51 protein-coding genes and 1 tRNA gene are annotated in these 57,671 nt (G+C 47.1%); 28 read left to right on the plus strand and 24 right to left on the minus strand.

The window, feature by feature from the left end; translation table 11 throughout:
• The first annotated feature begins 589 nt into the window (after positions 1-589).
• Positions 590-1,555 (plus strand): fasciclin domain-containing protein, encoded by a 966-nt coding sequence (locus EOO49_RS16095; RefSeq protein WP_290847555.1) that lies wholly within the window; start codon positions 590-592, stop codon positions 1,553-1,555.
• A gap of 312 nt (positions 1,556-1,867) precedes the next feature.
• On the opposite strand, the gene yidC is transcribed toward EOO49_RS16095, so the two are convergent.
• From yidC to guaA, 8 genes are all read right to left on the minus strand, one after another.
• Positions 1,868-3,763, minus strand: coding sequence for a membrane protein insertase YidC (yidC, locus tag EOO49_RS16100; RefSeq protein ID WP_290847556.1), 1,896 nt, complete (start codon positions 3,761-3,763; stop codon positions 1,868-1,870).
• A 30-nt stretch (positions 3,764-3,793) separates the two neighbouring features.
• Entirely contained in the window at positions 3,794-5,407 is a 1,614-nt protein-coding gene (locus tag EOO49_RS16105; protein ID WP_290847558.1) for a CTP synthase, read from the minus strand.
• A 107-nt stretch (positions 5,408-5,514) separates the two neighbouring features.
• A complete protein-coding gene (locus tag EOO49_RS16110; protein WP_290847560.1) occupies positions 5,515-5,748 on the minus strand; it encodes a DUF3820 family protein in 234 nt (77 codons plus the stop codon).
• Positions 5,749-5,750: 2 nt separating this feature from the next.
• The gene (locus EOO49_RS16115; protein WP_290847562.1) at positions 5,751-6,116 is read right to left on the minus strand and encodes a DUF805 domain-containing protein; all 366 of its coding nucleotides are present in this window, start codon (positions 6,114-6,116) and stop codon (positions 5,751-5,753) included.
• A gap of 81 nt (positions 6,117-6,197) precedes the next feature.
• Positions 6,198-6,596, minus strand: coding sequence for an OsmC family protein (locus EOO49_RS16120; RefSeq protein ID WP_290847563.1), 399 nt, complete (start codon positions 6,594-6,596; stop codon positions 6,198-6,200).
• Positions 6,596-8,563: a LysM peptidoglycan-binding domain-containing protein gene (locus EOO49_RS16125; protein WP_290847565.1), complete on the minus strand. Its 1,968-nt coding sequence runs from the start codon at positions 8,561-8,563 to the stop codon at positions 6,596-6,598. The genes EOO49_RS16120 and EOO49_RS16125 overlap by 1 nt, the downstream gene beginning before the upstream one ends.
• A gap of 34 nt (positions 8,564-8,597) precedes the next feature.
• Positions 8,598-9,383 carry a LysM peptidoglycan-binding domain-containing protein gene (locus EOO49_RS16130; RefSeq protein WP_290847567.1) on the minus strand — a complete coding sequence of 262 codons (786 nt, stop codon included), beginning with the start codon at positions 9,381-9,383 and terminating at the stop codon, positions 8,598-8,600.
• A 16-nt stretch (positions 9,384-9,399) separates the two neighbouring features.
• The gene (gene guaA / locus EOO49_RS16135; protein WP_290847569.1) at positions 9,400-10,929 is read right to left on the minus strand and encodes a glutamine-hydrolyzing GMP synthase; all 1,530 of its coding nucleotides are present in this window, start codon (positions 10,927-10,929) and stop codon (positions 9,400-9,402) included.
• A 107-nt stretch (positions 10,930-11,036) separates the two neighbouring features.
• Here guaA and EOO49_RS16140 point away from each other — a divergent pair, with 107 nt between their 5' ends.
• From EOO49_RS16140 to EOO49_RS16180, 9 genes are all read left to right on the plus strand, one after another.
• Positions 11,037-11,543, plus strand: a complete 507-nt coding sequence (locus tag EOO49_RS16140; RefSeq protein WP_290847571.1) for a hypothetical protein — start codon at positions 11,037-11,039, stop codon at positions 11,541-11,543.
• Positions 11,540-12,118: an alpha-ketoglutarate-dependent dioxygenase AlkB gene (locus EOO49_RS16145; protein ID WP_290847573.1), complete on the plus strand. Its 579-nt coding sequence runs from the start codon at positions 11,540-11,542 to the stop codon at positions 12,116-12,118. The genes EOO49_RS16140 and EOO49_RS16145 overlap by 4 nt, the downstream gene beginning before the upstream one ends.
• Before the next feature lie 189 nt (positions 12,119-12,307).
• Positions 12,308-13,030 carry a MotA/TolQ/ExbB proton channel family protein gene (locus tag EOO49_RS16150; protein ID WP_290847575.1) on the plus strand — a complete coding sequence of 241 codons (723 nt, stop codon included), beginning with the start codon at positions 12,308-12,310 and terminating at the stop codon, positions 13,028-13,030.
• Positions 13,020-13,415 (plus strand): biopolymer transporter ExbD, encoded by a 396-nt coding sequence (locus EOO49_RS16155; RefSeq protein ID WP_290847577.1) that lies wholly within the window; start codon positions 13,020-13,022, stop codon positions 13,413-13,415. Before EOO49_RS16150 ends, EOO49_RS16155 begins: the two co-directional genes overlap by 11 nt.
• A complete protein-coding gene (gene crcB, locus EOO49_RS16160; RefSeq protein WP_290847579.1) occupies positions 13,415-13,795 on the plus strand; it encodes a fluoride efflux transporter CrcB in 381 nt (126 codons plus the stop codon). Before EOO49_RS16155 ends, crcB begins: the two co-directional genes overlap by 1 nt.
• Positions 13,796-14,895: 1,100 nt before the next feature.
• Positions 14,896-15,900 (plus strand): bifunctional oligoribonuclease/PAP phosphatase NrnA, encoded by a 1,005-nt coding sequence (locus tag EOO49_RS16165; protein ID WP_290847581.1) that lies wholly within the window; start codon positions 14,896-14,898, stop codon positions 15,898-15,900.
• Positions 15,901-15,904: 4 nt separating this feature from the next.
• Positions 15,905-16,471, plus strand: coding sequence for a gliding motility-associated peptidyl-prolyl isomerase GldI (gene gldI / locus EOO49_RS16170; RefSeq protein WP_290847583.1), 567 nt, complete (start codon positions 15,905-15,907; stop codon positions 16,469-16,471).
• Positions 16,472-17,605, plus strand: coding sequence for a peptidylprolyl isomerase (locus EOO49_RS16175; RefSeq protein WP_290847585.1), 1,134 nt, complete (start codon positions 16,472-16,474; stop codon positions 17,603-17,605).
• Between the two features lie 19 nt (positions 17,606-17,624).
• On the plus strand, positions 17,625-18,722 hold the full coding sequence (locus EOO49_RS16180; RefSeq protein WP_290847587.1) for a peptidylprolyl isomerase: 1,098 nt from the start codon (positions 17,625-17,627) through the stop codon (positions 18,720-18,722).
• A gap of 154 nt (positions 18,723-18,876) precedes the next feature.
• On the opposite strand, the gene EOO49_RS16185 is transcribed toward EOO49_RS16180, so the two are convergent.
• Both EOO49_RS16185 and EOO49_RS16190 read right to left on the minus strand, forming a co-directional pair.
• Positions 18,877-19,308, minus strand: coding sequence for a hypothetical protein (locus EOO49_RS16185; RefSeq protein WP_290847589.1), 432 nt, complete (start codon positions 19,306-19,308; stop codon positions 18,877-18,879).
• 194 nt (positions 19,309-19,502) lie between these two features.
• Positions 19,503-20,123, minus strand: coding sequence for a GNAT family protein (locus tag EOO49_RS16190; protein ID WP_290847591.1), 621 nt, complete (start codon positions 20,121-20,123; stop codon positions 19,503-19,505).
• A 255-nt stretch (positions 20,124-20,378) separates the two neighbouring features.
• Here EOO49_RS16190 and EOO49_RS16195 point away from each other — a divergent pair, with 255 nt between their 5' ends.
• Positions 20,379-23,810, plus strand: coding sequence for a choice-of-anchor Q domain-containing protein (locus EOO49_RS16195; RefSeq protein ID WP_290847593.1), 3,432 nt, complete (start codon positions 20,379-20,381; stop codon positions 23,808-23,810).
• 979 nt (positions 23,811-24,789) lie between these two features.
• Here EOO49_RS16195 and EOO49_RS16200 read toward each other — a convergent pair.
• Complete coding sequence (locus tag EOO49_RS16200; RefSeq protein ID WP_290847595.1) at positions 24,790-25,968, minus strand: AIR synthase related protein; 1,179 nt, start codon at positions 25,966-25,968, stop codon at positions 24,790-24,792.
• Between the two features lie 466 nt (positions 25,969-26,434).
• Between EOO49_RS16200 and EOO49_RS16205 the strand changes: the two genes are divergently transcribed.
• A complete protein-coding gene (locus EOO49_RS16205; RefSeq protein WP_290847596.1) occupies positions 26,435-28,210 on the plus strand; it encodes a tail fiber domain-containing protein in 1,776 nt (591 codons plus the stop codon).
• 11 nt (positions 28,211-28,221) lie between these two features.
• On the opposite strand, the gene EOO49_RS16210 is transcribed toward EOO49_RS16205, so the two are convergent.
• Genes EOO49_RS16210 through EOO49_RS16220 form a run of 3 tightly spaced genes read right to left on the minus strand, consistent with a single transcriptional unit; the run spans position 28,222 to position 30,406 of the window.
• Positions 28,222-28,722: a hypothetical protein gene (locus EOO49_RS16210; protein ID WP_290847598.1), complete on the minus strand. Its 501-nt coding sequence runs from the start codon at positions 28,720-28,722 to the stop codon at positions 28,222-28,224.
• Between the two features lies 1 nt (position 28,723).
• Positions 28,724-29,503: an OmpA family protein gene (locus tag EOO49_RS16215; protein ID WP_290847600.1), complete on the minus strand. Its 780-nt coding sequence runs from the start codon at positions 29,501-29,503 to the stop codon at positions 28,724-28,726.
• A gap of 21 nt (positions 29,504-29,524) precedes the next feature.
• The gene (locus EOO49_RS16220) at positions 29,525-30,406 is read right to left on the minus strand and encodes an OmpA family protein (RefSeq protein WP_290847601.1); all 882 of its coding nucleotides are present in this window, start codon (positions 30,404-30,406) and stop codon (positions 29,525-29,527) included.
• Between the two features lie 9 nt (positions 30,407-30,415).
• Here EOO49_RS16220 and EOO49_RS16225 point away from each other — a divergent pair, with 9 nt between their 5' ends.
• The gene (locus tag EOO49_RS16225) at positions 30,416-30,649 is read left to right on the plus strand and encodes a hypothetical protein (protein WP_290847603.1); all 234 of its coding nucleotides are present in this window, start codon (positions 30,416-30,418) and stop codon (positions 30,647-30,649) included.
• Positions 30,650-31,119: 470 nt separating this feature from the next.
• Here EOO49_RS16225 and EOO49_RS16230 read toward each other — a convergent pair whose 3' ends face one another.
• Complete coding sequence (locus tag EOO49_RS16230) at positions 31,120-33,309, minus strand: glutamine synthetase III (protein ID WP_290847605.1); 2,190 nt, start codon at positions 33,307-33,309, stop codon at positions 31,120-31,122.
• A gap of 596 nt (positions 33,310-33,905) precedes the next feature.
• Between EOO49_RS16230 and EOO49_RS16235 the strand changes: the two genes are divergently transcribed.
• Together EOO49_RS16235 and EOO49_RS16240 are read left to right on the plus strand one after the other, a co-directional pair.
• Complete coding sequence (locus EOO49_RS16235) at positions 33,906-34,175, plus strand: hypothetical protein (protein WP_290847607.1); 270 nt, start codon at positions 33,906-33,908, stop codon at positions 34,173-34,175.
• Positions 34,176-34,499: 324 nt separating this feature from the next.
• Positions 34,500-36,869 carry a glycosyltransferase gene (locus EOO49_RS16240; RefSeq protein ID WP_290847609.1) on the plus strand — a complete coding sequence of 790 codons (2,370 nt, stop codon included), beginning with the start codon at positions 34,500-34,502 and terminating at the stop codon, positions 36,867-36,869.
• A 283-nt stretch (positions 36,870-37,152) separates the two neighbouring features.
• Here EOO49_RS16240 and EOO49_RS16245 read toward each other — a convergent pair whose 3' ends face one another.
• Positions 37,153-37,686 (minus strand): hypothetical protein, encoded by a 534-nt coding sequence (locus EOO49_RS16245; RefSeq protein WP_290847611.1) that lies wholly within the window; start codon positions 37,684-37,686, stop codon positions 37,153-37,155.
• A gap of 293 nt (positions 37,687-37,979) precedes the next feature.
• On the opposite strand from EOO49_RS16245, the gene EOO49_RS16250 reads away from it, so the two are divergent.
• A complete protein-coding gene (locus EOO49_RS16250; RefSeq protein WP_290847613.1) occupies positions 37,980-38,636 on the plus strand; it encodes a DUF1543 domain-containing protein in 657 nt (218 codons plus the stop codon).
• 42 nt (positions 38,637-38,678) lie between these two features.
• Here the strand turns inward: EOO49_RS16250 and EOO49_RS16255 are convergent, their stop codons facing one another.
• Together EOO49_RS16255 and EOO49_RS16260 are read right to left on the minus strand one after the other, a co-directional pair.
• A complete protein-coding gene (locus EOO49_RS16255; protein ID WP_290847615.1) occupies positions 38,679-39,035 on the minus strand; it encodes a hypothetical protein in 357 nt (118 codons plus the stop codon).
• Between the two features lie 237 nt (positions 39,036-39,272).
• Positions 39,273-40,337, minus strand: a complete 1,065-nt coding sequence (locus tag EOO49_RS16260) for a T9SS type A sorting domain-containing protein (RefSeq protein WP_290847617.1) — start codon at positions 40,335-40,337, stop codon at positions 39,273-39,275.
• Between the two features lie 183 nt (positions 40,338-40,520).
• Between EOO49_RS16260 and EOO49_RS16265 the strand changes: the two genes are divergently transcribed.
• Genes EOO49_RS16265 through EOO49_RS16275 form a run of 3 tightly spaced genes read left to right on the plus strand, consistent with a single transcriptional unit; the run spans position 40,521 to position 42,613 of the window.
• A complete protein-coding gene (locus tag EOO49_RS16265) occupies positions 40,521-41,111 on the plus strand; it encodes a TetR/AcrR family transcriptional regulator (protein WP_290847619.1) in 591 nt (196 codons plus the stop codon).
• 1 nt (position 41,112) lies between these two features.
• Positions 41,113-41,337: a hypothetical protein gene (locus EOO49_RS16270; protein ID WP_290847621.1), complete on the plus strand. Its 225-nt coding sequence runs from the start codon at positions 41,113-41,115 to the stop codon at positions 41,335-41,337.
• A gap of 1 nt (position 41,338) precedes the next feature.
• A complete protein-coding gene (locus tag EOO49_RS16275) occupies positions 41,339-42,613 on the plus strand; it encodes an MFS transporter (protein ID WP_290847623.1) in 1,275 nt (424 codons plus the stop codon).
• A 263-nt stretch (positions 42,614-42,876) separates the two neighbouring features.
• Here EOO49_RS16275 and EOO49_RS16280 read toward each other — a convergent pair whose 3' ends face one another.
• Positions 42,877-43,335, minus strand: a complete 459-nt coding sequence (locus EOO49_RS16280; protein ID WP_290847625.1) for an SRPBCC domain-containing protein — start codon at positions 43,333-43,335, stop codon at positions 42,877-42,879.
• Between the two features lie 53 nt (positions 43,336-43,388).
• Positions 43,389-44,705, minus strand: coding sequence for a sorbosone dehydrogenase family protein (locus tag EOO49_RS16285; protein ID WP_290847627.1), 1,317 nt, complete (start codon positions 44,703-44,705; stop codon positions 43,389-43,391).
• Between the two features lie 232 nt (positions 44,706-44,937).
• Here EOO49_RS16285 and EOO49_RS16290 point away from each other — a divergent pair, with 232 nt between their 5' ends.
• Positions 44,938-45,180, plus strand: coding sequence for a hypothetical protein (locus tag EOO49_RS16290; protein ID WP_290847629.1), 243 nt, complete (start codon positions 44,938-44,940; stop codon positions 45,178-45,180).
• A 46-nt stretch (positions 45,181-45,226) separates the two neighbouring features.
• Positions 45,227-45,466 (plus strand): type II toxin-antitoxin system RelE/ParE family toxin, encoded by a 240-nt coding sequence (locus EOO49_RS16295; protein ID WP_290847631.1) that lies wholly within the window; start codon positions 45,227-45,229, stop codon positions 45,464-45,466.
• A gap of 130 nt (positions 45,467-45,596) precedes the next feature.
• On the opposite strand, the gene EOO49_RS16300 is transcribed toward EOO49_RS16295, so the two are convergent.
• Positions 45,597-47,156, minus strand: coding sequence for a PKD domain-containing protein (locus EOO49_RS16300; RefSeq protein ID WP_290847633.1), 1,560 nt, complete (start codon positions 47,154-47,156; stop codon positions 45,597-45,599).
• A 517-nt stretch (positions 47,157-47,673) separates the two neighbouring features.
• Between EOO49_RS16300 and EOO49_RS16305 the strand changes: the two genes are divergently transcribed.
• The 4 genes from EOO49_RS16305 (at position 47,674) to EOO49_RS16320 (ending at position 49,417) form a co-directional block, all read left to right on the plus strand.
• Positions 47,674-47,748, plus strand: a tRNA-Val gene (locus EOO49_RS16305).
• Positions 47,749-48,185: 437 nt separating this feature from the next.
• Positions 48,186-48,407, plus strand: coding sequence for a hypothetical protein (locus tag EOO49_RS16310; protein WP_290847635.1), 222 nt, complete (start codon positions 48,186-48,188; stop codon positions 48,405-48,407).
• 5 nt (positions 48,408-48,412) lie between these two features.
• Entirely contained in the window at positions 48,413-48,703 is a 291-nt protein-coding gene (locus tag EOO49_RS16315) for a hypothetical protein (RefSeq protein WP_290847637.1), read from the plus strand.
• 165 nt (positions 48,704-48,868) lie between these two features.
• On the plus strand, positions 48,869-49,417 hold the full coding sequence (locus EOO49_RS16320; protein ID WP_290847639.1) for a hypothetical protein: 549 nt from the start codon (positions 48,869-48,871) through the stop codon (positions 49,415-49,417).
• Positions 49,418-49,747: 330 nt separating this feature from the next.
• Here the strand turns inward: EOO49_RS16320 and EOO49_RS16325 are convergent, their stop codons facing one another.
• Positions 49,748-50,284 carry an inorganic diphosphatase gene (locus EOO49_RS16325; RefSeq protein ID WP_290847642.1) on the minus strand — a complete coding sequence of 179 codons (537 nt, stop codon included), beginning with the start codon at positions 50,282-50,284 and terminating at the stop codon, positions 49,748-49,750.
• Between the two features lie 316 nt (positions 50,285-50,600).
• On the opposite strand from EOO49_RS16325, the gene EOO49_RS16330 reads away from it, so the two are divergent.
• The gene (locus tag EOO49_RS16330; protein WP_290847643.1) at positions 50,601-50,879 is read left to right on the plus strand and encodes a hypothetical protein; all 279 of its coding nucleotides are present in this window, start codon (positions 50,601-50,603) and stop codon (positions 50,877-50,879) included.
• 652 nt (positions 50,880-51,531) lie between these two features.
• Here EOO49_RS16330 and EOO49_RS16335 read toward each other — a convergent pair.
• Positions 51,532-54,957 carry a methylmalonyl-CoA mutase family protein gene (locus EOO49_RS16335; protein ID WP_290847645.1) on the minus strand — a complete coding sequence of 1,142 codons (3,426 nt, stop codon included), beginning with the start codon at positions 54,955-54,957 and terminating at the stop codon, positions 51,532-51,534.
• Positions 54,958-55,270: 313 nt separating this feature from the next.
• Between EOO49_RS16335 and EOO49_RS16340 the strand changes: the two genes are divergently transcribed.
• Complete coding sequence (locus tag EOO49_RS16340; RefSeq protein ID WP_290847647.1) at positions 55,271-56,836, plus strand: T9SS type A sorting domain-containing protein; 1,566 nt, start codon at positions 55,271-55,273, stop codon at positions 56,834-56,836.
• Positions 56,837-56,869: 33 nt separating this feature from the next.
• On the opposite strand, the gene EOO49_RS16345 is transcribed toward EOO49_RS16340, so the two are convergent.
• Positions 56,870-57,214, minus strand: a complete 345-nt coding sequence (locus tag EOO49_RS16345; protein ID WP_290847649.1) for a nuclear transport factor 2 family protein — start codon at positions 57,212-57,214, stop codon at positions 56,870-56,872.
• A 219-nt stretch (positions 57,215-57,433) separates the two neighbouring features.
• Here EOO49_RS16345 and EOO49_RS16350 point away from each other — a divergent pair, with 219 nt between their 5' ends.
• Positions 57,434-57,640, plus strand: a complete 207-nt coding sequence (locus tag EOO49_RS16350) for a hypothetical protein (protein WP_290847650.1) — start codon at positions 57,434-57,436, stop codon at positions 57,638-57,640.
• Positions 57,641-57,671: the final 31 nt, after the last annotated feature.

Raw genomic sequence — 57,671 nt, forward strand, 5'->3', positions numbered from 1 at the left:
AATCTCGATTCACAGGAATCGCGTTAGGGATTTTATCGACAAAAATCCGTGCGATCCAAAATGCGAAGCATCAAAATCCGTGCAATCCGTGTAAATCCGTGAATCTGTGGCAAAAAAACCGGACGAAGTCCGCGGCAACGATTGGCGACAAAGCGCATGTGAATTGGAAATGGAATCTGAATTGATTGCGCAGCGAAAAAGAAAACCTACAAGGTTGAAAAAAACCTTGCAGGTTTGGTCGAGAATAAAAATCTCGATTCACAGGAATCGCGTTAGGGATTTGAGGCGTTATCCTTTTCAAGGGCGGCGAAGCAAGCCCGTAAAGATTAAGCCGGAAGCCCGGCGCCGCACGGGTTTGAATCGGAGGCGGGAGTTGTTTCGGCGCAACGCCCAAAATAAATCCCAAATTGAAAATCCCAAATTCCAAATTCCATCCGAACTCTATGGATAACATCGTTGCGATCTGCAAATCTGACAATCAGAAATGCCAAACCTCCCAAAACGCGTTTTAATAAAATTTTAAATAATCGCTCGCGTTAAAATGATAGTTTTGCGAAAAATAACTCTAACAAGTATTGCAATGAAAAAAATGATTTCTTTAAAAAATCTCTTTTTGGCCATTTTCGCCTCGGCGGCTTTGGTTTCATGCGGAGACGACGACAACGGTAGCGGCACGGGCCGAACCAATCTGGCTGAAACCCTGAACTCGAACGGTTTTACGACTTTCAAAGCCGCTGCAGATTTGGCCGGCGTTGGCGAAAGGCTCACGGGCTCGACAAAATTCACTGTGCTCGCGCCTTCCAATTCAGCTTTTGACCAATTTCTTTTGGAAAGTGGCTATTCGAGTATCGACGCGGTTCCGGCTGCTTTGCTTCGCGAGGTTGTCCTGAACCACTTCATTTCTGGCGATGTCGACGGACAGGCGCTCGTTACAGGTTACAAAAAAACGCAGGCAAAAGGTTCGGCATCGACTACCTCGACGTTGAGCGTTTTCATCAATAACGACGGATCGACGATTAAGCTCAACGGCGTTTCTACTATAACGACTGCCGATCTTCGCGCCTCTAACGGAAGAATCCACATTGTAGACAGGGTTGTTCCTATGCCTAGCGTTTACACCCACATTCAGGCCAATCCGGCGTTTTCTTCTTTTGCGGCCGCCTTGCAGACGTATTCGTCGGCTCAATTTGCCCAGACGTTGTCAGGCAACGGACCTCAGTCGCCTTACACCGTTGTCGTTCCAACCAACGAAGGAATGAACAATATCCTGAACACGCTTGATGTCGACAATTATTCGGATATCCCTGAAGCGAATCTGACGAAAGTCCTGAATTACCACATCTTGAGCACGGCCAAACTTTACAGCGTTATCACGGACGGACCGTACGCGACACTTGCCGGACAGAATTTCACCGTCCAAAATACCGGAGGCGGAAAGAAAATCACCGACACACAGGCCCGCGTGGCAAATTTTACGGGAACGACCACGAGAGACATCATCGCTTCGAACGGCGTGATCCACGTCATCGATAACGGGTTGTTGCCCGGGTTGTAATTTTCCGGAAATCTTCCAAACTTAAAGCTTCCTTAATCGGAGGCTTTTTTTTGTATTGGATTGGCGGATTTTTGGATCTGTGGATTGTCAGATTTGCGGATTGGCGGAATTGTTCGTGATCCGCGGAAGCGATTAGGCACAACTTCGGATGGAGTAGTTAAGAAACTCAAGCTCTCATAACCTGTCATCTCAAACCTGAATGCTCAAATTGGAATTTGTCCGTTTATTTTCGGACCGCCTGACAAACCACAAACCATCCAAAAACAAAAAAGCTTCCACGATCGGGAAGCTTTTTCTGTATAATGGAAAATCTTATTTCTTTTTGTTCTGCTTTTGGGCTTCGGCTTGCTCCATCAATTCCTGCATACGCTTTTGGAACTTGCCTTGTGTTTTGGGCTTTTTCTTGTTTTCCTGGATTTGCAGGTGGATTTTCTGTTCGTCCACGACGTAGCGTTTGATCACGACCATGATTGCGATCGTCACCAAGTTGGAAATAAAGTTGTACAAAGAAAGACCCGAACCGTAATTGTTGAAGAACAACAACATCATCAGCGGTGAAAGGTAGATCATGATTTTCATCACCTTGCTCATATCCGGCATGCCTTCTTGCGGCGGTTGTGCCATCGCCTGGTCGCCCGAGGTGAGTTTCATGTAGAAGAAGATCGCCACGGCGGCAAAAATCGGGAACAAGCTTACGTGGTCGCCATAAACCGGAATCCTGAACGGCAATTTGGCCACTTCATCGAAAGACGAAAGGTCTTTTGCCCAAAGGAAACTCTTCTGGCGCAATTCGATCGCCGACGGGAAAAACTGGAAAGACGCATAAACGAAAGGCAACTGGATCAAAGCCGGAATACAGCCCGCAAGCGGATTCACACCAGCTTTGTTGTATAACGCCATCGTTTCCTGCTGGCGCTTCATCGGATCTTTGCTCAACTTCTCGTTGATTTCGGTGATTTCCGGACGCAACACTCGCATTTTCGCCTGTGAAAGGAACGATCTGTAAGTGATTGGCGACATGGCCAATTTTATCAGAAGCGTAAACAGGATGATCGCAATTCCGTAAGGGATGATCGATCCGAGGAATCCGAACAAAGGCACGAAAATGAGTTTGTTGATCCATCCGAAAATGCCCCAGCCAAGTGGAATGATCTCATCGAGATTTCTGTCGTAAGAAGACAAAAGTTTGTAATCGGCCGGACCGTAATACCAATTCATCTTGTAGTCGAGCTCGCCCGCGCTGTTGAAGGCCAAAGGCGCTTTCATGCGGAACTGCTTGGTGAAGACCGTATCGATTTTCTCGTCATCGACCAAATTCTGCGATTCGAAATCAACCGACTTCAATGGCGTTTTGGTCAACAGGATCGAAGTGAAAAAGTGTTGCTTGAACGCGGCATACGTCACGTCTTCAATCGTTTCCTTTTCATCTTTTCCTTGCGAGAGATAACTGTCTTTTCCGCCGTCGTGTTCGTAGACGATTTCGGCGTAACGGTTTTCGTAGGATACGCTCTTCTCATTTCTGAAAGTCTTCAAATCCCAGTGCAAATCGACCGGTTTCGAGGTATTCAGCACTTTGGCCAAACCTTGCGAACGGATGTCGAAATCGAGCATGTAATCGTTCGGTTTCAGCACATAACGATATTCCAGATACTGCTCCGGACCTGATTTTAGGCGCAAAGTCAAAACCTGGCTGTCGCCGATTTTTGTAACAGTCGGTTCAAAGAACAGATTTTTGGTATCGAGCACGCGATTGTCAGAAGTGTGCAATTGCAGATTCAGGCTCGCGTTGTTCTTGTTGACCAATTCCACGAGTTGTCCCGAACCTTTGCTGAAGCGTTCGTATTGCTTGAGAACGGCTTCTTTCAAGTAGCCGCCTTTGTTCGAGATGACGAGTTTTATCAGGTCGTTTTCGAGTGTGGTCGTGGCATCTTTTGCCGTAGGAAGCGTTGCCGAATAAGCGAAACTGCCCAAAGTGCCTTTCAAAGCGGCGATCTTGGCAGAATCGTTCGCGACCGTATCGAGTGCGACTTCATCGGCTTTGGCCATCTTGGCCTCGTTGACCTTTTTGGCTTTTTCTACTTGTTCCTGTTTTGCTTTTTCCGCTTTCTTTTCTTCCTCAGATGGCGATTGATAGAACATCCAGGCGAAAATCCCGAAGAGCAGCACGAAGCCGATCATCGAACTCAGGTTAAACTTTTTTTCTTCCATTTGCAATGCGATGCACTGAACGTGCGGGTTTTACTTCTGTTTTGCTTTGACGGTCGCCTCGACGAATGCCACGAAAAGCGGATGCGGGTTTGCGACTGTACTTTTGTATTCCGGGTGATATTGTACTCCGATAAAAAACGGGTGCGTCGGCAATTCGACGATTTCGACCAAACCGGTATCCGGATTGATTCCAGACGATTTGAGTCCGGCGTTCTGCAACGAATCTGCATATTCGCCATTGTATTCGTAACGGTGACGGTGACGTTCCTCGATCTGGGCTTTTCCGTAGATCATGCGCGCCAAAGTGTTGTCCTTGATATCGCATTTCCACGAGCCAAGACGCATCGTTCCGCCTTTGTCGGTGATCGTTTTTTGCTCTTCCATCAAATCGATGACGGGATTTGCCGTGCCTTCGTTCATTTCGGTCGAATTGGAATCTTTCAATCCCAGGACATTTCTCGAGTATTCGATGACCGACATCTGCATCCCGAGACAAATTCCCAAAAACGGGACATTGTTTTCACGCGCATAGCGAACGGCTTCGATCTTTCCTTCGATGCCGCGTTCCCCAAAGCCAGGCGCGACCAAAAGTCCGTCGAGGTCTTTGAATTTTTCGGAAACCGATTGCGAATCGATGTGCTCGGAATGTACCGAAACGACGTTCACCTTGGTTTCGTTGGCGGCTCCGGCGTGGATGAACGCCTCGAGGATCGATTTGTAAGAATCCTGCAATTCCACATATTTTCCGATAAGGCCGATGTTCACGACGTGCTTCGGATTTTTCAATCGGTGCAGGAAAACGTTCCAATTCGTCAAATCGGGTGTGTTTTTCTTCGGAAGGTTCAATTTTTTGAGGGCTACGACGTCGAGTCCTTCCTGAAGCATCAGGGCTGGGACTTCGTAAATCGTCGAAGCATCGATGGATTGGATTACAGAATCACGGCTCACATTACAGAAAGACGCCATTTTCTGACGCAATTCGTCGGACAACTCGTGCTCTGTTCTGCAAACCAGAATATCGGCCTTGATTCCGCTTTCCATCAAAGTCTTTACCGAGTGTTGCGTCGGTTTGGTCTTCAATTCTCCGGCCGCGGCCAAATAAGGAACCAAAGTCAAATGCACCACGAGACTGTTGCTTTCGCCCAAATCCCAAATCAACTGGCGCACCGATTCTATGTAAGGAAGCGACTCGATATCACCCACCGTTCCTCCGATTTCGGTGATCACGATGTCATAATTGCCTGAATTCCCAAGCAACTGCATGCGTTCCTTGATTTCATTGGTGATGTGAGGCACGACCTGGACCGTCTTACCCAAAAACTCGCCACGTCTCTCCTTTTCGATGACCGAAAGGTAAACGCGACCCGTCGTGACGTTGTTCGCCTGAGAAGTCGGAACGTTCAGGAAGCGCTCGTAGTGGCCAAGATCGAGATCGGTTTCGGCTCCGTCATCGGTCACATAACATTCTCCGTGCTCGTAAGGATTCAAGGTTCCCGGATCGACATTGATATAAGGATCAAACTTCTGGATCGTGGTCCTGTAGCCTCTGGCCTGCAATAATTTTGCGAGCGACGCCGCGATGATCCCTTTTCCAAGGGAAGACGTCACACCGCCGGTAACAAAAATATATTTCGTTTGGTTCATAAATAGTTGGGTAGCTGTGTTGTGTGTTGCGTTCTATAAAAAACGGGGCAAAAATACGATTATAAATCGAGATTCAGCAGTTGGCAATTCACAATTCCATCCAAAAGTCAAGGCTTTCTGTAACGCGACCGCAATTCGCGCAAAATCGATTCCATGCCGTTGAGTTTGAGTTCGTACACCTCGAGAATCTGGCGTCCTAAAAGTCCTTGTGGCAAGCGGTTGTTCTTGAGCCAGATCACGTAATATTCGGGTAGGTCAACAAGAAAACGCCCCTCGTATTTACCGAAGGGCATTTTAGCGTGTGCCAATTTAAGGAGTTGTTCTCTCGGGTCGAAGTCCAATCTTATGGGTTTTGGTTTCCGATTTCGTTCATCTCCGATCCGTTGCCTTCGCCTTTTGGATTCAGGCCATATTCGTTCTCGCCGAACTGGCTTTCGCCGAAAAGAAGCACCAGATTGTAAAACGGGATCAATTGCCACCAACCGCTGTTTCCGCGGTCGTGGCATCTCTTGGCGCCTTGTGCAATTATGAACCACGCCAATGGGACAAATATCAGCAGATACAAAATAGACCCGACTCCGGTTGGCGTTCCCGACAACATTCCGGTAAAAAATGCCAATGGAAAATAGACCACCAGATAAAGCAAAAAACTAAGCCCGAATTCGAGTCTTCGAATACGACCTTCAAAAGAAAAAGGATTCTTGAACATAAATGTGATTGGTATTGGTTGTGGGGCAATTTAGGGAAATGCCCGATGAATAAATGTTCAAACGCCTCAAAAGTTTTCAACTCACCAAGTGAACGTGACGACTTTCTCGATATCGGGATGCAAACTCAGGTAAACCGGACAAGTCATGGCCGTGCGTTCAAGAATCGTCCTGGTCTTTTCATCCGGAGAAATGCCCATGTCGAAATGCACCTCGATCTTCGAGATTCTTCTCGGTTCGGCTTGCATGTGCTTTGTTACCGCTGCTTTCGCTCCCGTGAAATCGACTTCCATTGTCCTGGCCTTGATTCCCATTACAGTAAGCATGCAACTTGCCAAGGCGTTCGCCACGGTATCGGTTGGAGAAAAAGCTTCTCCTTTTCCGTTGTTGTCGACGGGCGCATCCGAAATGATTTCACTTCCCGATTGTATATGCACGGACGATGTTCTCAAATCGCCCAGATAAGTCACTTTTGATGTCATTATTCTACTTCTTTTACGCTAAGATCTTCGTTGTATTGCAAGATGTAAATGCCTTTGTTGACGAAGCCGCCTTCCTTGGCGCCATAGTCGAATTTCGATTCTACCTGTTCGGTTTTTTGTTCGGCTGCAGATTCGGCGAAAGTCTTGCCTTGCGACAGGCGCAACAAAGTATCGAAAGTCACGTCGAAACCTCTCGTGGCAAATTGATTCGGGAACACGCGGTTTTTCTCCTTATACGAATTGCGGAAATTTTGTGCCGCGGGCGAATCGTTATCTCTCGTCATCGACGGATAAAGCAATTTCAACACCGTAAGCCGTTTCATCGAAATCTCCTCGAAATCGAGCGTGTCGTTCGGTTCGAGAATCACGATCTGGATCTTGTAATTGCTCACTTCGGCCAAAAGCAAATTCGTCGTTCCTAAAATCATTCCCGTTTTTTCGGTGTCGAGTACAATGTAATTCTGTTGGTCTTTCGACAGCAGCGCGCGCAACTTATCGGCCGGAACCGAACCTGACGCGTCGACTTCGGCAAGCTTTACGCCTTGATAGCCGCTTTGCGAAATGAGTTCTTTGGTCGAATTCCTTTTCGGATCGCTTACGATGATCACATTCGCACCTTTCGAAGTCAGGAAATCGAGCATCATTTTTTTGGTATATTGCTCCGATGGCATCGCCTGATACAAATTGCCGAACTTCTTGCCGGCTTCTTTTGAAAGCGGAGAAATAACCGCGACATTCGAGGCAGTCAGTTCCTCGGCGGCTCTTTCGGCGTGTTGTTGGTAAAACGGCCCGATCACGGCATCGGCATTCTTGATGTCCTTGGATTTTATCAGATCGACAACTTTCGACGAAGCCTTGCTTTCCTCTGAATCAAAAATCTTCACATCGACGTTCAATCCCAATGTTTTGGCCGAATCGATTGCCATGAGCGCACCCGAATAAAAATCGAGCGTCATGTTCAGGAACGAATCTTTCTTGAGTTTTTCAGCCGATGCTTTCGTCGTATCGGCACTGATTTTCATAGCGTTGAACGGAAGCAAAAGCACGAGTTTCCTGCGGTCGCCGCCTTTCGCGACTTTGGTCAGGTCGGTGTAATCTTTTCTGGCCTCGACCTCGATCGTGCCTTTGCCCGGAACTTTGAGGATCATTCCCGTTTTGACCCCGTCTTTCAATGTCGGATTCAATTCCAAAAGTTGTTCTTCGGATACATTGAACGATTTGGCCAGCCCAAAAAGCGTTTCTCCGGCTTTGACCTCATAATTCGCATAACCCGCTTTTCCCGTTTTTTTGACGACTTCGGTCTCGACTTTTCCGGGAACGACAATTTCCTGCACTCGCGGTTTCGGACGCTCGACAACTCTTTCGGTCGTCGTCGGAGTGCCTTTGATCTGCAACGTCGCGCCGGTTTGCAATCCAGAAGCTATCGACGGATTCTGTTTTTCGAGATCGGCTACCGAAATGTTGTATTTCTTGGCAATCGAGTATTTGGTTTCTCCGGCCAAAACGATGTGAGAGTCGGCTGTTGGCGCAGGCGTTTTGTTTTCGGACGGTTTTGCTTCCGATGGAATTTCGTGTTTCACATCGACAGTTCCGCCCGGAATGGATACGATCTGACCCGCTTTGAGTCCGTCTTTGACCATATCGGCATTGACTTTCTCGAGATCTTTCACATTTACGTCATACTTTCTCGCAATCGCGTAAAAAGTCTCGCCTTGTTCGACCAGATGCGTTCGCGGTTTGGCTTGTGGCTTGCTTCCCAAAACTTTCTTCGGAATCAGCAAAACGTCGTTTTCCTTGACGCCATTTTGGGCATCGGGATTCAATCGGATAATATCGAATGGCGTGACGCTGTACTTTTTTGCGATCTGGGTGACCGTTTCAGATTTGGCCACCTTGTGTTTCACATAATCCTGTGCCGAGGCGAAAAGTGAGACAAAAGCGAAAAACAATAAAAAAAAGTACTTCATGATTTGCATTGTTGGTTGTGTAAATCGTCTGGAATCACTGGGTGATTTTCAGGACTTGTCCCGGTTGCAGCCCTTTTTTGGCCACTTTCGGATTCTGTTGTTTGATAACGTCGACCGCCACGTTATATTTTCTGGCGATGCCGAACAAAGTCTCGCCTGATTGAACGGTGTGCGTGACAGGTTCGCCAGACGGCGTTGCATTTTCCGTGCCAGTGTTTTCGGTCGCAGCCGATTTCGGACTTTCGAAAGCCGCATTCTCGTTCGATGGAACGACACCGCCGCTCGCCGGAATCTTTATGGTTTCGTCTGCTCTGAGACCGCGTTTGCCCACTTTCGGATTCGCCTCTTTTATCGATTTTACCGAAACATTGTACCGTTCGGCCAGACCCGACAAAGTTTCGCCCGAAGCGACTTTGTGCGATAAGGTCGATCCGCCCGAAGACGATTCCACCTCGTCCATCGCCTTTTCGACATCGGTCACAGATTGCTGATAGGTGCTTTTATCTGGCTTGCTTTGCGGCACGACCTCGTTTTGCACGGTTTCCGCGACAGCGCTTTCCGTCTGGGTTTGCTTGACAGATTCCTCCTTCACGGGAACCGGGATCTTGAGGACCATGCCTTCTTTGATGCCGTCTACCGCGAATTTGTTCATTCTGTAGATTTCGGACGGAGGCACGAGATACTTTTTGGAAAGCATTCTCACCGACTCGCCCATCATCACCTGATGATTGACGATTCGTACTTCCTGTCCTTCGGTTGCTTCTTGAGAGAAAAGATTCGGGGCGATCGTTAGTAGTAAAATCAGAATTACTTTTCTCATGTGCATTCGGGTTAGATTATTCCCATTCTATCGTGGCCGGCGGTTTGGAACTGATATCGTATACGACGCGGTTCACGCCTTTGACCTTATTGATGATGTCATTGGATACTTTCATCAGGAATTCGTAAGGCAGATGCACCCAGTCGGCTGTCATTCCGTCTGTCGATTCCACGGCGCGAAGGGCGACTACTTTTTCGTAGGTTCTCTCGTCTCCCATTACGCCGACGCTGTCTACCGGAAGCAAAATCGCTCCCGCTTGCCAGACTTTATCATACAAGCCCCAAGACTTCAGACCGTCTATGAAAACGGCATCAACTTCCTGCAAGATACGAACTTTTTCCTTCGTGATATCGCCTAAAATCCTGATGGACAAGCCCGGACCAGGAAAAGGATGACGTCCCAAAAGTTCAGCATCGATGCCCAAAGATTTGCCCACGCGTCTCACTTCGTCCTTGAACAACATGCGAAGCGGCTCGACGATCTTGAGTTTCATGAAATCGGGCAAACCACCAACGTTGTGGTGCGATTTGATCGTCGCCGACGGACCTTTCACCGAAACCGATTCGATCACGTCCGGATAAATCGTGCCCTGCGCCAACCATTTTACGTCGGTTAGCAAATGTGCTTCGTCGTCGAAAACCTCGATGAACACACGTCCGATGGCCTTTCTTTTGGTCTCGGGATCGGAAATGCCTTCGAGCTGGCCCAAAAACCTGTCGCCGGCATCGACGCCTTTCACGTTCAATCCCATGTCTTTATATTGATCGAGAACGCTTTCGAATTCGTTCTTTCGCAACAATCCGTTGTTTACGAAAATGCAGTAAAGGTTGTCTCCGATGGCTTTGTTCAGCAGAACCGCGGCAACAGTCGAATCGACGCCGCCCGACAATCCCAAAACAACCTTGTCGTTCCCGATTTTGGTTTTGAGCTCGGTCACGATTTCCTCGACGAACGCGTTCGGAGTGAAGTTTTGCGGCACTTCGGCGATTTTCACGAGGAAATTCTCGAGCATTTTCTTTCCGTCGGTCGAGTGATAGACTTCGGGATGGAATTGGATCGCGTAGGTCGTCTCGCCTTCGATTCGGTATGCCGCGTTTTCCACGTCATGTGTACTCGCGAGCTTAACTCCGTTGGTCGGCAATTTCTTGATCGTGTCGGAATGTGACATCCAGACCTGTGAATTTCCGGGAACATCCGCAAAGAAATCCTCCTCCTCTTTTATATAGGACAAATTCGCCCTGCCATATTCGCGAGTGCTCGAAGCACCCACTTCCCCACCGTCGAAATGCGCCAGATATTGTGCTCCGTAACAAACGGCGAGCAAAGGCATTTTTCCGCGGATTTGAGACAGATCAGGATGCGGCGCGTCATCGGCACGTGTCGAAAAAGGACTGCCCGACAAAATCACGGCTTTGTAGCTCGATAAGTCTTCAGGAAAATGGTTGTAAGGGAAAATTTCGCAAAAGATGTTCAGTTCGCGAACGCGGCGCGCAATAAGTTGTGTGTATTGCGATCCGAAGTCAAGGATAAGGACGTTGTGTTGCATGCGCAAAAATAATTCAACATATTGGATTGGGAAACCCTGCGCCCAAATTTTTCTTAACAGTTGCAAAACACCGGCGAAATGGCACGATTATGCGTTATAATTGCAGTATGAAAACAGTCTTCGCCCAATTTCTCGCCTTGATTTCCTACGTCGGATTCGCCCAAAACAGCCCGACCGTCTTTACTTCGAAGGAATTCGGATGGACGATTTCACTTCCGTCGGACTACAAAAAAATGCATACCGACCAACCCGACATGATCGTCGCCTACGAAAAAGACGCTTCGAACAACATCCAGGCTTATTGGGAAGATTTCGACGAATCGAAAGACGGCAATTACGTCGAGGCGTTGCGAGCGGTCAAAAAAGACGTGACCGAAGCCGCAAACGAGCAACTTCCGGGTTCGTCCACGACGGTCGAGACTTCGGAGACGTTCAGCGGGAAAAAATTCGCGGTTTTCACGTCCAAAGTCGTGCTCGACGCTTCTTTTTCGGCCAATACCGTGACTTTCGCCCGCGTTTTCAAAAAGAAAGCCGTGAGCATAAACGTGACTTATTCGGATGAAGCCGAAGGAAAAAAGTTGCTTGAAGCCGTGCGGAAATCGGTTTTCAAATGATTCCGAATTTGCTTTCAAAAGACGGAATCGCCGAATATCACGGACAAGTGATCCCGAATCCCGACGGTTTTTTCAACGCGCTCCTGACGGAAATCGACTGGAAAAACGACGAGGTGATGCTGTTCGGAAAACGCATCGTCACCAAACGAAAAACTGCGTGGTACGGCGAAAAACCGTTCGCTTACACCTATTCCAAAATCACGAGAATCGCTTTGCCTTTCACGCATGAATTGCTTGAAATCAAGGATTTGGTCGAGGAACTATCGGGCGAAACCTACAATTCCTGTTTACTGAATTTATATCACGACGGATCGGAAAGCATGGGTTGGCACAGCGACGACGAAACAGAAATCGAACGGTTTTCGGCAATCGCATCGATAAGTCTGGGAGCCGAACGCAACTTTTCGTTCAAACACAAAATCGACAAAACCACCGAATCGATTGCGCTTGAAAACGGAAGCCTGTTGGTAATGAAAGGCGAAATCCAGCAAAAATGGCTGCACGCGATCCCGAAATCCGCAAAGGTCAAAACCGCGAGGATCAATTTGACTTTTCGGAAGTTGATAGGGAATTGAGTTTTTGGATTTTGGGATTTGGTTCCGATAGCTATCGGGATGGAATTTGGAATTTGGAATTTGGAATTTAAAAAGAGCGTTTCCAACCTTACCAACAACAATCCGTTAATAAAAAACACTAAATCTCGATTTTGCCCGTTTAAAAAAAGTGCATTTTTGCTCAAGACAAATTAAAACCGATATATTTCTATGCAATTCCTGACTTTACTGCTCCAAGATCCGCAACCGGTACAAGACACCATCGCGAACGCGCAAAATGCCGCCGGCACCGCTACTGTAGCCGTAACAGAGAACGTTTCTTACCTCGATTTCGTGCTGAAAGGCGGAATCATGATCTACCCGCTTATCCTTTTGCTTTTCTTTTGCATCTACGTGATCATCGAACGCGCCATGACAATCAGAAAATTGGGCAAGCAGGACGCCAATCTCATGAGCGAGGTCAAAGCCCAATTGCGCGCCGGACGCATCGACAACGCTTTGATGTTGTGCAGCCGCGACGGCAATTCGACAGCGACGATCCTCAAAGCCGGAATCCAGACGATAGGTCGCCCGATTTCCGAAATCGAATCGGCCATGGAAAAAACCGCGAACATCGAGATCGCCAAAATGGAAAAAGGCCTCGGTTATCTGGGACTTATTTCAGGTGTGGCGCCAATTCTGGGATTTATCGGAACGATTGCCGGAGTCATCAAGATCTTCCACTCGATCTCGACCACGGGTAATTTGAACATACAGACCATTTCGGGCGGACTTTACGAGAAAATGATCTCGTCCGGCGCCGGACTTGTCGTTGGTGTCGTGGCTTACGCAGGTTATCACCTTTACAATATGGTCATCGACGGATTCACGGTAAAAGCCGAAGCCCAAACCCTTGAAATCATCAACGTAATCCAGTCTCCAGATGGCAATTAAAAGAAAAAGACGTTTTCATCCCGAGTTGTTCTCGGCCTCGATGAGCGACATCATGTTCTTTTTGTTCCTGTTTTTCCTCATCATCTCGACGCTGGCCAACCCGAACGTGATCAAATTGACGCTTCCGAAAGCCGAATCGACCGAAACGACGAAAAAGGATCACCTGACATTGTCGGTCACGCCTGAAAAACAATATTTCCTGAACAAGGAAAACATTCCGTTCGACCAGCTTGAAATGGAAATCGCCCAAAGAGTGCAAACCACGGGCGACAAAAATGTGGTCGTGAGAATCCCGGCCGATCTGATGGTTCAGGATTTGGTCGACTTGATGCAGATCGGAGTGCGACTCAAACTCAACTTCGTAATCGCGACGGCCAAGAACTGATGCTCAAAAACGCGCTTCTCGTCGCTTTAGGTGGCGCTGTCGGAAGCGTGTTGCGCTATTTTACGGCAATTTTCGCAAGCCGCTATTTTACCTCGATTTTTCCTTGGGCGACTTTGGCGACGAACGTCATCGGTTGCTTTCTTATAGGATTTTTCCTGGGACAACTCCAAAAGAACGGACTCGTCGATTCAGGCTACAAGTGGTTTCTGGTCACGGGATTTTGCGGCGGTTACACGACGTTTTCGACATTCGGCCACGAGAACGTCACTTTGCTGCAAAACGGCAACAACGGCCTGGCGCTGCTTTACATCGGTTCGAGTGTAATCGTCGGTCTGGCTGCTGTCTGGTTTGGACTTTACCTTTCGAATTTTAACGATTAGAAGCCAAAACCCGCTGCCCGCTTTTAGCTTTCTTCAAAAGGAAAAGGTTTGCAGCCAAAACCCGCGAGCTTCCTTCGGTCGCTGCGGCTTTCGGGCAAACCAGATTCCTTTTGCGCGAAAGGCTGACCGCTTGCATCGGGGCTAGACATCGGTTTCCAAAATTGCACGCGCGCCTCTTACGACAAAATAGCGGCTTCCAACAATGATTCGCGCATTCAAAAAGTCTATCAATTGCGATTGCGGCAAAACATATAAACCTACAAGGTTGAAAAAACCTTGCAGGTTAGCCCGCAACCAATAAAAACCGGTTCAAAGGCTATTTGGCAAGAATCCGTGCGATCCAAAAATGTAAAGCATTAAATCTGTGCGATCCGTGAAAATCCTTGCACCTGTGGCAAAAAACCGTACGAAGTCCAAGACAAAAATCAGACACAACGACTAATTCGTGAATTCGTGGTTAAAATCAATTGAAGTATAAGACACCGGAATTTCGAGATTGCGCACAAAAACAAAACCTATAAAGTTGAAAAAACCTTGCAGGTTAGCCCGCAACCAATAAAAACCAGTTCAAAGGCTATTTGGCAAGAATCCGTGCGATCCAAAAATGTAAAGCGTTAAATCTGTGCGATCCGTGAAAATCCTTGCACCTGTGGCAAAATAAACCGGACGAAGTCCAAGACAAAAATCAGACACAACGAATAATTCGTGAATTCGTGGTTAAAATCAATTAAAATATAAGACACCGAAATTTCGAGATCACGCTCAAAAAACATAACCTACAAGGTTGGCAAAACCTTGCAGGTTAGCCCGCAACCAATAAAAACCAGTTCAAAGGCTATTTTGCAAGAATCCGTGCGATCCGAAATGCGAAGCGTTAAAATCCTTGCATTGCCTCCGGCCAGTTCGCGTTGCTCGGGTCGTGGCAGAAAAAACCGACGAAGTCTGTGGCGAAGAAAACAAGCGCATATTTTCGAAGCCACGAATTCACGAATCAGCGCTATAAACCTCTGAAAATCCCAAAAATAAAAACGTAAAATCCCGTTCACAATGAATTCCCAAAACACCGTTCTAATTCTGAAAAAACTGTAAATTCGCAACCTATGAACGAACGCGATTTTCAGGAAATCAACGCCTTGCTGGCCACGCCCAAAAACATAGTGATAATCCCGCACCGCGGCCCAGACGGAGACGCCATGGGATCAAACCTCGCGCTGTATCACTTTCTCGTGAAACTGGGCCAAAACCCAACTGTCGTCTCTCCAAACGAATTCCCTGATTTTCTGGCTTGGCTACCGGCTTCGGAAACCGTTCGCGTCTTCGAGAAAGACAAGGAATCGGTCACGGAAATCCTCGAAAAAGCAGAAATCGTGTTCACGCTCGATTTCAACGCTTTGCACAGAACAGGCGAAATGGAACACACTTTGGCGCGTCTGAACGCTTTGTTCATCATGATCGACCATCACCAAAAACCCGACGGTTACGCCAAATACACCTTCTCGAACACGGCCTACGGTTCGACTTGCGAAATGATTTACGATTTCATCGAAGGTCTCGGTAAGAAAGATTTGCTTGACAAAACCATAGCGACGTGCATTTATTGCGGTATCATGACAGATTCGGGCTCTTTCCGATTTCCGTCCACGACCAGCAAAACCCACAGGATTGTGGCTGACCTGATTGACCTTGGCGTCGAAAACGGTTACATCCACAACGCGGTTTACGACAGCTCGACTTACAACAGTCTGCAGTTGTTGGGACGCGCTTTGCAGAATCTCAAGATCGTTCCTTCCAAAAAAACCAGCTATTCGAAACTTTCGGCTCTTGAGCTGGACGAATTTGGCTACACAAAAGGCGACACGGAAGGCGTCGTAAACTACGGCCTCAGCCTCAAAGGAATAGAATTCACGGCACTTTTTATCGAACATAAAGACGAGAACATCATCAAAATCTCGTTCCGTTCCAAAGGCACTTTCGACGTGAACCAATTCGCGAGAAACCACTTCAACGGTGGCGGCCACATCAACGCCGCGGGCGGAAAGTCTTTCGCTTCGTTAGACGAGACCGTTCACAAATTCGAAGGCCTGATTTCCCAAATATCCATCTGACATCATGAAAAAACACCACATAGCATTGCTGCTTCTCCTGTCGGTTTTTGCCGCTTGCTGCAGCCAACAACAGGCCAGACGCCCAATCTCGAATTCTTCGGGTACGTTCATGAAGGAATCGGCCGAACGCAACAAAAAACTGATTGCCGGAGAAGAGGACAAAATCGACTCCATCATAAAAAGCGAACCGAACAGCAAATATGTCGGGTCGAAAAAGGGCTATTGGTATACTTATGTCAAACAAAGCACAACGACAGATACGATCCATCCCAAAAAAGGCGACATCGCGTTCTTCAAGTACGAGCTCAAAGACCTCGATGGAAATGTGATCTACTCCGAACTCGAATTGCGTCCGCAAGAATACCACGTCGACAAGGAGCAAAAAATCATGATGGGATTGCGCCACGGCATCAAACTCATGAAAAAGGACGAAACCGTAAAATTCCTTTTCCCGTCGCACATGGCTTACGGCTATCACGGCGACAACAGACGCATCGGCCACAACCAACCCGTGATTTGCACGGTGACTTTGACCGATATCAAACCTGAAAACCAAACGACTACCGAATAAATGAAAAAAATGTTCCTCGCTTTGTTTGCGATGACCTTGACACTGACTTCGTGCAAGGATGAAAAAAGCGACCTTTCCGACGGGCTTTACGCCGAAATCACTACCAACAAAGGAAAAATCCTGTGTGAACTCGAATATCAGAAAACGCCTGTAACGGTGGCCAACTTCGTGTCTCTGGCCGAAGGAAAAAACCCGTTCTGCTCTGACGAATTCAAGGGAAAACCATTCTACGACGGACTCAAGTTCCATCGTGTCGTGCAGCAATTCATGATTCAGGGCGGCGATCCGCTAGGAAACGGAAGCGGCGGACCGGGCTACAAATTCGCAGATGAATTCACAGATTTGTCACACGACCGCGCCGGAACGCTTTCGATGGCGAACGCCGGACCGGGCACGAACGGCAGCCAATTCTTCATCACGCACGGACCGCGCGAGAACCTCGACGGACTGCACACCGTTTTCGGATACGTGATCACGGGACAGGAAGTCGTGGATTCGATCGCTATCGGTGACGATATCGAACACGTCAAAATCATCAGGGTTGGCGAAGCGGCCAAGCGTTTCGATGCCGCGAAAACGTTCAGCGATTATTTCGGGAAACAGCTCGAAAGCCAAAAAGCCCAATCGCAGCAAGAGGAAGAGTTCCAAAAACAATACACCGAAAAATTCAAGCCCGCGATCGACGCGAAGCTCGCCGAGTTCGCCAAAGCGCGTGAGCACGCCAAGAAATTGCCTTCGGGCGTTGAAGTCGCCATCGTCAAAAAAAGCAGTGGCGAAAAACCCAAAGACGGCGCAATGGCATTGATGAACTATGCCGGATTTCTCGAAAACGGACTGCTGTTCGACTCGAACATCATGAAAATCTCCCAGGATTTCGGGAAGTACGACCAGGTTCGCGAACAACGCGGCGGTTATCTTCCGGCGCGATTCGTTTACGGACCGCAAGGCCAACTGATTCCGGGATTCAAGGAAGCGACGTCGCAAATGTCTTACGGCGACCGCGCGCTGGTCTACATTCCGGCGGCCATGGGCTACGGAGCAGCCGGAGCCGGTGGCGTGATTCCTCCTAACGCGAATTTGCTCTTTGAGATTGAAATCCTCAAATTTGAACCGAATAAATCCGAAACAAAATAATTCCATAAAAAACCAAGAAATGAAACTGAAAGCGATGCTTTTCCTGTGTTTGTCGATCGCGACGATGCAGGCCCAAAACAAACCGGCTCCGGTAAAACCGACGGCCAAAAAAGCGGCGGCGACCAAAACCGCTTCGTCAGATGAAGGGATTTTCGCCGAAATCGAGACCAACAAAGGAAAAATCCTGTTGCAACTCGAATTTCAAAAAACGCCAATTACGGTAGCGAATTTCGTGTCGTTGGCCGAAGGAAACAACCCGATGGTAGCCGAGAAATACAAAGGCAAAAAGTTTTACGACGGCCTCAAATTTCACCGCGTGATCCCGGATTTCATGATTCAGGGCGGCGATCCGCTTGGAAACGGAAGCGGCGATCCGGGTTACAAATTCAAGGACGAGATCGTGTCTGACCTAAAACACGTCGGACCCGGAATCTTGTCGATGGCCAACTCCGGACCGGAAACCAACGGTAGCCAGTTTTTCATCACACACAAGGAAACGCCTTGGCTCAACGGAAAACACACGGTTTTCGGACACGTAGTTTCGGGCCAGAATGTCGTGAACGCGATCGCTCAGGAAGACGTGATCCAGAAAGTGACGATCATCCGCAAAGGAAAAGAGGCCAAAAAATTCGATGCAGCCAAGATTTTCGGCTCTTATTTTGCTGAAAAAGATGCGGCCAAAATCAAGAAAAAAGCCTTTTTGGACGGACTTCGCAACACAGCGACGACTTCTGAAACAGGTCTGCAATACAAAATCATCAAAAACGGAACAGGCGTAAAACCAGCCGACGGCACTGAAGTTGGCGTTTCCTACGCCGGTTATCTCGAAGACGGCTCGCTTTTCGATACGAATTTCGAAGCCATCGCAAGAGAATACGGAAAATACGATGCGACCCGCGCCAGCCAAAAAGGTTACGACCCGTTTCCTTTCACGGCCGGAAGCAAGTCCGGATTGATTCCGGGCTTTATCGAAGCACTTGAGAAAATGGGCTTCGGCGACAGACTGATCGCTTTTATCCCGGCGAAATTGGGTTATGGCGAAAGAGGTGCCGGCGGTGTCATTCCTCCAAACGCGAATATCATTTTCGAGATTGAAATGACAGAGAAAAAGCAGTAAACTTTTTTGCATATAAATAAAAAATCCGGTCAATTGGCCGGATTTTTTGTTTGGGATCGTATTTAAATTCGTGAATTCGTGGCTAATTATTTTACGGATTGCGGACATCAAATTTTTGGCTGACCGAGTAACTGCGCATTAATTCGCATCCAGCTCACTTAAAAGCCCATTCCACTTCATCCTTATCGTTGAAAACCGCGCCCATTTCCACCTTGGCGATCTGTGCGAATTCTTCCTGCAAAATCAGCCAATTCGCTTCGTTGAAATGGTTCGTGGCCAGGTCGAAACGCTCGGTTTCCCAAGTCTTGAAAGCTTTCGGAAGTTCCGATTTCACGGCTTCGGCGGTTTGCCCAATGATCGGTTTTCCGAAAAGTAAAACTTCCGGATTCGACGAAATGATGTAGCCGAAACGGAAACCTTCATCCTCGTAAAAAGTCAGCCGAAGCTTTAGTGAATCGTAGACGCAAATCTCGTTTCCGTCGTCGTCCTTGAATTGCAGATTCGATTTTCCGATCAATTTCTCGACGTCGGCTTGCTTCATTCCGAACAACAAATTCGCTATGCCTTTTTTGGGATTGAGTTCCATTGGATTTTTTTTTGCAAATATACGTCCCGAATTTTAAGCAGATGCAGCAAAACACCGCGCTTTTTCCATCAGAAATCGTCCTTACAAGATTCGCGAACAAAAACAACCACTCGAACTACAAGCTCCGAAGACTTTTACCTGCTGACTATATTCGAAAAAGCCCCAGTTTCATCGCGAGCAACAAATAGCAGCTCCTACCCGAGTCGTGATTCGAGATTCGGCTTGACCGACGAAAACCATTCGCCTTTCAAAATACTGAGCACGATGCTGTCGCGCCTCGTTCCGTCGGTTCTGAATTGATGGCTTCTGAGTATTCCTTCGACTTGGCAACCTATACTTTTCATGGCCGCGATACTTCTTTCGTTGGACGCATCCGCGCGGAATTCCACTCTTTCCATGCCAAGATTTTCGAACGCGAATCGCAGCAGCAGGAATTTGCAGTGTTTGTTCAAACCGCTTCCTTGGAATTCTTTTCCGTACCAAGTATAGCCAAGCTGAAGCGATTTCTGGGCGAAATTGATGTCGTAAAAACGCGTGCTTCCCGCAAATTTCCCAGCCGATTTGTCAAAGACGACAAACGGGAATTCCATTTCTTTTTCCTTGGCGGATAAAGCCGTGGCAATGTAATTCGCGAGATTTTCGCGTCCGCCGCCGGCTTGGATCAACGAGTATTTCCAAATTTCCGGCTCGTTTTCCGACAGATAAAGCAAGTTTTCCACATCTGCCGAAACCATCGGACGCAACAAAACCCGATCATCTTCCAACGCAAAAGCATCGGAACCAAAAAAATCCAAAAAATCAGTGTGTGAAGTCATTTTCCAAAGATAACCAACAGCATTACTGACGCAAAATCGTTTTTCTGATTTGAAGCAGTGGAATTCGACAACGCTTACCGAAAACGATGTAATCTGTAACGATGAATATAACCGTTATTTTGATGATCCGCTTAGCGACAATTCCTAACAATTTGATTTCGTGACAATTATTTAACATAAAATCAAAAACCAATTGTTGACTTATGCCGTACAAAATATAAAGCACTCATTCGTTTAACAAAAACAACAACATTCATGAAACAACTTTTCACTCTGCGAAATTACATTTCGGCGGCGATCCTGCTCTTCGGGATTTCCAATCTACAGGCTCAAATCGTGAGCAACAACAACGATTCCGGAGCAGGCAGTTTGCGCCAGATCGTAAACAATGCCTCGGCTGGCGCGATCATTACGGTTTTGCCGGGAATCACGAACATCACACTTACCTCGGGCGAGATCACGATCGACAAAAACCTCACAATTACCGGAAACGGATTGGTCAACACACGTGTAAACGGAAATGCCAACGGCCGCATTTTCAACATCACCGCCGGAAACGTCATCATTAACGACATCGATCTTTTCAACGGTCAAGCCGATAATGGAGGCGCAGTTTACATAGCGAACGCAAATTTGGTTCTGAATGCGTCGCGGGTCACCAACAACGTCGCAAACGGAGCGTCGGGCAGCGGCGGCGGAATTTACGTCGGAATTGGAGCCAATCTCGCGGTCAGCAACTCGATCATCCGTGAAAACCGCGCCAATCGCGCCGGCGGAGGAATCGAAACCACGGCCGGAACGAACCTGTTGCTGAACAATGTAACCTTGGCACAAAACAACGCCGGAGTCGCACCCGCGACAGCCGCACCCGGAAATGGCGGCGGACTTCACATCACGGGCAACGGCACAGCACAGATAAACTCGTCCACGGTCGAAAACAATACCGCGGCAGCAGAAGGCGGCGGACTTTGGAACGGAACCGGAACGATGACGATAAACGGGACGACAATCAACGGAAACATCGCATCCGGCATTGCGGCAGACAACGGCGGAGGTGGAATCTACAACCTCAATGCGGGAACTGTCACGATCGAAGATTCGTTCATCACGAACAATTCGGCAAACGGAACGGCCGGAAGCGGTGGCGGAATCCTAAATGATGTCGGATCGACTTTGACGGTAACCGACACACAAATTTCCGGAAACACCTCAAATCGCGCAGGCGGCGGAATCGAAAGCAACGCAGGAAATGTAACATTGAACGGCGTTTTGCTCAACAACAATACGACAAACACAGCTCCAGGAAATGGAGGCGGACTTCACGTGACCGGAGCCGGAACAACCAACATCAACCAAGGCACGGTAAACCTGAACAACGCTGGCTCGGAAGGCGGCGGACTTTGGAATGGAACCGGAACGATGACGATCAACGGAACGACAATCAACGGAAACATCGCATCTGGCATCGCGGCTGACAATGGCGGAGGCGGAATCTACAACCTCAACGCAGGAACACTCGTAATCGTCGACGCGGAAATCACCAACAACCAAGCCAACGGAACATCCGGAAGCGGCGGCGGAATCCTCAACGACGTTGGAGCGACAGCCACGATTACCGATACCGAAATCTCGGGAAACACTTCAAATCGCGCAGGCGGAGGAATCGAAAACAACGCCGGAACCGTTTCCCTTACGAACGTTTGGTTGACCGATAACACGACGAATACGAATCCCGGAAATGGCGGCGGACTTCACGTAACGGCAGCCGGAACGACCAACATCACTGACGGAATCGTAAGTTTCAACTACGCAGGAGCAGAAGGCGGCGGACTTTGGAACGGAACCGGAACAATGACGATCAACGGAACGACAATCAGCTCGAACGTAGCGGCCGGAGCCGGTGCAGACCAAGGCGGAGGCGGAATCTACAATCTCAACGCCGGAATCCTGATCATAAACGACGCAGTGATTTCCCAAAACCAGGCAACCGGAACTCTTGGAAGCGGAGGCGGAATTCTCAACGATGTCGGGTCGCAATTGACGATAACCGACACTCAAATCACCCAAAATACGGCAATCCGTGCGGGCGGCGGTATCGAGGACAACTCGCTTACAAGCACGATCAATCTTACTAACGTGAACCTTATCGGAAATTCAGTGAGCGGACCTCCGGGCAACGGCGGCGCATTGCACATCACCGGAGCAGGAAGTCTCAATATGACGGGCGGATCGGTCAACGACAACACGGCTTCACTCGAAGGCGGCGGACTTTGGAACGGCTCGGGAACGATGACGGTAACCGATGTTTCTTTCGACGGAAATATTTCGACTGGCGCTGCCGCGGACGACGGCGGAGGAGCGATCTTCAACACGGCCGGAACGCTTACGGTAAACAATTCGACGTTTGCCAATAACGACGCTACCGGAACAAGCGGAAGCGGAGGCGCGATTTTCAGCCTTGCCGGAACGGTCACGATCGTCGATTCTTCTTTCGAAACGAATTCGGCCAACAGAGCCGGAGGAGCGATTGAAGTCGTAGCCGGAACGCTTACGGTAAACGGATCGGAGTTCAACAACAACGACGTTGACGGAGGCGCCGGAACGCCAAATCCCGGAAACGGCGGCGCATTGCACATCACCGGCGTAACCACGGCAACTTTTACCAACTGTGAAATTCTGGGCAACGATGCGAGACGCGAAGGCGGCGGACTTTGGAACCAGACCGGAAGCACGCTTACGGTAACGAACTGTACGATCGACGCAAACACGGCCAGCGGACCCGATGCCATCCACGGAGGCGGCGGAATTTTCAACAACGGCGGAACTTTGTTCGTGAATTCATCGACGGTTTCGAACAATGTTTCAGATGGTGCTTTGGGCAACGGTGGCGGTCTGCACGTAAAATCGGGAACGGCAACGATCGTGACTTCGACTTTCTCCGGAAACTCATCGGCCAACAATGGCGGCGGACTTTACAACAATGCGGCGCTGAACGTGAACGCGCTTACCGTGGCGGACAATTCCGCGACAGCGAACGGCGGCGGATTTTACAACAACAGCGCGACATCGGTAACTATCAAAAACACATTGGTGGCCACGAATACTGCAGCTTCGGGCGATGACGTTTGGGGCGCTTCGGGAAGTTTCACCTCATCGGGCTATAACTTCATCGGATTCGACGACGCCAATATTTTCACGACGACCACGGGCGATATCGAAGGCACGACAACGGCACTTGATCCGCTTTTGGGCGCATTGACAGACAACGGAGCCGGTGTTTTCACGCACGCTTTGCTTTCCGGAAGTCCGGCTTACAACGCAGGTTCGCCTGACGACAATTTTGTGGACCAACTCGGATTCGCCGTTTTTGGAGGAATCCGCGACATCGGATCGGTTGAAGCCCAAACGCAATTGTCGGTTCAGCAAGTCACTTTTGAAGGCGGACGCAAAAGTCGCATCTACCCTAACCCGTCAAACGGAATCGTCACCATTGACTTGTCTACGGCTTACGAACAGGGCGTGAATGCGCGATTGATAGACATCGCATCGGGTAAAATCGTGAAGGAATTCAGTGTGAACGCGAATTCATCCGAAGTAAACCTCAGCGGCCAAGCGACGGGAATTTACATGTTGCAATTGCAATCGAATACTTTTACCGAACATCACAAACTCGTGCTTACGCAATAAATCATATTATTTGCTAGTGTTAGTGGAAAGCGGTCTCGAAAGGGATCGCTTTTTTTTTGCGGGAAATTGAAAGTCAGACGCAAACCTACGTTTAACATTTTTTACAGATTTTCTGTAATTGGGCTAGCTCGAAATTTTGTCGGGTTAACACCAGCCCCTTCCCTGAAGGTAAGATCGGAATTTGCGAAATACGTCGGTTACAGAAAATCTGTAGTTTTTGTTAAAATTGTCAAAGGCACACCAATAGCCCCAAATCCAACCGCAGATTGATAAACCTACGTTTAACATTTTTTACAGATTTTCTGTAATTGAGCTATTCCAAATTTTTGTAGGGATAAACACCAGCCCCTTCCCTGAAGGTAAGATCGGAATTTGCGAAATACGTCGGTTACAGAAAATCTGTAGTTTTTGTTAAAAGTTGCCAAACGCAAACCAACAACCTAAATCCAGCCGCAAATCGATAAACCTACCTTTAACATTTTTTACAGATTTTCTGTAATTGGGCTATTCCAAAATTTCGTAGGGATAAACACCAGCCCTTTCCCTGAAGGTAAGATCGGAATTTGCGAAATACGTCGGTTACAGAAAATCTGTAGTTTTTGTTAAAAGTTGCCAAACGCAAACCAACAACCCAAATCCAACAGCAAACCGACAAACCTACGTTTAACATTTTTTACAGATTTTCTGTAATTGGGCTATTCCAAAATTTTGTAGGGATCAACACCAGCCCCTTCCCTGAAGGTAAGATCGGAATTTGCGAAATACGTCGGTTACAGAAAATCTGTAGTTTTTGTTAAATGTTATCGAGGCAAAATGCGAAAGTCCAACAAATTGACGTTTCGGTGTGCATAAGCTTTAAGCTCCAAAAACGTAGCGAGTCGAGACATCACTAACTTGCCTCAACTCGCTATTTTCAAGTCATCTGAACCTAAAATCTAAATGAATTTATTATTCGTATTGGTTTGGTCTTAACAGAAAATCACCCGTAAACAAACTCCCCGAACTCGCTGCGAATAGTAAGTTTCTTGATATCGGAAGCTTCAACGCGACCCACGATTTTCGCGTCCACATCAAAAGATTTCGAAATGTAGATGATGTCTTCGGCAATCGCCTCCGGCACGTACAATTCCATCCTGTGCCCGCAGTTGAACACCTGGTACATTTCCTTCCAGTCGGTTTTGGATTGCTCCTGGATCAGCCTGAACAATGGCGGAACAGGAAACAAATTGTCCTTGACCACGTGGACATTGTCGACAAAATGCAAAATTTTCGTCTGCGCGCCGCCCGAACAATGCACCATTCCGTGAATGTCCTCGGGATAGAATTTCGACAGGATTTTCTTGATGATCGGAGCATAAGTACGCGTCGGGGAAAGCACGAGTTTGCCAGCGTCGATAGGCGAATCCGCGACAGCGTCAGTCAATTTCACATTGCCGGAATAAACCAGGTCAGAAGGAACCGCGGCATCGAAACTCTCCGGATATTTTTGCGCCAGATAGTTCGCGAAAACATCGTGTCTCGCCGAAGTCAATCCGTTCGAGCCCATTCCGCCATTGTACGATTTCTCGTAAGTCGCCTGTCCGAAAGATTCCAGACCGACAATCACATCGCCGGGACGAATCCTGGCATTGTCAACCACTGCCGAGCGTTTCATACGCGCCGTAACGGTAGAATCTACGATGATCGTGCGCACCAAATCGCCAACATCGGCAGTTTCGCCTCCGGTCGAATGGATCGTAACCCCGAAAGTCTTCAATTCCTCGATCAATTCCTCGGTGCCGTTGATGATCGCGGCCAAAACCTCGCCCGGAATCAGGTTTTTATTGCGTCCGATGGTCGACGAAAGCATGATATTGTCAGTCGCGCCAACGCACAACAAATCGTCTATATTCATGATCAGCGCGTCCTGCGCAATGCCTTTCCAAACAGAAAGATCGCCGGTTTCCTTCCAGTACATATAAGCCAAAGCCGATTTCGTGCCAGCTCCGTCGGCGTGCATCACCAAGCAATAATTGCCGTCGCCCGTGAGGTGATCGGGTACGATTTTGCAAAAAGCCTTTGGAAAAAGTCCTTTGTCGATGTTTTTGATCGCGGCGTGAACGTCCTCTTTTTCGGCCGAAACCCCGCGCTGCGCATAGCGTTTGGAAGTGTCTGTCATGTCAAATTGTGTTGTGGCGCAAAGATAGTTTTTACTCGCGAGTTTTTACCGATCCGCACAAAGTTTCAACTTTCAAAAGCGCTACTGTTTTCTGCAACTGTTCCACTGCAACTGCTCTTCTGCAACTGCAACTGCAACTGCTACTGTCTTCTGCCACTGCTACTGCTACTGCCTTCTGCCACTGCAACCGCCTCCTGAATTAGGGCGTTCCGGCGCATCAAAATCCCGTTCCAAATCAAAAGAAAGGCGCCGTCGGGCTAGTGTCACTCGCTTTTTTGCCTCGGAAAAATTCGGTAAAAACAAAATAAGTAGGGCAAAAAGAGCTCAAACAAATGCCACTATCCCTAACGCAAAGCAGTCCAAAAAAACCAAAAATGGGCAAAAATACCCATACTTGACGTTTATTCCTTAACAGCATCAACTATTTGAAATACATACTTTTACAATTCCTCAAAAGCAACAACCCATGAAACTTTTTTACCTTTTTGCACTTGGTTTGCCCATTCTTGGTCAGGCGCAGGTAGGAATCAATACCACTGCGCCGGCGGCGACACTCGATATTTCGGCATCAAATCCCGCCACACCAAACGGAACAGACGGGATTCTCATTCCGCGCGTCACCCAATTCGGCTACATCCCGACGCCAACCTACGGGCAAATGGTTTTCCTGACCACGCAATACCTCAACGATTCCCCGGGCTTTTATTACTACGACAATAGTTACAACGGCTGGCTTCCGGTTGCGGGCCGCGTCTGGAAAATGGCTGGCAATGTCGTGAATGCCACCACAGATTTCATCGGATCGACAAACCTCGCCGATGTTTACTTCAAACGCGACAACACGGCTTCGGGCGTAATTTCGGACAGCAATACTTCTTTCGGATACAAAACCATTTCCAATACGTTCTATTCCACAACATTCGGGACGGCATTCGGGACTTCCGCCATGCAGGCTTTTTCCGGAAATGACAACACGGCCGTGGGTTATTTCTGCATGTCGAGCTTTTCTTTCGGGTCAGGAAATACGGCCGTTGGCTCTCGCGTCCTGAACAACGTTCCCGGCGGATGGCTCCAAAACAACTCGGCTTTGGGTTTTCAGGCGCTGAACAAACTCAACAACGGTGAAAACAACATTGCCGTGGGCAGAAACGCTTTGGGCAACATGCAGTCTGGTGCAGATAACGTGGCGATCGGCGCGATGGCGATGGACAATTACCTCAGCGGAAATATAACCGCACAACCCGGCGACAACAACACAGCTGTAGGATCTTATGTAATGAGAAACGGCGGCAACGGCAATTCGGCATTCGGGACGTTTGCGATGGAACAAAGTACGGGCAACAAGAATACCGCGGTCGGATTGGACGCCTTGCAGGTCGGTTCGGGAGATGAAAACGTGGCAGTCGGCTTCGAAGCGCTGCGGTATCGGGCGCAGTCTTCCCAATGCGTGGCCGTCGGAAAAAGCGCGCTGGTCCATTTTTCGGGCATGAACAACACGGCTGTCGGAGCCAACACGTTGAACAGCGCAAGTGGCGTTGGCATCTCGAACTCGGCTTTCGGCGCACTTTCGCTTTCGGATCTGGCGAACGCCGACGGAAACACCGCAATCGGTTACAACACCATGTCGCAAAACCAATACGGCGCTTTCAATACGGCTTTGGGTGCAAACGCTTTTTCTACCGTCGGAAATTTCAATTATTCGACTGCGATCGGCGAGAACTCGAGCATTACCGCGAACAATCAAATGCGTTTTGGCAGCGCCACGGTCACAAGCATCGGCGGAATCGTGGGCTGGACGACATTGTCAGATGCGCGTTTCAAGTCCGATATTCGCCAAGACGTTTCCGGACTTGCGTTCATCCAAAAACTGCGCCCCGTGACTTACGATCTCGACGGTAAAGCCTATTCTGATTTCGTCGGGAACAAAAACGGCGGAAACTGTGCCAGCACGCGAGAGAGCGGCTTTATCGCACAGGAAGTTGAAGCTGCGGCAAAATCCCTGAATTTCACTTTCAGCGGAGTCGACGCTCCAAAAAATGCGAGTGACACTTACGGTCTGCGCTACGGCCAATTCGTCGTGCCTTTGGTCAAAGCGGTTCAGGAACAACAGCAAATCATCGAAAAACAGCAGTTGGAAATCGCGACGCTGAAGGCAAATCTTGAGCAATCCCAATCGGTTCAAACCAATATTTTGAAACGCTTGGACAATCTCGAAAACCGGACGTTGCTATCCAAAAACTGACATCCGGGAAATCAGTCCGGCCTTCCGTCCAACCAAAACCCGGCTTTCCCTTTTCGGAACATTTCAAAATCGAGATGGATGTGGTCGAATCCTTTGTTGGCAACCCATTTTCCGTCAGAAAACAAAAAAGAAACCCGATCGCCCAACGCCGGACGCGGTTTCGCCTTGAATTCCCGAAACCTGTAAACGAAATAAAAACTGAGATAATCGTTTTGCGACGGCTCGTAATCGAAGCCAAATACATGTTCCGTATTGAGTAAATGCTCGATTTCGGTTGCTGAAATGCCGTTTTCCAATTGAGATCGCGACGATTGGTATTGCCAGTCAATAGTAGATTCGCGTGCTTTGGCGCCTTTCATCAGCGACCAAATAAGCGATTTTTCCTCGTACTTTTTCCGGTCGAAAAGTTTGTGATCGGTTTGCCCGATGAAATTTTCCGTCGGATGCAAAAAGGGTTGATCATCAGGAGTTTTAACCGATGATAATTCGATTTTGATCAGTTTCGGATGCATCTCAGTTGCCGATGATTTCCACCTCGACGCGTCTGTTCTCGTCTTGTTCCTTTTCGTTTTTTTCGGGAATCGGACGCAAAGGACTAGAAACGCCGAAGCCTTTGTAAGAAAGCCGATTCGACTTCACGCCGTTTTTCACAAGGAAATCGTAAACGGCTTTTGCGCGTTGCGTCGACACGTAGGAATAATCTTTTTCCTTGTCGGTTTGGCAACAAATGTGACCTTGAATTTCAACCTTGAGATTAGGATTGTCGTTCAGTATCGCCAAAAGTTTATCGAGCACAGGGCGCGAATTCGGAACGACGACATCTGACATATTGTAGAAATTCAATCCCGGAAGCCGAACTTTGTCGCCAATTTTCGCTGTCTCGATTTTTTTCTGCAATTGGCCGTCCGGTTTCTTCGGCGCTTCCGGAATCGCGTAGACAATCTCGACCTTGCGGTTTTTCTCGCGGATTTTTGATTGGACAAAAGATTCGCCATAACCTTTGAGCGAATAATTTTCCGCGAAAGCGACTTCACGCGAACGCAGATAATCTTCCACAGACTTGGCGCGCTTGACAGACAAACTGTCGTTGTATTCCAAAGTGCCCAAATGATCGCAATACCCGTAAACGCCCAAAACTTTCGCCTTCGGATACTTTTCTACCCAGGAATCGATTTTTTGTCGTTGGGAAATCTCGAGATCGTAGCGATTGAGCGCGAAGAAAATTTCGGCTTTGTCCTGAGCGAATCCGACAGAAAACGACAGCAAAAAAGTAAACAGCAATAGGTTTTTCATCAAAAATGAATTTTTACAACCTCAAAGAATTTCAATTTCAACACGTCTGTTTGCGGCGCGCTCCGTTTCACTTTTCTCGGGAATCGTGAAAAGCGGCGCGGTCGTCCCGAAACCTTTGTAAGAAAGGCGGGATTTGTCGATTTCGTGCGTGATCAAAAACTGGTAAACTGCCTTGGCTCGCTTCGTTGACAAGTCTGTATGGTCTTTCGGACTGCAGCACAAATGGCCTTGAATGTCGATTTTGATATTGGGATTGCGTTGCAGAACCAGCAGCAATTCGTACAATTTGCTCCTCGATTCGGGCACGATCGCAAATGTGTTTATCACAAAATTGAGGTTCGCGATAGCGAGTTTGTCGCCTTTGGCCGAATTCGTCATCTGGCGCATGAATTCCACATCGAGCTTGTATTTGGACTTTGTGCCGTCGGGATTGTCGACCGTGATACTTTCCGGATAAGTCACCACTCGCATTTGAGGTTCAGGCGCGACTTCTGGCTTGATTCCGAGGATTTCGTTCTCTCGCGGAATGTCTTTGGCTTCGATATAGTAAATCGTCGCCTTCCTATTTTCGGATTTGTTCTTGGAATGTTTGTGAAGCTCGCCGAAACTTCTCGTCTTGAAATCCTCGCGGATCTTGATCTTACCCGAAATCACCTTGAAAACCGTGGAGACGCGCCTTTGGGAAAGCGAATCGTTGTGCGAGAGCGTTCCGTCTTCATCGGTATAACCGTTTATCCCGACGATTTTTACGTCTTTGTTCGCATCCATCCATTGCTGCAAACGCGTAGCTTCAGATTTTTTTAGCTCATACTTGTTGGTTTCGAAGAAAATCGAGAACTGCAACTGGGCGTGCGAAAACAGTGGTAAAATCAGCAGTAAAAGGGCGAGTTTTATAGATTTCATAAGGGTTGAATGGGATATTGGAAAGATACACAAAATAAAAACTGCGAGCGAAATCGAATTTTCTTTATTTGCGCCAAACCAAGTTTTTACCTGAAAAAAGCAGCACTTATCACTTTGTTGTCAATGGGTTACGTTCAGGCGCAATCGGTTGTGCAAAGGGTGAATTCGGGCAGTCTCGTGACGGCTTCTTCTTCTGTTTCGGTAGGCGAGATTGTCGTCGTTCCACAGAATCCAAACCAGTAGCAAAGCGGAATCATCGGAATCCTCGCGCAAAACAGCCAACTCGAAGTCCCGGAATTCTCTCCGGCACCAAAAGTCGGCGCCTACCCTAACCCGATGACGGCCGGACTCTCGTTCAAAACAGACCTCAATCAAATCCACTGACCATTTACCCTACTTATAACACGGGAACGAATACTTTCACCTTTTCAGCTCCCAATATCGTCAACTCCTCCGATATTTATTTTCGTATTCCTACCGCATTTACCAGTCAGGAACAGCTCGGGGACAATCTAGCCGATGGAACTATCGATGCCTAAGTCGCACCGACTCATCCAACTGGCGCGACAGCAATGCCGAAAAACTTCACATTCACACACTGACGTTGGTCGTAAACGGAACTTACACAAGTGCCGTCGCTCCTTGATCGACAAATATCTGCAACAAAAAACCCGCCTCGAAAAAAGCGGGTTTTGTTTTTACAAGCTGTCCTATTAGCGCACGAACAACAATTCTCTGTATTTGGTAAGCGTCCAGATTTCGTCGTCTACCAAAAGCTCAAGCTTGTCGCAATGCTCGCGGATCGTATCGAAATACGGCTTTACGTTGAAACAGTAAGCGTGTGCCATTTCTTCTGCGCTTGACAGGTTGTTGGCTTTCTTGCGCTCTTCTGTCATCGCACCTACGTTAGTGTTGATGCCTTCGATGTGAGCCGAAATTTCCTTGATCAAAGTGATTTGCTCCTTGGCGATCGTTTCGAATTCACTTCCGAAGATTTCCTTCAAACCTCTTACGTTTTCGATCAACGTGTTTTGGTATTTGATCGCTGTCGGAATGACGTGGTTGCGCGCTATGTCGCCCAAAACGCGTCCTTCGATCTGGATTTTCTTGGTGTATTCCTCGACTTCGATCTCGTAGCGCGATTCCACTTCGATGTGGTTCATGACTCCCATTTCCTCGAACAAATCCATGGCTTTTTTGGAAACCTTTGCTTTCAGTGCTTCCGGAGTCGTCTTGTGGTTGGAAAGTTTGCGTTTCGCTCCTTCAACTTGCCACTCGTCGCTGTAACCGTCGCCTTCGAAAAGGATGGCTTTTGTTTGCTTGATGTATTCGCGCAGTACGTTGAAAATCGCCTCGTCCTTTTTCAGGCCTTTCGATTCGATCAACCCGTCGACTTCGTTCTTGAAATCCTTTAATTGCTTGGCCACGATCGTGTTCAAAGTTGTCATTGAAACGGCGCAGTTCGCAGAGGAACCAACCGCGCGGAATTCGAACTTGTTTCCTGTAAAGGCAAACGGTGACGTGCGGTTACGGTCTGTATTGTCAAGCAAGACGTCCGGGATTTTCCCGACTACGTTGAGTTTGAGGTCTGTTTTTTCTTCAGGGGAAAGTTTTCCATCGGTTACATTCTCGAGGTTTTCGAGCACTCGCGTCAATTGTTGTCCGATGAAAACAGAAATGATGGCCGGCGGCGCTTCGTTGGCTCCCAAACGGTGATCGTTCGAAGCCGATGCGATAGAGGCGCGCATCAATTCCTCATAAGTGTAAACCGCCTTGATCGTGTTGATAAAGAACGTAAGGAATTGCAGGTTGCTCATTGGCGTTTTTCCCGGAGCAAGCAAGTTGATTCCCGTATCTGTAGCCATTGACCAGTTGTTGTGTTTTCCCGATCCGTTTACGCCTTTGAAAGGTTTTTCGTGGAAAAGCACTTTGAACGAGTGGCGTTCGGCGACTTTCTGCATGACGTCCATCAACAAAGAGTTGTGGTCGACAGCAAGGTTCGTTTCCTCAAAAATCGGAGCGAGCTCGAATTGGTTTGGCGCTACTTCGTTGTGACGCGTCTTCACTGGAATTCCAAGCAACATACACTCGTTTTCGAGATCGCGCATGTAATTGAGGACGCGCGTCGGGATCGATCCGAAATAGTGATCTTCCAACTGTTGGCCTTTTGCGGAGGCGTGACCAAGAAGCGTTCTTCCTGTAAGCGTGATATCAGGGCGCGAAGCTGCCAAAGCCGAGTCGATAAGGAAATATTCCTGTTCCCAACCCAATGTAGGCGTGACTTTCTTCACGTTTTTGTCGAAATATTTGGCGACGTCGGTCGCGGCTTCGTCAATCGCGTTCAACGCGCGCAAAAGCGGTGCTTTGTTGTCAAGGGCTTCACCTGTGTACGAAACGAAAACCGTTGGGATGCAAAGTGTCGTTCCGAAGATGAATGCCGGCGATGTCGGATCCCAGGCCGTGTAACCGCGGGCTTCGAACGTATTGCGGATTCCGCCGTTAGGGAAAGACGAAGCATCCGGTTCTTGTTGTACCAATTGGCTTCCTCCGAATTTTTCTACAGGATCAGATCCGTCGAATGAAGTTTCGAAGAACGCATCGTGCTTTTCAGCAGTTGCGCCCGTCAAGGGTTGGAACCAGTGCGTGTAATGCGTAACGCCTTTGGCAAGCGCCCATTCTTTCATTCCCATCGCGATATAATCGGCGAGTTTGCGGTCAATTTTTGTTCCGTGCTGGACGGCGCTTTGTACGGCTTTGAAGGCTTCTGGCGTAAGGAATTGACGCATCGCCTTGTCGTTGAACACATTGCTGCCAAAAATGATCGATTTTTTGTCCAGCTCTTTTACTTCAACAACCGGTCTGTTGGCTGTTTCTCTCAAAGATTGAAAACGGAAAGTTGACATAAGTTCTGTTTTAAAGTATTAAACCCTAATTAATTTGGTGCAAATATAGTTGATTTTTGTTTCAGAAAAATACAATACCCCATTTTGGGAGGGGTGTTTTTGAAAATTTATCAACATTTGGCACTTTTAACCCTTTGGATTCGGCTATAGGATTGCAGCGATAGAATAACGAATGTTGAATAACGAATGTTAAATAACGAATGTTGAATAACGAATGTTGAATAACGAATGTTGAATAACGAATGTTGAATAACGAATCTTGAATTTTGAACAGTTGCGTGAGGGATGGCGGCTTTGTCTGAGCTCTTTGGCCAGCCCCCAAAGCTGGCCAAAAGCGAGTGCCGATCAGCCCGACGGCGGCTTTTGAAAGGTGGCAGTGGCAGCAGCAGTTGCAAACCCGATTAACAGATAGTCAAAGTGTTGGACTTTAGCTTACGATGCAATGGCTGCCACTGCCACTGCACCTGCCTCTGAAAAACGGCCGCCGGCACGCCCAAAAACTTAAAACACCGTTAAATACCTTAAATCGATGCTAATGTCAGCGCATGTCCTATATATATGAAGTACTTTTAGGAATAACACAAAATGACAATATCATGAACAGAAAAGCAGTACTAGCAGGTGTAGTGGTCGGAGTGGCCGCTTTGACGGCCGCAGGAATCATCGCGTATAGAAAACGTTCCAAAACAGACCAACTCAAAGGCACGGCAGAAGATTACGCCGACAAATTCCGCTCGAAGTTGAACAAGCTCGAGAAGAAAGCCAAAAAAGAATATGCCCAGATCATCGAGCAAGGCGAGGATTTCGCCAACACCGCGAAAGACCGGGCTACGCAATGGGCGAATAAAGCCGGAGCGAATTTATAAGTAAGACGACCTTTCGGGGTCGTTTTTTTTTCGTCGGATTTTTAGCGCATCGGAAATCACAAATCCGGATATCAGGAAGAGTGCGATAACTTCAAATTCGATGAACCGATAATCAGACAGCTGAAACATCAACATTTCCCAAAATTTCCATTCACACATAATCATGCAACGAAACCCGAGAAATCGTGTAAGTGAATTCATCGTTTTTGGAGGAAATTTGAGAACCTGAAAATTCACGGAAAACCGACCGTAATTTCAAGTCAACCAACTCAATAATAAAACGACGCAACACTATACAACCAACATTCTCAACCACACAAAGCCATGGAAAACGCCAATATGCTCAACAAAAACGGAAACAGTAAATTTCCGTTCTATCTGCCTCAGGATTTCTTTTTGGAAAGCAAGAAAGGTCGAAAGGACGACGTCTTGCCCGAAATTTTGTTCCTGACGACTTTTCCGCCAAGACAATGCGGCATCGCGACCTATTCGGAAGATTTGATCAAGGCCATGGAAAAACAATTCGTGTATTCGTTCGACGTCAAGGTTTGTGCATTGGAAACCGACAAGGAACAACATACTTACGAAGATTCGCGCGTGAAATATGTGCTGAATACGTCGAATGAGAAATCGTACCAGAATCTGGTTTCGAAAATCAATTCTGACGACAATATAAAGGTGACGCTAATCCAGCACGAGTTTGGTTTGTTTGCCGATAACACGCAAGCTTTCAACCAATTTCTCGTGGACGTAAAAAAACCTGTCGCGGTTGTTTTCCACACGGTTTTGCCGCGTCCGGATCAAGTTTTCAAGGCCAAAGTCCAACATATTCTGGACACGGTTGACGGAATCATCGTCATGACCGATGACGCAGCCGAAATCCTGACCCGCGATTACAGGATCGAACGCGAGAAAATTACGGTAATCCCGCACGGAACGCACCTTGTCCCGTACTTGGACAAAGACGTGCTAAAGAAAAAATACGCCATTGGCGAAAGAACCGTTTTGTCTACTTTCGGACTTTTGAGTTCTGGAAAATCGATCGAGACGACTTTGGACGCGCTTCCCACGATCGCCAAAACGACTCCTGACGTGCTCTTCCTTATCATCGGGAAAACGCATCCGACGGTAGTTTTGAACGAAGGCGAACAATATAGGGAAATGCTTAAGCAGAAAATTGTCGATCTCGGAATCGAAAAAAACGTGCGCTTCGTGAACGAATACCTTCCGTTGGACACTTTGCTCGAGTATCTGCAATTGACCGACATTTACCTTTTCACTTCGAAAGATCCGAACCAGGCCGTGAGCGGCACTTTCTCGTATGCTTTGAGCTGCGGATGCCCGGTGGTTTCCACTCCGATCCCTCACGCCAAAGAATTCCTCAAAGACAGAGCCGGACTGGTTTTCGATTTCGGGAATTCACAAGAGCTTGCCGAGGCCGTAAACCGATTGATTTTCGACGTCGAATTGCGCCAGGAAATGATCTCGAACGGATTGCACAAGATCACGGGAACGGCTTGGGAAAATTCGGCAGTGAAGCACGCAAAGTTCCTTCAGAAGATCGCCAAGGACGAAATGGAGTTGCACTATCGCAACCCAAAAGTCAACCTGGAACACATCAAGAAAATGACGACGAACTTCGGGATGTTGCAGTTTTCGAAGATCAACCAACCGGATATCAATTCGGGCTATACGATAGACGACAATGCGCGCGCGATGATCGCTTTGATCCAACATTACAAATTCAGACGCGATACGTCCGATCTCAAATACATCGGAAGTTACCTCAACTATATCGCCTATTGCGAAAGGCCGGACAACTTGTTCATGAACTACGTCGACATGAACCTCAATTTCACCGACCAGAACACGAACGAGAATCTCGAAGATTCGACGGGACGCGCGATTTGGTCGTTGGGTTACCTGATTTCACAATCGAAGATCATGCCTACCGATTACGTCGAAAAAGCGACCGAAATCTTTGAACGCGTGATCCAGAGAGCGCACAAGATCCACTCGCCTCGCGCCATGGCGTTCATGATCAAAGGTTTGTATTATTACAACAGATCTGTGAAAAGTGACGACACTGTAGCGATCATAGGATTGCTCGCCAACCGATTGGTGGAATTGTACAAAAATTCGGCTTCGTCCGATTGGGCTTGGTTCGAAGGTTATCTCACGTATGCAAACAGCGTTTTGCCAGAAGCTTTGCTTTGCGCCTACACCGTGACTGCAAACGACGTATACAAAGACATCGCCAAAAAGTCGTTCGATTTCCTTTTGGAAAAAACGTTCTGCGACGACGCGATCAAAGTGATCTCAAACCGAAGCTGGCTGATGAAAGGCGGCGTTTGCGAAGAATTCGGAGAACAACCTATCGACATCGCTTACACGGTGATCACGTTGCGGAAATTCCACGACATTTTCAAGGACAGGAAATATCTCGTGAAGATGGAAATGGCTTTCAACTGGTTTTTAGGAAACAACCATTTGCAACAAATCATCTACAATCCTTGCACTGGCGGCTGTTTCGACGGATTAGAGGAACACAACGTAAACCTGAACCAAGGCGCCGAATCGACTGTGAGTTATTTGATGGCCAGAATGATGATCGACAAATATTTCGGGAACGAAAACGAGCTTTACCACAGAAGGAAATCGCGTTCCTACAAGGACAAATTGACCGTGAACTAAAAATGTTTTGATTATAGGAAAAGAGCTTTCGGGCTCTTTTTTTTTGCTTTGGACTTTTTGGATATGGACTTTTCCTGGATTGCGGATTGCCGGTTTTGCAGATGTGACTACTCCATTTCTACAGCTCTTCCGACTTTGTTCCTGTCAGATTTGTATCCGAATTTGATCCGAAATGAATCGCCAACATCCAGCTAGCAACTCCAAAAACGCATTCCCAAAAATCCGAAAACAAAAAAAGAGAGCTTACGGGCTCTCTTCTTTATTCACACCTACTAAAGTGTTTTTATGCTTTCGTCTTGGCTTGCAAAGTAATGGACTTCATTTTGCTTTCGTCGATGTTGTAAGCTTTGATTACCGCATCGTAATTGTTCAGGTCAACTTTTACTGCATTTTTTCCTGAGAAAGTTCCAGGGATGGAAACGATCCTGAAAATTTGTCCAAGTCTGAAATCACCGTTGATCGCTCCGAGGTCGAAACCTTCCATGTAAATATTTACATCATATTGTGTGTGGTCGAAGCCATACATGAAATCAAGTGTTCCGTCGTTGAAATAAAACGTTTCCGGAAGCGGTTTCCAAACGTCCACGCCATTGTCTACAGCAGAAAGGCGATAGACCAAAACGTGATCGGAGCTCAACAAAGCGCCCGATGGAAAATTGTAAAAAACGCCATAATTTCCGGCGGCCGTAAAGTCTACAGGATTCGTCTCATAAACCTGCGCTTCCGGACCTGGTGCTCCTTGTGGTCCTGTATCGCCGTCACAGGCGGCAAGTGTAGTCATTCCTGCAATAGCGAAAAGATAAAGTAACTTTTTCATGATAATTTTGGTTATAGATTGTTTCTTAAAAGTAAGCCTTTCATAAACCGTACCAAAAAATAAAATGTTAGAGGAATGGTAATTTTTTAAGGTCGCCACACAACTTACATCATTCTGTTTAACGACTTTAGAACCAAAGTTTTACTACGACCGATTCGTGCATTCGTGGCCAAATTTTATCAGCCACGAATGCACGAATGCGCACAACAACTTATTTGCGGTTCGGAAAAGTGGAATTTGTTATTTATCTTAATGACGTAATACACAACATCAGCGAACAGAATACTTTTGAAATGCAACAAAAACTCCACATGATAATGTTAGGCGCAACGCCGAAAGGCCGCCTTACGGAACAACACGATATTTTTTTCGGGATCGCGGCTTCGCTCAAAGAACTTGTTCCTCAAATGAAAGCTTTCTGGCCTGATACGCAGCTTCATATCGATGCATGGCGCGAAGTGACTTTTGTGGATGGTTTTCGAGTCGAAGTGATTTTCCGTCAAGCGGATGCAGTGGCAGAAGCAGAAGCAATGGCAGAAGCAGAAGCAATGGCAGAAGCAGAAGCAGAAGCAGAAGCAGGAGCAGGAGCAGTGGCAGGAGCAGATTTGGATGCGGATGCAGAAAACCACCTGTTCTTTATAAACCTCGGAGGTTACCGCCAAGGCGAATTCGAGGAATACCACTACAAGGTTTTGTCGGTTGCCCAGACGATGGCCGCGGCCTCAAAAGTCGCCAAGTCCACGACTTTCTACAAACACTTCGGATTCAAAGGCGCAGAATCGCACATCGACGACAAATACGGGATAGACGTAGACGACATTTACAGAGTTTCGGACATTCTGCCATCGGACACAAAACAGCAATTCTCGCTCAAATTCACGAGATCGGAAGCGCCCGAAGACGAACTCCACATCGGGTACGTAAGACTTGAAAAGCTATTGAAGTCCTAAAAAAAAAACGCCTCCCGTTTCCGAAGAGGCGCCAAAATTAACCTAACTTTTCCTGTCCCTGACCTTTTGCCGCATCTCGCGTCTGTTTTCCTGTCGGAATTTCTCGAACGCTGCATATTCGGTTTCGGTGAAGACTTTCTTGAGCGCTTCTGCCCTTTCCTCGTCCAATTTTCTCAAGTTGCCCACGCGTTCCCGTTTGTCGCCGCCGGTGGTTTTCAAGGCCGAGGTCTTGTTGACGAATTCGAGATTGATCGCCTGGACTTTCGCCTTCGTGTCGTCGTTGAATCCGATTTGCGTTTGCATTTTGGTTGTAAGTGCCGTCGCTTTTTCTTCGGATGTCCTTTGAGCGAAACCGACCGTTGCCCAAAACAAAAGCAAAATGGCTGTGATGTTTTTCATGATCTTGGTTTTTAGGAGATTGTTAAACGTTTGACCGATGCTTTTCCAAAAGGTTTAATGCTGATGCAACAATTTCTCCGGTTGCGACGAATAAGGTAGCAAATTCGGGCAAAAACAAAAATTCGTGCATTCGTGGCAAAAAAAATTAGGCCACGAATACACGAATTTTATACGCAAAACTATTGCGACTATCAACGCAGTTTGCGACTAGAAAAAATTTAAAATAAGCCTAAGATTTTATTTCTTGACGATTTTCCGAGTCAGCGAACCATCTTTGGTAGTGACTCGGACAAAATAAATTCCGAAACTCAAATCTGAAAGATCGAGTGAATTCCCAACTTTCGCACCCAAAATGTCATAAACGAAAATCGCATCTACCGACAAGTCGCGGCTCAAATTCAAAACACCGGTCGTAGGGTTCGGATACAGACTGACATCTTGCAGACTATTTTCCGAAACCCGAAGCGATTGTCCAAAGTAAGTCACCCGAGCCGGAACGAATTGTCCACCGACTTCTGTTCCGGTAGCCGTCAAAACCGGAATACCAACCGCCGGATCGAACCACGAATAAATGACAGCCGTCGTCTGGGTCGGCGTGGCTTGACCTTCGTAAGTCACGGTTTGGTCGGTTACCAATGTCGTTTTCATTTTGAGAACGCTGGCGTAACTTCCGGCCGGCGTTACAAGCGAACCCCAACCATTGACCTCGTTCGTGCGTTGCGTCGTCCCGACAATCGAGGCATCGACCCCGAAAGTGCTGAAATCGACGTTCAGCGCGCTTGTATTGGTGTAATTCGTGTTGAAAGTGATTGGGAATTGGTACACGACATCCGGTTGCGTGTAGTCTACGGTAATTGGCAGTGATGTGCCGTTCAGATCGATCGTCGCGCCAATCATGCGGCTTTCAAGGTGAAGTGCATTCTTGTGCAGGTGATTCTTTACGTTCGTCACACCGAATTCCGCAAGCGAAATGCCTTCGGTCGGATCGCCGGCCAAATTGAAGTTACTGTTGAATTGCGAGTTACAGTTGAAAACATAAAAGTGTGAAAAGCACCAACTGGTTTTGTATCCCGTGGCGTTCGGGTCGATCCAGGATTGTTCACCGACCGACTGAGTGGTCAAAGCCGAAAAATTCCAGGTTTGCGAAGCGCCGGTCTGCGTGAAATCGAGCGCAAGGAATCCGGCGGCGGTCGTTACCGTGAACGTGTTTCCCTGAGAAGCGAAACTCGTCGACGGATAAGTGGTTTGTGCCAAAGCCGAAAATCCGACGAGGCCCAAAAACAATAGCGTAATTTTTTTCATAAGCTGATTTTTAGTGTTTTGACCGATGAAGATAACGAGTCGACCATCAACTTTATCAAGCTTACTTTCTTTTCCGATAAAACAGCAAAAAGTCAGGACAAACGGATCGTCCGAAAAAAATCAGATTAAAAATGAACGTTCATTCATTTATCTTTTTATCTTTGTGCCGACAAATTCCAAGCTATGCGCGTCAGGGACGAAAACAAGGAAAAACTGGTAATCAACAAGGCGATCGATCTTTTCGTGACCGAAGGCTTGCAAGGTTTCAGCATGAACAAATTGGCCAAAGCCTGCGGGATTTCGGTGGCCACGCTTTACATTTATTACAGGGATAAAGACGATCTGATCAATAAAATAGCCAACGACACGGGCGAAAAGTTCTTCGAAATGTCGCTGCGCGGATTTTCCCCAGACATGTCATTCGCCGACGGATTGCGCGTGCAATGGCAAAACCGGTTCGATTACGCCTACGAATATCCGCGTGAGCTCGCCTTTTTCGAGATGTTGCGCGCTTCGCATTACAACGACGAGGTCTTGCGTGCCAGACTCGGGGTTTTCAAACAACAAATGACCGAATTCTTCCACAATTCCATTGCGAGAAAAGAGCTTATTCCGCTTGACGTCACGACATTCTGGTGTATCGCTTACGGTCCGCTTTACTCGATGATCCGCTTCCATCAGGAAGGAAAAGCCATGGGCGGACAACCGTTCAAGATCACAAAAGAAGCCATGGACAAAGCCCTCGAACTCTGCATAAAAGCCTTAACTCCGTAATATGGAAACCCTCGACAATATCCACGTTTTCAAAACCAATCTGGGCATGGTTTGCCCAAATTGCGAAGTGGCCAAAACTTTCGACTCACTTTCGGAAGTGGCACATTGGAGCATCGATCCCGAAGATTGCGACTGCGTTTTGCGCGTTGTCTCGGAAAAATTGCGTCCGTCGAACATCATCAACATCGTAAAATCGCTCGGGTACGAATGTGCCGAACTCGCTTAAAATGAAACAAAAAACAACCGAAACACCAACATTCACGGGCTATCAGAAGTTCGTGGTCGCCATTCTATCCTTGCTGCAATTTACCATCATTCTCGATTTTATGGTGATTTCCCCTTTGGGCGACATTTTGATGAAAACGCTGGACATGACACCGTCCAATTTTGGGCTTGTCGTTTCGGGTTACGCCTTTAGCGCCGGCGCTTCCGGATTGATGGCTGCGGGTTTTGCCGACAAATACGACAGGAAAAAACTGCTCGTTTTCTTTTACGTCGGATTCATTGTCGGAACCATTTTCTGTGCGCTTTCGCAGAATTTCTGGATGCTGCTTTCGGCCCGTATCGTCACGGGATTTTTTGGAGGCGTGATAGGGTCGATTTCGCTGGCGATCGTCACCGATATTTTTGCCTTGAACCAGCGCGGACGCGTTATGGGTTTCATCCAGATGTCATTCGCCGTGAGCCAGATTCTGGGAATTCCTATCGGGATTTTCTTCGCGAACCTTTGGGGTTGGCATTCGGCTTTCATCATGGTCGTGGTTTTGGCTGCGTTCATCTTGCTGGCGATCGTGTCCAAAATGCAACCTGTGGACGCGCATTTGGCCGTGAAATCTGAAAAAAGTGCCTTGTCACATTTGTGGCACACGCTTCGGAACAAGTCCTATCGCACGAGTTTCAGTACGATTGCGCTCTTGTCGATTGGCGGATTCATGTTGCAACCTTTTGGAAGTGCTTACCTCGTGAACAACATCGGAATCACGCAGGAACAACTCCCTATCGTATTTTTCTCGACGGGAATCGCGGTTTTGTTCATTATGCCGATTGTGGGAAAACTGTCGGATAAAATCAACAAAATGACACTGTTTTCCATCGGATCCATCCTTTCGATCCTCATGATCTTGATTTACACGAACCTTCCGAAATCGCCTTTGTGGGAAATCATCGTGATAAACATGATCCTATTCGCCGGAATCATGAGCCGGATCGTTCCTTCCCAAGCGATAAACACCACGATTCCCGATATTTCCGATCGCGGCGCATACATGGCGATAACGTCTTCGATGCAACAGATAGCCGGTGGAATTGCCGCTTTGGCCGCGGGTCAGATCGTGCATCAGCAGGGCAAATCCAGTCCGCTTGAACATTATGATATTTTGGGTTATGTGATCGCGGTGGTTTCTTTGTGCTCTATTTATTTGATGTCTCGCGTGAACAAGATCGCCGAGGCAAAAAAGGCGCAAAATCAAGCACCGATCGAGCCTATCGTCGATTTGGTTTAGACCTTCCGACTTGTGTGTTCAGGTTTCAACAGCGATTTTCTCGACGCTTCCTAAAATCCGTAAAATCATCAGGACAATTAAGATTTTGTTTCCGATATAAAACAAATTCGTGCATTTGTGGCTATCACATTTTAGCCACGAATGCACGAGTGTTTCCACCAAACCTTAATGATCTTAATACCCCTAATGGTTTAAAACTTTAAAGCGATTGACAACTTAAAGGTTAAAAAATCTTGCAGGTTGACTCGATGAAACGAAATTCGTTATTCCACTTCCTTAAAATCCTTTCCCTCCGAAATACTCTTGAGATGTTCCAAAGCGCGCGGCCACGTCTTCTCAAAAAAATCGGCATATTCGCCGTCGACATCCATAGAAACGGACACTTCGGTCTGATTGTCAGATTCGGTCAACGTGTAATCTTCGGTCGATCCGGCCCAGGCTTTGACTTTTTCGCTTTCGGTATCTTCTTTGCCGTTCACGATTTCGCCCAGATGTTTGAACGACATGAATTCCGGCTCGCGTTTTTCGGCGATTTCCGATATCATCCCGTCTCCGTTCACATCCAGGAATAGCGTTTTGCTTCCTTGGCGCCAATCGGTTTCGACTTTCGATCCTGGCGCGAATGCCGAAGTCCATTTCGGATAAGTTTCAGCGCCCCAAAGCGTTTCCCACACTTTTTGTCTCGGCGCGTCTATTGTGATTTTGAAGGTTTTGCGTTCCATGGTTTTAGTTTTTTGATTGTTGGAGTTTGGAGTTTGGAATTTGGAATTTCACTTTACTTCGAAACTCTCCAAATGTTCCCGGTCTTGTCATCGGTAACAAGCAAAGAGCCATCTTTGAGAAAAGCCACGCCAACCGGACGTCCGCGCACTTTATCGTCCTTGGGGTCGACCACGAATCCGGTAAGGAAATCTTCCATTTTACCCGAAGGTTTCCCGTTTTCGAAAGGCACGAAAACCACTTTGTAACCCGAAATCGGATCGCGGTTCCAAGAGCCGTGCTGTGCGATGAATGCTCCGTTTTTATACTTCGCCGGAAAGTTGATGCCTTTGTTGAAAGCCAATCCCAACGACGCTGTGTGCGAACCCAGATCGACTTCGGGCACTATCGCTTTTTCGAGCATTTCCGGTTTGGAATCCTTGACTCGCGGATCGATATTTTTTCCCCAATACGAATAAGGCCAGCCGTAAAATCCGTTTTCTTTTACTGACGTGAGATAATCGGGAACCAGATCGTTGCCGAGTTCGTCGCGTTCATTTACTGCCGTCCACAAAGTTTTCGTTCCTGGCGCCCAATCCATTCCGACAGGATTCCGCAAACCCCACGCATAAACCCTCAAGCCCGATCCGTCAGGGTTCATTTCAAGAATATCCGCCCGTAGAATCTCGGCATCAAGCCCGTCCTCGGCGATGTTGCTGCCGGAACCGACTGCTATATATATCTTGGTGTTGTTTGCGTTGGCGATGATATTTCGCGTCCAATGGCGGTTGACCTTTCCCTCGGGCAGGTCGGCAACCTTTTTTCCTTTGCTCGTGATTTTGGTCTGTCCGGTTTGGTATTTGTAGACCATTATGGCATTTGTGTTCGCCACATAGAAATTCTCGCCGATAAGCAACATGCCAAGCGGTTGGTTCAGTCCGTTTTCCTTGGTCAGGAATGTCTCGCGGACTTCGGGTTTTCCGTCCTTGTCGGCGTCTCTCAGCAAAATGATCCGGTCGGCGCTTTTGGAAACATTGTTGGCTTTTCCGGCTCCGATGATCTTGGCTCCGACTTGTTTCGGAACCGAATAATTGGAATTGCTTTCGGCCACGACGACATCTCCGTTAGGCAAGACGTACATCCAGCGACAGTTCTCGAAACCGCCGGCGTACTTGGAAACGGTAAATCCGTCTGGCGCTTTTGGCGTTTCGTTTTCCTTCCATCCGATAACATCCGAATAATTCGTCACCGACTCGGTAGCGAAAGGCTTCGGAAGTTGTTTGTCATCGATAGCGGAAGTCGGTTTCGCAGCCTGACCTTGCTCCTTTTTTTGGGAACAAGCAATCATGGGGATAGCCGCGGCAACCACGATGAGTAAACTTTTGGGTGTCATAAGTAAGTTGTGTTTCCCTAAAAGTAACGCCTTCGTGCCTTAGGTGGATTATACTTAAAAATGAGTTTGTTGTATATAAAGTCGACCCGTCGAAAACCAAGTGCCAATATATTTCTGTTTTGTTTATCTGGAAATTAGATTTGGCTTCAATCATTCAATTTCAATCGGCAAAACCGTACATCATTTTGAAATCAGATCCAAAATCGCAATCTTTGTAGAAAACATAGTGAGTATGACAAGGGCAGATAACATTAGGAACAGCATAATTGACAAGCTACTGACTATATCAAACAAAGATTATTTGTCCGCGCTTTATCAATTGATAAGTTCAAGTTCGGTCAACGAAGACGTCATCCAACTTTCGGAAGCCCAAATTCTCATGCTCAATATGAGTGAAGACGACATAAAAAGCGACAGGATCGTATCCCAGAAAGACCTTGATAAAATGGACCTGGAATGGCTAAAAGGTTTGTAATTTGGACGGAAACTGCCGTTAAGCAACGACGTGAAATCCTAAAATATTGGACGCTTCGCAACAAGTCGACACTTACGCAGAAAAATTAATTCGCCTTATCAAAGAACGAATTGATTTGATTGTTGAAAATCCCGAAGCCGGAAAGCCTACAAATCACTTGGAAACAAGGGAAGCGACAATGGGAAATTTTAGTATTTATTATAAACTCACCGAGAAGAATATTTTTATTACGGCGTTTTGGGACAATCATCAAAACCCTGGAAAGTTGGCTAGGCTTATCAAATAAACAATTTTCAGATACGTTTTTGTCTCACACTAAGTTGATAGCTCAGACGACAAGCTAAACAGATACTCCAAACCAACAAAAAAGACTGACCCGGAAATCCAGATCAGCCTCAAGCAATTATTAATTAATCTTAATTTTTCACGATTCTGCGCACAAATTTCCCTTCGCCAGAGACGACTTCCACCAAATAAACGCCGCCCGAAAGCCTGCTCAAGTCGAGACCGTTGGCCACTAGCATTCCCAAAGTGTTGTAAACCGATACTTTTTCTACATCAAGATTTCGACTCAACTGCAACTTCCCGTTGGTCGGATTCGGGTAAAGTTGCACTTCTGACAGCGCGTTGTGATTCACGCCCAAAAGTGTAACCGACGTACAGGCCGAAACGCTTTCGCATCCGTTCGTTACCATGAGACAAGCGTAATTCCCGTCCGCCGTCGGACTGAAAGTTTGGGTGGTCGCGCCCGGTATTGCACTATTTGAATTGTCGCAATCGACCCATTGATAAGTCGTTCCCGCCAAATCCCGAACCGCCGAAAGCACATTTCCTTCAAATGTCACTTCGGTAGTCAACGCATTTTGGGAATCCGTAATTACAACGGGAAGCGTAAAAGTCGCCGTCTGGATCGGGCTGCAAACCGAATTGGTCGCGGTCAGTGTCACCGAATAATTTCCAGGACAAGTATAATCGAAAGAAGGATTCAGATTGGCCGAAGTGTTTCCGCCTCCAAAATCCCACAAAACCGAATCGTAGTTCAAACTCGCATTGCTGAAAGTCACGCTCGCCGATTGCGTTTCCGGATTGTAATCGGCCGTCGGGAGATAGCTGAACAACGCACTTGGCGCAAGGCACATCGGTTCATCCAAATAAACCACCGAAGTTGGGACAAAAACGCTGAAAACCTCGAAACCATCGGCTTGCAGCACGGGAATTCCGTAGTCTTTCGAAAACCATTGGTAAGAAACTGTTGTCGTCGGAATCGGGATCGCCAAGCCCATAAAAGTCAGGGTTTCTGTCTTCTGGATTTTCGATTTGAGTTTTATCACGTTCGCGAAAGTGCCCATCGGAGTCGTGAGCGAACCCCAACCTTGAACAGAATTTGTGCGAGTGACGGCCAAATCGTACTGAAAATCCATGCCGACGCTGTTCAGGTCGAACGCCAAATGTCCGGTGTTTACCGTATTGTTTCCAAAACTCATCGGAAACACATAAATCTCGTCCGGATCGTCATAATCGACAGCGACCGGAAGCGCAATGCCGTTGACAGTCGCCGTGAATCCGCGCATCCTGTTAGCAAATCCGGAACTGTTTTTCCTGGCGTGTTCGACAGTATTGCTCACGCCGTAATTCTCGAGTTCAAAACCTTCACTCAAAAGCGAGGCATGCGTAAAATTGTTGTTGAACTGCGAATTACACGTGAAAATGTAGAAATGCGACAGACACCAACTGAGTTTGTAACCCGCGCTATTCGGGTTTTGCCATTCGAATTCGGCTTGTGAATTCGCATTCAGGTTGGCGTAGTTCCAATTGTGGTTGGCGCCTGTCGAGGCAAAATTCGTCGTGAGAAAATTCGAGGCTTTGCTCGTTGTGAAAGCCTCGCCAGCCGAATTGAAATCAGCGGCTTCATAAGTAATTTGTGCCGATGCGGCCTGTATCGCCAAAGCGGCGAGAATCAAAGTAATTTTCTTCATAATCTATTGTTATTGATGTTTTGTAATCCCAAGAGAAAATCAGGCTCCGAACTTCGAAGCGGCAATCATAAGTCGTTGAAAGGGATTGTCTTAGTTCATTCCCGAAAGGAAATTTGCAGATCGTGGCATTCCGCTACCTGAAAGTAGAGAAAGGTTTTGCGAATCGAACATTTACTCGACGAAAGTCACTGATTTTCAGATTAAAGAAATATTTTAACAGATTTTTCAAAGTCAGGCCACACATTTTAGGTTTCCCGAGTTATCACCAAAAGTCTTTCCGATGAAAAAATTCACGCTTTTACTGCTGGTGATCCTATTGTTCGGATCGTTTGTCCCGAAACCGACCGACGACTCGCATTGCCATAGACTTCGTCCGATTTTTTGACTAATGATGCAAAAAGCTGGAAAATCCTGCATTGATAGTTTTCTGACTTTCAATGGCATCGCATCCGAGGCAGCATTTTTTTCAAAATCTGCTTGCAATTTCCGATTCTCCTGTTAACTTTGCAGTCCGCTAGCGCGATTAGCTCAGTTGGTTCAGAGCATCACGTCGACAACGTGGGGGTCACTGGTTCGAATCCAGTATCGCGCACTTTTGAATTTATGAAAACGATGCTACGTGAGGCCGCTTCCACTCTGGCCTCACTTCGTTTTTAGCGACACGTAATTACCGATTACTGGCAACCCTACTGGCAACCCCAGATTATTATTTTATGGCAAAAAACCTTATCAATGGATGCTCTATTCGGAAATTTGGGTGCATCCGGAAAACTGGCAATCGATCAAAGGAAAAGCTGCCACTAAAAATTGTGGCGTTTTTAAGGACATTATAAACCAGGATTTAAAAACTGAAAACCTAATTCTTACCAAATCTCTCAACGAAACCTAAGATCGTTATCTAAATTTAAAAAAGATAAATTTGACAACTACAACGGTGTAATCTACGTTTAACACAGTATTATGGCCAAAAGTTGGCGCATATCATGCGTTTTCCATAACTTCGCCTCATCATAAACTAATTATTGAAACATGGATGCTATTTTAGAGGAGTTAAAAAAGTATTTCCGCGACACTCCTCAAGACCAAATCCAGAGGGATTGGGCGGAAACAGAAAAGTTTAAAACGGTAGGTCCTACCGTGCACGAATACATGAACGCAACCAAAAGATATTTAGACCTCGATGGTTGGCGCATTAAAAATCAAAATCTTATCTTAGTAAACCCGAAGCAAACCTTCGGGTTTCTTATTTAATAGACATGAGCAAAAAAGCAACATTTCAATTAGCGAACTATATTTTCGACGATGTAAGTATTTCGATCGACAAAAAAATCGACATGATAAAAGGTATCGATGTGTCGTTTGAGCCTTCCGGAGAATTTTTTCCTGCCCAAAAATTATTTAAGCTGAATCTCATATTCTCCGCTTCTGCAATGACGGACGAAAATCCACCATTTATCCGAATTGGATGTGTCGGGGATTTTCTTTTGAAGAGATCGACACCTTCGAAGAAATACCAACCTTCTTCTACCGAAATGCAATTGCCATAATTTTTCCATATGTTCGCGCGTTCGTTAGCTCAGTTACCGCATTAGCAAACATCACACCCCTAATACTGCCCACCTACAATCTTGGCGATTTAGAAGCGCCTTTGAGAGAAAAATCAATAGTTAACGAGTGATTTCGTGTCCAAGACGGTAACGATATATCAAACGTTGGATGATAATGGCAAGCCCGATATAGTTCGCAGGGATGGGCCATTTAAATGCACGTGGGATAATAGCTGGTTAGGCCATGGTTATTACTTCTGGGAAACTTTCCTACAAAATGCACATTGGTGGGGTAAGGCAAGATTGAATGGGAACTACATGATTGCGCAAGCGACATGCGTTCTTAATGACGAGAAAATATTTGATTTGGTCGGAAACACACAACATCTGTTAGATTTGGAAAGATACATTCATGAGATAAGAAAAGGTGCCTTTATCAAGACCACAGAAACAACTATGTCACAAGTATTCCACTTTATCAAAAATCAAATAAAGGAGTTCAAATACGAAGCCACTAGAGCTTACGGAATTGACTCAATAAGTATGTCCATGCATTCCGACCACATCTACAGAATGTTTTTCGAGGAAAAGTTGAAAGCGTATATCGACCTTAAACCGGCAATTCAAATTTGCCTGTACGCTAAAAATGCCTGTAGTTTCTCAAATTGGGAATTGATTTATCCTGAGACATATTTGGATGAAGGATATTTCTAATAACCAATTAGTAAATCAATAATTTGCAAAACATTTAACCGACAACTTCATTACTAATAAAATCATCAAAAGCAAAAGAAATAAAAAACGACTAACCACTATATATCAAGTATTTATCCATACGAAAAAATGGTATATATAGAATCGAATCCAGTATCGCGCACAAAAAATCCCCTTGAGAAATCTTGGGGATTTTTTTAGTTATGGACTTTTCTGATTGTCTCCCGAAGTAAGTTGACCAATAGTTTCCGCAGCAGGAAACCCAAAAATAAGTTCAAAAAAAATCCCCAGGAAAACTCGAGGGGATTTGATATAAAACATCCGAAAAAATCACTTCCCGAACTTCACTTTGTAATCTTCAATGGCTTTCAGGATGATCTGTTGGGCCACTTCCCTATTCTGGAAATCCTCGACCACGACAGACTTGTGCTCGAGTTTCTTGTAATCTTCGAAAAAGCTTTTGAGTTCTGAGATAAAGTGCTGCGGCAACTCGCTGATGTCGTTGATATGGTTGATGCTGGGATCACCTTCCGCGACAGCGATGATCTTATCGTCGGCTTCTCCACCGTCAATCATTCGCATCACGCCGATGACTTTTGCCGAAACAACACACATCGGAACGATATCGGTTTGGCAGATCACCAAAATGTCAAGCGGATCGTTGTCGTCGCAATACGTTTTCGGGATGAATCCGTAGTTGGCCGGATAGTAAACTGACGAGTAAAGCACGCGGTCGAGCCTGAGCAAACCGCTGTCTTTGTCCAATTCATACTTGGCGCGGCTGCCTTTAGGTATTTCGATGATTCCTTCGACGACGGCCGGGGCATTTTCTCCAAACGAAACGTCGTGCCATGGATTGAAATTCATAATCTTTGATTTTAGGTTTAGTGTCTTAACTTGATTTTCGTGTTTTCGCTTCCGCGGACTGGCCTCGGATTTGCGAGTGCAAATTTACGATGTGATTTCGACTTTTCGCACCACAAACGCACCAAATAACCGTTCGTTAACGACATCGTGACCGCGTTGGCAGTTTCCGATAATTTCGCAATCGATTTCTTTTGCAGATTTGAGACGGAATGCGACTTTCCGTCGGTTGATGTAGCGCTTCCCAAAAAACCCGAAAGCGCATAATACCGTATCTTTGGGAAACCTACGCGCAATTTCCCGCAACAAATCAGACCACATGGACAAAAAACAGCTCAAACACCACGCCGAGCGACTTGAAAAAGCCATAGAACAAATCCGCGAAGCCGACGAAAAATTGTTCGAGAAAGCAAAATCCGAAAACCTGAGAATGGACTTCGTAAGAAAATGGACACTTTCCCCTAGGAACAAGAAAGAAAAATCGCTTCCCGACATTTATCTGTACGGAACTTCGATCGCCCAGGGAAAAATCAGCGCTGTACAAAAACTTGAACGCGATTTGCTCAACACGCTTCGAAACATCGATAGAAGTAAATAAATTTTCCGGCCGCGGCGAATTTCAATTTTCAGCCACAACCCGAGCACCGCGAACTGGCCAGAAGCAATTTACGAATCAATGCCGCTGACTGAAGATTTCAATCTCCGGAAAATCGGCAATGAAAAACAAACCTACAAGGTTGAAAAAACCTTACAGGTTGAGCTGACGATAGCCGCAAAAAGAAGGCTCCTAATTAACCTCGACCATCTGAAGCGTAGAACCTTACTGTTCTTAATGAACTTAATGGTTCAAAAAATCGACAGAAAAACAAAGCCTACAAGGTTGAAAAAATCTTACAGGTTCAGCTGACGATAGCAGCAAAAAGCAAAATACCTTAATAACCTCAGCCATCCCGAGCATAAAAACTTAATGCTCTTAATGAACTTAATGGTTCAAAAAATGGCAGAAAAACAAAACCTACAAGGTTGAAAAAATCTTACAGGTTCAGCTGACGATAGCGGCAAAAAGCAAAATGCCTTAATAACCTCAGCCATCCCGAGCATAAAAACTTAATGCTCTTAATGACCTTTATGGTTCAAAAATCGGCAGAAAAACAAAACCTAAAAAGTTGAAGAAACCTTGCAGGTTGAATCAGTTCCAAGCAAAAAAAAAGCCTCCAAAAAGGAAGCTTTAAATGTGTAAAAACAAAATCTTACATGTTTCGGCGATATTGCCCGCCAACCTCGAAAAGAGCCGAAGTGATCTGCCCCAAAGAACAGACCTTGGCAGTCTCCATAAGCTGTTCAAAAATATTGCGGTTCCGGATCGCAGCTTCCTGAACCGACGCAATCAATTCGTCCTCTTTCCCGGCATTCGCCTTGTGAAGATTCTCCAACATCGCGATCTGGTACTGCTTTTCTTCCTCGGTTGCGCGAATCACTTCGGCAGGAACGACTGTCGGTGAGCCTTTCGAACTCAAAAACGTATTGACACCGATTATCGGGAATTCGCCCGTGTGCTTCAAAGTCTCATAGTACAAAGATTCTTCCTGGATTTTCGAGCGTTGGTACATCGTTTCCATCGCGCCCAGCACGCCACCTCTTTCGGTGATGCGGTCGAATTCCTGCAAAACCGCTTCTTCTACGAGATCAGTCAATTCTTCGATGATGAACGAACCTTGTATCGGATTTTCATTTTTGGCAAGGCCTAATTCCTTATTGATGATAAGTTGGATCGCCATCGCCCGTCTCACCGATTCTTCGGTTGGCGTCGTGATCGCCTCGTCATAAGCGTTCGTGTGCAAGGAATTGCAGTTGTCATAAATCGCATACAAAGCTTGCAATGTCGTTCTGATGTCGTTGAAGTCGATTTCCTGGGCGTGTAAAGATCGTCCCGAAGTCTGGATGTGATATTTGAGCATTTGCGCACGTTCGTTCGCACCGTATTTGTTTTTCAACGCCTTTGCCCAAATCCTTCTGGCGACGCGGCCAATGACGGCATATTCCGGATCGATCCCGTTCGAGAAAAAGAACGAAAGGTTCGGCCCGAAATCGTTGATGCTCATGCCGCGGCTCAGGTAATATTCCACGTAAGTGAAACCATTGGAAAGCGTGAAAGCCAATTGTGTGATTGGATTCGCTCCGGCTTCGGCTATGTGATACCCCGAAATCGAGACCGAGTAGAAGTTGCGCACGTTCTTCGTGATAAAGAATTCCTGCACGTCGCCCATCATTCGCAGCGCAAATTCCGTTGAGAAAATGCACGTATTCTGGGCTTGGTCTTCTTTTAGGATATCGGCTTGGACTGTTCCGCGAACTTGCGTAAGGGTAACTTTCTTGATCTCGTCGTAAATTTCCTTCGGAAGCACCTCATCGCCCGTTACGCCCAAAAGCATCAGTCCGAGCCCGTCGTTTCCTTCGGGAAGATCGCCTTGGTATTTCGGACGTTCGGTTCCTCTTAACTTGTAGATTTCGGCGATTTTATTCTCTACCGAATCCTGCAGATTTTGCTCCCGGATGTATTTCTCGCAGTTCTGGTCGATCGCCGCATTCATGAAAAACGCAAGCAGCATAGGCGCCGGACCGTTTATCGTCATGGAAACCGAAGTAAGCGGATGGCTCAGATCGAAGCCCGAATAAAGCTTTTTTGCGTCGTCCAGACAACAGATGGAAACGCCGGCATTCCCGATTTTTCCGTAAATGTCGGGCCGGACGTGCGGATCGTTTCCATACAGAGTCACCGAGTCGAAAGCCGTGGAAAGTCGCTTGGCCGGCATTCCTTTGGAAACGTAATGGAAACGCTTGTTGGTTCTCTCCGGTCCGCCTTCGCCCGCAAACATTCGCGACGGATCTTCGCCTTCGCGCTTGAACGGATAAAGTCCGGAAGTAAATGGAAATTCTCCCGGTACGTTTTCCTGCAGACACCAACGCAAAATGTCGCCCCAAGCCTCGTATTTCGGCAAGGCGACCTTCGGGATTTGCGTGTGCGAAAGCGATTCGGTATGCGTCTGGATTTTGATTTCCTTATCGCGGACTTTGAACGAATAGACCGGATTTTTGTATTTCGTTACTTTTTCGCCCCAATTCAGGAGGATTTCCCAATTGTAGGCGTCGAGGTTCATTTTGACGCGGTCGAATTCACCGATGAGCAATTTGAGGAACGCGCTGTTTTCGTCGGTTGTTTTTATGGCGTCGGAATCCAGTCCGAATTTTGTCAAGGTCGGTTCTTGTCCTGAAACCGAGGCGATCGTGCGGAAAATCCCGAACAACGTCTGGGCGACTTTTTGCTGGGCTTTCGCCGATGCGTCATACTTGCGGTTGTTTTCGGCAATTTCCGACAGATATCGCGTTCTTCCCGGTGGAATCACGAAAATTTTCTCGCTCATTTCCTTCGAGATCTGGAACGAAGACTCAAGCCCGGATTTCGTTTTCTCGTGCACTTTGTCCATGATCGCCTTGTAAAGCGTGTTCATTCCGGGATCGTTGAACTGGCTTGCGATCGTTCCGAAAACGGGTAAAGTATCGAGATTCGCATCCCACAGATTATGGTTGCGCTGGAACTGTTTTTTCACGTCGCGAAGTGCGTCCAAAGCGCCCCTTTTGTCGAATTTGTTGATGGCGACCAAGTCGGCGAAATCGAGCATGTCGATCTTTTCCAGTTGGGTTGCGGCACCGAATTCGGGCGTCATCACATAAAGCGAAACGTCGGAATGGTCCATGATTTCAGTATCCGATTGACCTATTCCAGAAGTTTCAAGGATGATCAGATCGTAGTTCGCGGCTTTCAGCACATCGATTGCATCTGCCACATATTTCGAAAGCGCCAAATTCGACTGACGCGTGGCCAGCGAGCGCATGTAAACTCTAGGATTGTTGATCGCGTTCATGCGGATTCGGTCGCCCAAAAGCGCGCCGCCCGTTTTGCGCTTTGAAGGATCGACCGAGATCAATCCGATGGTTTTTTCGGGAAAATCGATCAAAAATCTGCGAACCAGTTCATCGACCAAAGACGATTTTCCGGCGCCGCCCGTTCCAGTGATTCCCAAAACCGGAACTGTCGATGTCTCGTTCTTCTTGCGGATCGTTTCCATGGTTTTTGCCGCGACATCAGGGAAATTCTCGGCAGACGAAATCACCCTGGCGATCGAAGGCGCGTTTTTTTCCTCCAGATGCGTCACTTCTCCGTTCAACGAATCACCCACAGGATAATCGGAACGCTTCACCAAATCGTTTATCATGCCTTGCAAGCCCATCGCACGTCCGTCATCGGGAGAATAAATCCTTTCGATTCCATATTGGTGCAATTCCGAAATTTCGCTTGGCAAAATCACGCCGCCGCCGCCGCCGAAAATCTTGATATGACCCGCGCCTTTCTCTTTGAGCAAATCGTACATATATTTAAAGTACTCGTTGTGGCCGCCTTGATACGAGGTCATCGCGATCGCGTTCGCATCTTCCTGGATCGCCGTGTTGACGACTTCCTCTACGCTGCGATCGTGTCCCAAATGGATCACTTCGACGCCGGTCGACTGGATGATCCTGCGCATGATGTTGATCGCGGCGTCGTGTCCGTCAAACAAAGACGCGGCTGTCACGATTCTTACTTTATTTTCGGGAATGTATGGTTTTGCTTGTTCCATTTTTGAAAGTATGGGGAAATTGTGGGCGCAATTTACGAAAATGTCAAGAATTTTAGAATAATCAACCTCTCAAGATATTGTTCCGATGCGTTAAAATTTCCATGTCGGGAAGCGTTGGACGAAGCTGTCGTCTCCATTTGGCTTTCTCACGCGAAATCGATTCCGTAGGTTTGTCCATCGCATCAGAAAAATGCGCAACTGAAACCTTTAAAATTACGTTTTACCCACCTGCGAATTGTCGAAAACACTATTTTAGCCAAAGATAAGCTGGTTGACAATTTCCTGCCGGAATCACACAGCAATCCGAAAAAAAATGAAAAAAACTACCCTTAGATTCCTGATCGCATTTTCGCTCCTGATCTGTTGCCGCACATTCGCCCAGTCGGGAACGTTGGATCCCAGTTTTGGCGTAGGTGGAAAGGTTTCGAATTACGTGGGTGAATATCCCGTCACGTTCGATACCGCGCTCCAGGCCGACGGAAAAATCGTCGTGGTAGGAAATACGCAAGGGAATGCGCCGGGTTCTTCTTTTTTGGTAAACCGCTATTTGGGAAACGGAAATATGGACGCAAACTTCGGTACGGCCGGATCTGTTAGCACACTTGCGGGACATCATTGCGTCGCCAACGCGGTTGCTATACAAAACGACGGTAAGATCGTGGTCGCGGGAACCAGTTTCCCAACCACGACGACCACTGACATAATGGTGGCCAGATACAACAGTGACGGCACTCCTGACACCTCTTTTTCGGGTAACGGCGTTCAGGTGCTGAACATCGCCGGAACACAGAGCATCAACACGGTGCTTATCCAAAACAGCGGAAAAATTGTGGTAGGTGGTCTTTTTGGGCAACCGACAAACCCGAACGCCGATACTTTCGGACTGGCCAGATTCAACACAGACGGAAGTCCCGATATAACTTTCGGTTCCGACGGCCTGGTCTACACACCCAATATGCCCAGAGGTGAAATTCTCGACATGAAAGCGATGGGCAATGGCGATATTGTTGCCGTGGGCCGAAGACTTATCATCAACCGATATTATATGGTAAAGTACACTGCCGATGGAGAAGTGATCACTTCTTTCGGACCGAACGGCAACGGTATAGTAGAGGTTGTGCTGGGTCAGATCGCGCAGCTAAACCGATGTGTAGTTGCTGCCGACGACAAGATTTATGCTGCCGGAGCGACTTTCAATGGCCAAAAATACAACGCTTTCATTACCAAGTACAACGCGAATGGAACAATCGACAACGGCTTCGGATCGAACGGCCTGATCTTGCGCGATTTCGGGATCAATACTTTGGGGCTTTCAGAATCCAGCTTCGCCAAGGATATCGCGATCGACAACAACCAAAACCTGATTGTCGGCTACAGCGTGGGTGCGCCAACAGACTACGATTTCGGACTTGAATCCTACACTTTGTACGGCGTACTGAATACAGGCTTTGGCCAGAACGGGCTTTTCCGTACCACTTTTGGCGAAGGTCACGACTACTTCAGTTGCATGCTGATCCAACCCGACAACAAAATCGTGATGGCCGGAAACCGCGATCTTCAGGTATTGGCACGCGTTCTCAACAACGGGAATCTCGCCGTTGCGGACACTGGCAACACAATCACGCAAATCCTCGCCTCGCCCAATCCTTTTTCACAGGACGAAAACCTGAAACTGCAAATCAACAAGTCTGGAACACTGGCTGTCGAACTTATTGATATCGATGGAAGGATTCTGGCGCCACTTATCGCGAAAAAACAAATTCAGTCAGGGTCGACTCAGGAATTGGATCTATCGGGTCTGACGCTTTCAAAAGGGATGTATTTTTTAAAGGTAACGCTCGACGATGAGACGAATGTGGTCAAACTTCTGAAAAAGTAGCCCGACGCAAATTTTAACGTGCGTTTGCCGAAATCAACTCACCAGCACAAAAGCCCGTAGCTCGCACATCTTGCCATCGCGAAAGCGCCATACGTCACAATAGTCGTATTTGATTTGTTCCCCTGATTCGTCCTTGAGCGCGATTTTCCCGACAGCCGTCACCAAATCGCCCTCGGCAATCAAATCCTCGACATCGAATTGAGGCGGCTCGAGGTAAGTTTCTTGCATGTATTGGCGCACGGCTTCCTTGCCTTCAATTTTTTGGTCTCCGATGAAATGCCAGATTACGTCTTCTGTACAATGGTCGAGGAAACCTTCATTGTCGCCGTTGGTTACCGCCAGGTTGGCTTTTTCGAGGATGGATTTGTTGGTGTTCATGGTAGTTCGATGTTGTTTACCCATAAAGATAAACTTCCCTGAGGATTTTCGGGAGCGCTGCTTTTGGAAAACGCTGTACTTTATCTGACGGAAAATAAAATATGATATTGTTAACTAGAACTACTCCGCTTGAAGTCATTTACTTCTTTGTTTACGGAAATCCGTAATACGCTTTCGACGATCCTCCCTACTTTCGGGCTTTAACCAAAATTATTTAACATGGAAAAATACTATGTCAACCACAATGCCCAAAGCAACGGCGACCACGAAGTTCACAAGGAAAGCTGCCGATACTTTTCGTCTATGACCAGCAGGAAAGATCTCGGGAACCATTCCGGATGCGCCAGTGCCGTGACCGAAGCGAAGAAAACCTACAAGCAGTCGAACGGATGCGCCACATGTTGCCCGTCGTGCCACACTTCGTGAAAACGAAATCTAACAACTGTGCAGGAGCCGA

The organism is Flavobacterium sp. (genome assembly GCF_004295795.1).
Lineage (GTDB): Bacteria > Bacteroidota > Bacteroidia > Flavobacteriales > Flavobacteriaceae > Flavobacterium.

What these genes read in the sequence shown, in the direction of transcription:
- EOO49_RS16095 (WP_290847555.1), top strand. Translation starts at nt 590, where the DNA reads ATGATTTCTTTAAAAAATCTCTTTTTGGCCATTTTCGCCTCGGCGGCT.
- yidC (WP_290847556.1), bottom strand. Translation starts at nt 3,763, where the DNA reads ATGGAAGAAAAAAAGTTTAACCTGAGTTCGATGATCGGCTTCGTGCTG.
- EOO49_RS16105 (WP_290847558.1), bottom strand. Translation starts at nt 5,407, where the DNA reads ATGAACCAAACGAAATATATTTTTGTTACCGGCGGTGTGACGTCTTCC.
- EOO49_RS16115 (WP_290847562.1), bottom strand. Translation starts at nt 6,116, where the DNA reads ATGTTCAAGAATCCTTTTTCTTTTGAAGGTCGTATTCGAAGACTCGAA.
- EOO49_RS16120 (WP_290847563.1), bottom strand. Translation starts at nt 6,596, where the DNA reads ATGACATCAAAAGTGACTTATCTGGGCGATTTGAGAACATCGTCCGTG.
- EOO49_RS16125 (WP_290847565.1), bottom strand. Translation starts at nt 8,563, where the DNA reads ATGAAGTACTTTTTTTTATTGTTTTTCGCTTTTGTCTCACTTTTCGCC.
- EOO49_RS16130 (WP_290847567.1), bottom strand. Translation starts at nt 9,383, where the DNA reads ATGAGAAAAGTAATTCTGATTTTACTACTAACGATCGCCCCGAATCTT.
- guaA (WP_290847569.1), bottom strand. Translation starts at nt 10,929, where the DNA reads ATGCAACACAACGTCCTTATCCTTGACTTCGGATCGCAATACACACAA.
- EOO49_RS16140 (WP_290847571.1), top strand. Translation starts at nt 11,037, where the DNA reads ATGAAAACAGTCTTCGCCCAATTTCTCGCCTTGATTTCCTACGTCGGA.
- EOO49_RS16145 (WP_290847573.1), top strand. Translation starts at nt 11,540, where the DNA reads ATGATTCCGAATTTGCTTTCAAAAGACGGAATCGCCGAATATCACGGA.
- EOO49_RS16150 (WP_290847575.1), top strand. Translation starts at nt 12,308, where the DNA reads ATGCAATTCCTGACTTTACTGCTCCAAGATCCGCAACCGGTACAAGAC.
- EOO49_RS16155 (WP_290847577.1), top strand. Translation starts at nt 13,020, where the DNA reads ATGGCAATTAAAAGAAAAAGACGTTTTCATCCCGAGTTGTTCTCGGCC.
- crcB (WP_290847579.1), top strand. Translation starts at nt 13,415, where the DNA reads ATGCTCAAAAACGCGCTTCTCGTCGCTTTAGGTGGCGCTGTCGGAAGC.
- EOO49_RS16165 (WP_290847581.1), top strand. Translation starts at nt 14,896, where the DNA reads ATGAACGAACGCGATTTTCAGGAAATCAACGCCTTGCTGGCCACGCCC.
- gldI (WP_290847583.1), top strand. Translation starts at nt 15,905, where the DNA reads ATGAAAAAACACCACATAGCATTGCTGCTTCTCCTGTCGGTTTTTGCC.
- EOO49_RS16175 (WP_290847585.1), top strand. Translation starts at nt 16,472, where the DNA reads ATGAAAAAAATGTTCCTCGCTTTGTTTGCGATGACCTTGACACTGACT.
- EOO49_RS16180 (WP_290847587.1), top strand. Translation starts at nt 17,625, where the DNA reads ATGAAACTGAAAGCGATGCTTTTCCTGTGTTTGTCGATCGCGACGATG.
- EOO49_RS16185 (WP_290847589.1), bottom strand. Translation starts at nt 19,308, where the DNA reads ATGGAACTCAATCCCAAAAAAGGCATAGCGAATTTGTTGTTCGGAATG.
- EOO49_RS16190 (WP_290847591.1), bottom strand. Translation starts at nt 20,123, where the DNA reads ATGACTTCACACACTGATTTTTTGGATTTTTTTGGTTCCGATGCTTTT.
- EOO49_RS16195 (WP_290847593.1), top strand. Translation starts at nt 20,379, where the DNA reads ATGAAACAACTTTTCACTCTGCGAAATTACATTTCGGCGGCGATCCTG.
- EOO49_RS16200 (WP_290847595.1), bottom strand. Translation starts at nt 25,968, where the DNA reads ATGACAGACACTTCCAAACGCTATGCGCAGCGCGGGGTTTCGGCCGAA.
- EOO49_RS16205 (WP_290847596.1), top strand. Translation starts at nt 26,435, where the DNA reads ATGAAACTTTTTTACCTTTTTGCACTTGGTTTGCCCATTCTTGGTCAG.
- EOO49_RS16210 (WP_290847598.1), bottom strand. Translation starts at nt 28,722, where the DNA reads ATGCATCCGAAACTGATCAAAATCGAATTATCATCGGTTAAAACTCCT.
- EOO49_RS16215 (WP_290847600.1), bottom strand. Translation starts at nt 29,503, where the DNA reads ATGAAAAACCTATTGCTGTTTACTTTTTTGCTGTCGTTTTCTGTCGGA.
- EOO49_RS16220 (WP_290847601.1), bottom strand. Translation starts at nt 30,406, where the DNA reads ATGAAATCTATAAAACTCGCCCTTTTACTGCTGATTTTACCACTGTTT.
- EOO49_RS16225 (WP_290847603.1), top strand. Translation starts at nt 30,416, where the DNA reads ATGGGATATTGGAAAGATACACAAAATAAAAACTGCGAGCGAAATCGA.
- EOO49_RS16230 (WP_290847605.1), bottom strand. Translation starts at nt 33,309, where the DNA reads ATGTCAACTTTCCGTTTTCAATCTTTGAGAGAAACAGCCAACAGACCG.
- EOO49_RS16235 (WP_290847607.1), top strand. Translation starts at nt 33,906, where the DNA reads ATGAACAGAAAAGCAGTACTAGCAGGTGTAGTGGTCGGAGTGGCCGCT.
- EOO49_RS16240 (WP_290847609.1), top strand. Translation starts at nt 34,500, where the DNA reads ATGGAAAACGCCAATATGCTCAACAAAAACGGAAACAGTAAATTTCCG.
- EOO49_RS16245 (WP_290847611.1), bottom strand. Translation starts at nt 37,686, where the DNA reads ATGAAAAAGTTACTTTATCTTTTCGCTATTGCAGGAATGACTACACTT.
- EOO49_RS16250 (WP_290847613.1), top strand. Translation starts at nt 37,980, where the DNA reads ATGCAACAAAAACTCCACATGATAATGTTAGGCGCAACGCCGAAAGGC.
- EOO49_RS16255 (WP_290847615.1), bottom strand. Translation starts at nt 39,035, where the DNA reads ATGAAAAACATCACAGCCATTTTGCTTTTGTTTTGGGCAACGGTCGGT.
- EOO49_RS16260 (WP_290847617.1), bottom strand. Translation starts at nt 40,337, where the DNA reads ATGAAAAAAATTACGCTATTGTTTTTGGGCCTCGTCGGATTTTCGGCT.
- EOO49_RS16265 (WP_290847619.1), top strand. Translation starts at nt 40,521, where the DNA reads ATGCGCGTCAGGGACGAAAACAAGGAAAAACTGGTAATCAACAAGGCG.
- EOO49_RS16270 (WP_290847621.1), top strand. Translation starts at nt 41,113, where the DNA reads ATGGAAACCCTCGACAATATCCACGTTTTCAAAACCAATCTGGGCATG.
- EOO49_RS16275 (WP_290847623.1), top strand. Translation starts at nt 41,339, where the DNA reads ATGAAACAAAAAACAACCGAAACACCAACATTCACGGGCTATCAGAAG.
- EOO49_RS16280 (WP_290847625.1), bottom strand. Translation starts at nt 43,335, where the DNA reads ATGGAACGCAAAACCTTCAAAATCACAATAGACGCGCCGAGACAAAAA.
- EOO49_RS16285 (WP_290847627.1), bottom strand. Translation starts at nt 44,705, where the DNA reads ATGACACCCAAAAGTTTACTCATCGTGGTTGCCGCGGCTATCCCCATG.
- EOO49_RS16290 (WP_290847629.1), top strand. Translation starts at nt 44,938, where the DNA reads ATGACAAGGGCAGATAACATTAGGAACAGCATAATTGACAAGCTACTG.
- EOO49_RS16300 (WP_290847633.1), bottom strand. Translation starts at nt 47,156, where the DNA reads ATGAAGAAAATTACTTTGATTCTCGCCGCTTTGGCGATACAGGCCGCA.
- EOO49_RS16310 (WP_290847635.1), top strand. Translation starts at nt 48,186, where the DNA reads ATGGATGCTATTTTAGAGGAGTTAAAAAAGTATTTCCGCGACACTCCT.
- EOO49_RS16315 (WP_290847637.1), top strand. Translation starts at nt 48,413, where the DNA reads ATGAGCAAAAAAGCAACATTTCAATTAGCGAACTATATTTTCGACGAT.
- EOO49_RS16325 (WP_290847642.1), bottom strand. Translation starts at nt 50,284, where the DNA reads ATGAATTTCAATCCATGGCACGACGTTTCGTTTGGAGAAAATGCCCCG.
- EOO49_RS16330 (WP_290847643.1), top strand. Translation starts at nt 50,601, where the DNA reads ATGGACAAAAAACAGCTCAAACACCACGCCGAGCGACTTGAAAAAGCC.
- EOO49_RS16335 (WP_290847645.1), bottom strand. Translation starts at nt 54,957, where the DNA reads ATGGAACAAGCAAAACCATACATTCCCGAAAATAAAGTAAGAATCGTG.
- EOO49_RS16340 (WP_290847647.1), top strand. Translation starts at nt 55,271, where the DNA reads ATGAAAAAAACTACCCTTAGATTCCTGATCGCATTTTCGCTCCTGATC.
- EOO49_RS16345 (WP_290847649.1), bottom strand. Translation starts at nt 57,214, where the DNA reads ATGAACACCAACAAATCCATCCTCGAAAAAGCCAACCTGGCGGTAACC.
- EOO49_RS16350 (WP_290847650.1), top strand. Translation starts at nt 57,434, where the DNA reads ATGGAAAAATACTATGTCAACCACAATGCCCAAAGCAACGGCGACCAC.